We start from the raw sequence: 57,671 nt of genomic DNA on the forward strand, positions 1-57,671 counted from the left end.
ACTGGGCAATCTTTTCCATAAAACGGAATCAGCTCTTCAACAATTTTATGAATACGTGTAATGCCTAAATGAATGGCTAATGTCGCACCAACGGCTGCTAATGCTGGCAAACGTTCACGTTCTGGAAAAGGCGTTTTACCTTCATAGCGTGTAAAGATTATCGTTTGAGTCACACCTGACAGTGTTAATTCTTTATTTAACCAAGCAGCACTTGCGGCCACTGCGGTAACACCAGGAATGGTTTCATATTCTATTTCTATTTCATCAAGACGTCGCATTTGTTCGCCTGTTGCGCCGTAAATAGAAGGGTCACCTGAGTGCACTCTTGCTACGTCTTTATTGTCTTTTTTTGCTTGAATCATGATTTCAATAATTTCATCAAGATTCATAGACGCTGTGTCTAAAATTAATTCAGCTGACTCTTCAACGTCTGCCAAAATTTCTCGGGGCACTAACGAGCCTGCGTATAAAATAATCGGACATTGATTAATTCTTTTTTGAGCTTTAACAGTAATAAGCTCTGGGTCACCTGGACCTGCACCAATAAAATATACTTTCATCTTTTTCTCTGTTTTATCGATTTTTTATCTGTAGGTTCAGATTTATTGCGAATAACACATTAAATTTTTCGGAATAAATCCCGAACCTACAATTTATAATTTTTTGGAATATCCACGTGGTGTATAAACCCAATCTTTGTCACCATTTTTAATATGTTTAGACTCACTATTACCGACACTCACTAATGTAAACATGTCGACGTCTTTAGCATCAAGCTCACCTAATGTTATAAATTTTACGCTTTGATCTTCGCGGGTTAATTGACGACCTAAAATAACAGGAGTGCTGGCAGGGCGTGATTTTAATAAAATATCGCGCGCGGTATTTAATTGCCAGTCACGTTTTTTAGAAACTGGATTATAAAAAGAAATCACAAAATCCGCTTCACCTGCTTTTTCAATTCTCTTTTGAATGGTTTCCCAAGGGGTTAACAAGTTTGACAAACTAATTGTACAAAAATCATGACCTAACATGGCGCCTACATAACTAGAGCCCGCTTGCATCGCAGAGATTCCCGGAATCACTTCGATCTCAACATTTAACCACTCAGGGTGATTCTCTTTGCCTTGTAATTGCAAATCTAATAATTCAAATACCAAAGTTGCCATGGCATAAATACCAATGTCGCCACTTGATATTAAGGCGACGGTTTTATCTTTTGACGCTAAATCTAACGCCAATCTAGCTCGACCAATCTCTTCACCAAGAGGTAAATCATGCAAGGTTTTTTCATTAACCTGATTTCCAAGCAAGTCTAAATACAAGCCGTATGCGACTAAATCTGTACTGATTGAAATCGCTTGTTTTGCTTTTGGTGTGACCAATTGTTCATCACCAGGTCCCATACCGATTAGAAATAACTTCTTCATTTATAGTATCAACTGTTTAAATTCAAAATGGGGCGTATTTTACGGGTTTGTGTAGCAATAAGCGAGTGGACTCAAAAGCTTACAAGACTTATTTAAATTCCATAAAAAAAACGGCATGCATAAGTGTGAATACCGTTTTTTAGCAAAGTGCAAACCTACATAATAGTTATGGCATTGGGTTTAATATCAATGCTCCAAATGAATCAGCATCTAAATACCCTTGGTTAGCTTGATGACCAGGAGTATCTACTGAGCCTAAAAAGGAATTACGCCTTCCTTGTTGATCAGAATCAATAACAGACATGGTAAAACCGATGACTTCACTTTCATTTATATTTCTTGCAAAGTTTGATTTACTTGGATCAAACGATTCATCCATTAGAGCAATTCTAATTTCCCATACAAATTTATTATTTCCCTGATCTGCAATTCTGGTTAATACTTGATTTTCTTCAGCAAAAAATTGATTACCGCTATGTAGATCAATAGCTTGCTCTAAACGGTTTATATGAAAAGCAAATGCGTTACTTGCACTTGGTGCATAAGCATGTGAGCCGCCTGTATTGTTTTCATCAAGGAAAATTTCAACATTATCATTTTGCCAATACATATTTTCAGTTATTTCAACATCATCAACAATTTCAACTAATACGTACAAGTAATTTTCATCCCATATCAATTTGTATTTTGCATTTAAATCTTCTGCAGAAGGATATTGGTTATCGTCTGAAACACCACTCCAAAACACATCAATAGGTTGCCAATATGAATTATCCCATAAAGACTCTTCACCATCGGTTAATCCATCAATAACAGGTGCTGTTGCTGTGTACTGAGCAAAATATGTATTAACTGGCAATACATCCACACAATCTTGCTTAGAATTATAAGTTAAGAAAGATCCATTTAACTGAATTTGTTGTGCTACGTAATCACAATCCATTTGTGTATTCTTTACATTTAAAGCACCTAATGATTTGATAAATTCAAAACTAAAAGGCATGACTTGAGTATTGGAAACATCAAGCGCTTTCACATTTTGATTAGCTGAAAATTGAATGTCGTAAATATCATTACTTGAAACATTTATTTCTTCTAAATTATTAAAGGTTGATAAATCCAACGAGCCTGTAATTAAATTATTACTCACATTTAAATTTTGTAAATTAATAAATTGTGCCAAACCAGTTAGTTCAGTAATTTGTAATCCTGAACAATTTATTTCGTCATATTGCTCTGCAAAAGTGTAATTAAATGCGCTTAGACATTGCTTTAAATTTTCATCAACAATGACGTCTAAATTAACATCAATGGAATAATTATCCGTATTCAGTACGGTGATATTAATATAATCAGTGGCAATAATATTAGAAGTTGCAACATCTATTAGACTTGCTTTGATTTGGATTACTTTTTCATTCACCACTTCAAACGCATTAAACTGATAGGAATTATTAGTATATGAATGATACTCATAATCAAAATCTGTCACTTGCGCAAACACAATACTGGTTGATAATCCTTCTGTATTTGAAGTGATAGCAGCAATATAAACCTGCCCACCTTCATTCACTGTTTTGTCTTCACCCAAATCAATTTTAGGCGCGTTTTCATCGACTAATTCTTCAGTGGTCACTGTAAAACTTTGAGTAATAGTTTGATTATCATTATCAGTCACCGTCACATCAAACGTTAAATCTTCAACGACATCCGACACAACAAACGTAGCTGTATCCGATGTTTCATTAGTAAACTGCCCTGGTGTTCCAGATGTTTGAGTCCATAATATTGAAACAATTTCTCCATCTTGATCACTTGCATTTGCTGTAAAATCAACAGCTAAATTAGTTAATGCAAATTCAGGGACATTTAAATCAATGCTTGGCGCTATGTAATGCGGTACAAACGTAACTGAAATTTCTTGAGTGTCAGTCAGACCATCTACATCCGTTACGGTTAACAATAATGTAAAAGTCGTTTCTACAGAGATATCTGGTGAATACACATTCACCATTTGTTGATCTGTATTTTCTAACATTAACGTGCCGTTATTGTCGATTTGCTGCCAAGTATAATCTACATAGCCTTGGTTATCGCTTGCCTGTCCTGTAATTTGAATCATTTCGTATTCACTAGATGTAAACTCTGTGACATCCATATCAATAACTGGCTCCACAAATACTTGATTCACATTTACAACTACCGTTCTCTGGGTTGCTTGACCATCGTTATCAAAGACCATTAAGTCAAACTCATAAGTTGTATCCTCAAAATGTTCAAATGCTTCGATGGTAAACTGATCAGTTCGTTCACCCGACACTGCTATATAGTCATACATTCCCTCAACATTCCAAAACACATCAACCACTTGCTCTTCATCAGTGGCATTAACATCAATTGTAATTGTTGTGTTTTCATCCATATCAATTGTGGTGTTTGGTAAACCAATAACAGGTGGAATTAAAATAGGATCAACTGTGATAGTAACAATTTGAACACCCACGCCACCTAAATTATCCGTTGCTTCTAAAGCGAATTCATAAGTTTTAGATTCTGAAATATTAGGTGCTGTAAATGACAGAGTATTAGTATCAGCGCCGGTCAAAACAAGTTTTTCATGACTGTCTATTTGCACCCATAAAACCGAATCAACTTCTTGATCATCAGTAACAGAGCTTGCCGTCAATTCAAACTGAGATTTTTCATCAATAGTGATATTTGAATAAGGCAGCACAACAATAGGTAGAGGATTAACAATGACATCTAATGTTTGAGTCACTACTAATCCGTCTGAATCCGTCACGGTTAACTCAAATGTGTAGGTTTTTTGAATATCAGTTTCGGGTGCCAACATAATAAACATGACATCTGAACTATTAAAAGTAACAGGATCTTGATCACCGACATTTATTTGTTGCCAGTTAATTTGAACATCTAATCTATCATCGCTCACCGAATAAAGTGTCATTGCATGATCATTAGGTGCAACAATAATTTGATCTTGTAACGTAATTTCAGGCGCAGAATTTTCACGTTCAACATTTATATAAACTGTTTCTGTAGTGCTTAATCCATCGGCATCGGTTACTGTCAGTTCATATTCGTATTGAGTGGTTTCTTCATGAAAGTTAGCGGTAAATACAATCGCTAATTCTGAGTTTTCTGAATACCCATAAGCATAAGTTAATCCAGTTGAACCTGATATCAAGTTTGCACTTAAATTAGCTAAATAAATTGGGTGGTCATCTTCAATGTTAAGTAATACTGTGAAACTAGTACGCTCTTTCATAGTAAACGTATTACTTTCCAAATTAAATTGAGCTGCGACATTTTGAGCCAGCACATTAATTTCAATTTCTTGACTGGTAACCGCTCCTTCATTATCAGTTGCTGCAATAGTAAATATATAAAGCATCTGTTCTTGCTGTGGCGCTAATTCATCAAATGTAAATTCAAATTGAGTGTTTGATACTTTAGTAATGACAATATTTTGTACAGCATCCTGAGTAATTTGAACATCTGTTACAGATCCATCACTATCTAATGTAGACAAGTTTAAAACATAAATTTGATCATCAGTAATTTCCAAGTCACTTAAATTTTCAAAAGTTGGCAAGGCATTAACTGGGTTAATTACAACATTTACTACTAATGAACTTGTAACCCCATCATTATCTGTTGCTGACACTTGTAATTTCACTACTGATGCCGCTTGATTTGCAAGTGCAACTGGTGCAATAAATGACACAGCTGATTGATCAACATTATTCAAGGTAACTGATGGTCCAGAAATTTGTTCCCATAAAATCGTTTGAATTGATCCGTCATCTTCTATTAACACATCCGCTGTAAATAATGTTTGCTCATTAATTGATGCCACTGATTGATTTGTAATAATTGGTGCACTTAAATCAATCACACTTAAATTAAATGTTGTTGTAACAATTGCACCATCGTTATCTTCTATTAATAATTCGAAACTGTAATTTTCAATCAAATCAACATCTTTACTTTCAATAGTTATTTCGGATGTCGCTTCACCACTTAATATTAAATTTTCACCAGCTATTTGCGACCACTGAAATCGAACAATTTCGCCGCCTCTATCATTTACATTGGCACTAACTGTTATCGATGTATTTTCTCTTATCACCTTATCTGAAATGAATTCAATTTCAGGGGCGGGATTGATATTAACTTGAATTTGTTTTTTAGCTATTAATCCATCGTAATCCGTAGCGGTTATTTCAAAATAATAACTTTGCAAACTATCGTCTTTTGGAAATTCAATATTTAAATTATTATCAGTATAATTAAAAGTAAGCTCTGTTTCAGAATTCAATATAATTTGTTTCCAATCGATATTCAGATAAGGTTCTTCGTCTAGAACTTCAAAATATATAACCCCATCATGATTGGAATGAAGTAAATATTCATCATCAATAAATATTTCAGGAATCTTTGGACTATCTATAATAGTAATTGGATATATTACAGATGTACTTAATCCACCTAAATCTGTAACAGTTAATTTCAAATCAAATGGACTATTTTCAAGCACCATGAAAGCATCAATTAAAAAATAACTTTGGTTATTATTATCCATTGGAATAATAATGGAATTTTCATCAACATTAATCTGTTCCCAATAAAAAGTTAGTTCATCCTTATTTTGAAAATCATCCGATATAATTGGTGAAACAATAATATCAGTGCCTTCATAAACACTATTTAATATATTTCCAGATATTTTAGGTGGTGAGTTTTGTGCAAGTACTAACATTGTAAAATCTAATTCTGATACCCCACCCTCATTATCAGTAGCAACCACTTTAAAACTATATACTTTTTCGCTTAATTCTTTATCAATCTCAGAAAAAGTTAATTCAAAATTTGAGTTTGAAATTCTTCTAATGGGAATCTCTTGATTTTCATCTTGAATAATATCAACAAATATCACTTCACCATCAATATCATTTGATTCAATATTTAATGAATATATTTGATCATCTAATAATTCAATATTATTTGGAATGGTAATAATAGGCATTTCATTAAAAGGAACGACTGTTAAAGTTGCAATAGCTGATTTAGTTGCACCTTCGTTATCTGTTACTGTTACCCTAAAATCAAAATTAGTTTTTTCCTCAACTTCTGGTGCAACAAAATTCAAATTCGAAGTATTAACATCTGGCAAATTAATTTCCAGACCCGAAATCTGCTCCCAATAATATTGTTCAATTGTCCCATCGTAGTCGCCGGCATTGACTGATAAATATGCTATATTTCGAGACATAACTTCATTTTTTATTGTATATAGAATATAAGGGCTTCGATTATTAGTAGGTATTAATTTTGAAGAAATTTGATTAGAAACAACTTGGGACTCTTCATCAGTTACGGTAATAGTTATTAATAAATCCTCTTCATTTAAAATTGCTGGAATATCTGAATAGGCATAATACATATCACCAATACTATCTAAATTATTAACTGATAAGTAAGTATAAGTACTATTAAATCCATCATAATATTTTAAGTATTTAATCGACCAAACAACTTCTGTGATATTTAAATCAGCCGTTATTTTAGCTTGTAAATTAAACCTTTCTCTTGAAACTGGCTGTTGGATGTCTATAAATTCTGCAAATAATTTAGGGGAATCATCTGGTATCACTTCAACCCAAACGGAATCAACCTCCAATTGTTTCTCTAATTCATCTGTAGCAGTAAATTTGAACTCAAACATCGTCGGTTCTAATACTTTTGGCGCTATAAATTGTGTTTCAAATCGGTTATTTAATGTAATTAACTCAATTGCTGGATTTGTAATAGAAGTCCAAAATGCTCTATTTATAGTTGCACTACCATAATTAGTGGAGCCAGTTAACTTAACCAAATCCCCTTGCGTTGCTTGAAGATTTCCCCCTGCTTCTACCGTTAAATAATTTAAATATTTTATTTCTAATTCAAATTGCTTTTGAGTTTGACCACCTAAATTATCTGTAACTACAACTTCTATTATTGCAGATTCAGATTGTGCAACTCTTGGTGCAATCAATTTTACACTTTGAGGGTCTGCCTGAACCTCAATTTCTAATAGTACCCCACCCACCTGAGACCATTGAATCGATTCTATTTCCCCATCAATATCAGTTGCCTCAATAGCCAAAATACCAAACTGATCCGAATTAATATAATCAATATCAGAAATTAAATTAATTTCTGGTAAGACATTACCAATCACAATCAATTCAAAGGTTTCTGCAGTGATGCCACCTTCATTATCTACAACTACTAATTCAAAACTATAATTTTGTGTTGCATCTACAGGCAGTGTTGTAATTGATAATTCTGAAGTTTCACTTCCAGATACTGCAAGCGTTGCTCCTGACAGTTGCGTCCATTGGTAACTTACAATTTCACCATCTGCATCGCTTGCTATTGCACTGACTGTTAGTTGTGTGTTTGCTTTTACTGATTGATCTGCAATCGCTTCAATAATTGGCAATTGGTTTTTAGGTGTTACTGTAATGCTAGTAATTGCAGTTGCTGTATCGCCATCATTGTCTTCAACAGTTACAGTAAATTCAAAATTTTGTTCAACATTTAAATCTGGCGCGATAAATTGTAATGTATCAGAGTTGATATTATCCAAAGGCACAGGACTACCACTTGTTTGTGTCCACAAATATGTTGATATTAATCCATCAATATCCGTCGCTTGTGCGATTAGCTCGACAGGTTCAAGACCTCTTACGATTGTATTCTCTTGCAATTGAACCGTCGGTGCAATATTTTGATTTACAATAGTAATCGGTACGATTTGAGAATATACAGATTGATTTAAAACTAATATTTCATAAGTTAAATCAACATTTCTATTTTGTGAAACTTCAGGTATTAATCCTTCAATATTATTCGAATTTAAAACAGAACTTATTAATTGTTCATCCGACGAAGTCCAATTAATTTTTACAGCTTGTGGGTTAATTAATTCATGCACATCAAATGTTGAATTAATGTTTAATACTGAATTTTCATTAATTGTTTTAACATCATCAATTACTATATTTGAAATTGCTTGCGATAACGGCAAAGCCGTGACATTAAAATCCATTTTTTGACTATGTGTTAGTCCTTTGGCATCTGTTACAGTAAATACAACCTCATAGGTTTTATCTGCAAAATATTGTTGCGAATTAAACTCAAAAGTCAGTTGATCGTTATTATTTAATGACATAATTGAATGATTGGATACTAAGTCTAAATCTACATAATCATATACTGAAGATTCAAAATTCCAGGACAGACTCATTTGATTTGCATCATCTTCGAGCTTTAAATCAAATAATACAGTGTCACCTGCACTTAATTCTTTTCCAGAAGTACCTACCACTGTTAACTTAGGTGCTAGATTTTGTGGATCCTCCGGTGTGCCTTTTTCATCGGGAACTTGCAATAAATCACAAGAAGACAAAACAACTAAGGTAGAGAGTAATACTGAATATTGTGCAATTTTATTAATTAACATGATAAGTCCCTATCACTGTTCATTGTTTTAGACATCTAAAGACGAGAACGTGATAATAATTCCTAATTATGACAAAAAGAAGAGTTTCGATTCAGTTTCGCGTGAGAGGCAATTTATTTATTTTCCTATTAAATAAACGCGTTAATAAGTTAAGAAGCCTTTACTATTAGTCTCTGATAAGAGTAACACTTGATAAAATCTCGAATGGTGTGAATTTTAATGATAACACAGTCAGGTTCAAGTTAATTTTGTAACTGGATTGATACATTTACGTAAAAAATATGATATTCCAATTAAAAAAACATCTAATTCTGTCCACCCATCACTGTTTGAGCGTTTTATATTAACCTAACCTTAACAACTTTAAGTGCTCGTTATAGCCCAATGAACCTGAACAAAAACTGACTCAACTCACTCTAAATCACCTCAAAATCCTTTATTTATCAGTACTTTGAGATTGATCCCAACTTAAACTAAAGCGCCTAGCAATGCTTTTTTTTTGAGTTATTATGATTACATCTTCTACGAACAAACCCATTAAGTATTTTGTTCAAAGTAATTAAACAACACATTTAAAAACACTCTTTTTGGAGAGATCATTATGAAAAAATTATTATTAGCATTAACTGTATTATTAACGGCACAGGTATCAACTGCAAAATTATCAGTAGGTGATGATGTGTATTTACCTGAATTAGTGTCAATTGAATCGGGTGAAAATGTGGATTTATCACAATACAAAGGCAAAGTGATTTTTGTTGAATTTTGGGCAAGTTGGTGTGTCACCTGCGCTAAATCGTTCCCAACTTATAATAAGTTACATAACGAACTAGACACTGAAGAATTTGTATTTATCAGCATCAACACTGACAAAAAAGTAAAAGACGCTGAGAAATTTTTAAAACGCACGCCTGCTGATTTTTTAGTAGTACGTGACAGCAAAAAAGAAGCAGTTAAAACTTACGGACCTAAAGGCTACCCATCTGGTTACATCGTAAACAAAGAAGGTAAAATTGTTGGTATTGAAGAATCTCAACCTGAATACGAAGAATTAAAAGCGTTGTTGCAGTCATTAATTGACGAAGGTAAAGACGCTGCTGATGTAGCTTCTTTATAAACAATATTTAGATCCCCTTCTAAACTTAAAAAACCAGCAATTGCTGGTTTTTTTTGGTTTAACTGTTTTGGATATATTCTTTTAATTGCTCTGCCAGTTTAGACCGTTCTGCCTCACACATTTCATATTGTTTGGTTTGATAGATATTATCATCACTTAAACGCCCTTTAATATGCGTGTGAAAATGCCACACATCTTGAAATCCTGCTTTTTCATTATGCTGCCAAATAGTAATACCTTGAATATCAAATAACTCACGCATTTTAATGGCGATGAATTTAGTTACCTTTGAAATTTCTGCCAACAATGAATCCTCTATGTCGTATATATTTTCAACATGTTGTTTGGGAATGACTAATAAACCGGGGCCTGAGTTTTCATGTTGGTGTAATGCGATACACACAAATACTGTTTTATTTTCAAACACAAAGTCTTTTTCGGTTTGCAGTCCTGATTTAATCATTCTGCAAAAGGGGCAGTTATAATTTTTTGGTTCTTGGTTAAACATAATATTTTCCTGTATTCTTTATAAAGAATACAACGCCATCCCTTCTTCAAATATGTAGTAAATTGCATGTTCCATTTCTGATAATTCACCCTGCGTCAACCTAAAATACACTTCAATACCCATGATCAAAATCAATACAAATAAAGTAATAAGTAATTGCGCTTTATTTTGAACCCCTAATTTTAAATCATCACTTTTTACCATTAAAAATAATACCATAGGAATATTGATAACTGGGATCACACTTAATAAAGCGAATAATTTATTCATTCTTAAAAACAGTAATCGCTGATAAACCAGATAGACACTAAGTGAATGAACATAAAGAAGAACCAAGGCAGAAACAATAAGAAATCCAAATTCATTAGGAATCAGAAAAGTAAACTTTACAACTACAGTACTAAACAACAAATACAACACAATTAAACTTAATATATGACTTATAAAACGACTTTGAGAATGGCATATTGAAACCAAATTATTTTTTGTTTTAAATAAAAAATACCACATTAAAAAAACGATCAAACAAAAATTAATAGTCACAAACAAATGGAACAATAATTCTAGAACACCTTCACCTTGTAACAACATAAAGTAACTAAAAGATGAAACAATCGCATATACATATCCCACACAAAATAAAAGACACAAATAAAATGATGCCCGCCAAAAATACAGTGAAAACAATGGTTTTTCATACATTATTGAAAACATACCCACTGCCAATATAATTGAAAACATCCAACAAATAATAATTACCCCTCCCGAATTAGAAGTAATCATCCCTAAAAATGTTTCATTATTTAAAAAAGCCAACCCTAACACTCGATATAAAAAATACAAAAAATATAAACCGACATTTATAAATAGCATCCATTTGAGTGGGGTATGAAATCTTTGAATATTCATAATTTTTTCCTGTTTTAATTTTGTTTATTAATCATATCAATCAAACCATTACCCGCATTACTAAGCGAGCGATGTTTATGCCTGATCCAACCTAACTCTCGATTCAATTCTAATTTAATCGGCAATACTTTTAAACTGCTATCAATCATTGATGTTGGCAAAACAGACCAACCCAATCCTGATACTACCAACATTTTAATGGTTTCTAAAAAGTTAACGGTCATGGATGCCTTTAAAGGTAAATGATGTTTTACAAATTCAGCTTCAATAATTTTAAATGTGGTGGTATCGGCCTCTGGCAATATGGCGGGGAAATATTGTAATTCGTTTAACAATAATTGTTTTTTAGCGCTTAATATATGATCTTTTGCGATCACAAAATGTAAACTGTCTTTCCATACGCTTTGTTTAATTAATTGAGAATCAATTCGGTTAGGTAATGTGGTAAACGCCATTTCAATGTCTTGATTCATAACAGAAGTGATAGCTTCTTCTGAATTGATGAATTGTATATTTAATGACACCTCCGAATACTGCACACCAAATTGTTTTAATATTGGTGGCAAATAATGCAAACCAATGTGATGACTTGACGCAATATTTAATTCACCCGTGATTTCACCGCTTAGATTTTGTACGTTGCGTTTGGCTTGGGACACATCTTGAATGATTTTTCTGGCGATAGGCATCAACACTTGCCCTGCTTCGGTTAAAAATATATTTCGTCCGATTCGATCAAATAATTTCCCGTTTAATGAGCTTTCTAACACCTTGATGCGTTTGCTGATGGCAGGCTGGGTTATGAACAATTTGTCCGCCGCTTGGGAGAATGATTGGCAATCTGCCACGGCGACGAATGCTTCTAGGGAACTGATTTCCATTTTTTTGCCTTTTTTGTTTTTTTGTTTTTTTTGGAATGAATCCCAAACCTACATTTTGTTTTTTTGGGATGAATCCCAACCCTACTATTCCAATTGGTTATAGGTAATATGAAAATAATGAATTTGTTTTATGTCATTGTCAAGATTACAATGCGATTACTGAAAATCACATCTGGAGATGGGAATGACTACACAAACTTTATACGACAAATTATGGGCTGGCCACGTGGTTAAGACCCGTGAAGACGGCACGGCGTTGATTTATATTGATCGCCAGTTATTACACGAAGTGACTTCACCTCAAGCTTTTGAAGGTTTGCGTATTGCGGGACGCAAGCCTTGGCGTTTGTCTGCAAACTTGGCAACCCCTGACCATAACGTACCTACTACTCGCAATGAGCGTGAAATTGGTATTGAAGGCATTATTGATCCGGTTTCTAAAATCCAAGTGCAAACTTTGGATGACAACTGCGTTGAGTACAACATTACTGAATTTAAAATGGACGATATCCGTCAAGGGATCGTGCATGTGGTTGGCCCTGAACAAGGCGCGACTTTACCTGGTATGACTGTTGTTTGTGGTGACTCACATACTTCTACACACGGTGCATTAGGTGCTTTGGCTCACGGCATCGGAACCTCTGAAGTGGAACACGTGTTAGCCACTGGTTGCTTGATTCAGAAAAAAATGAACAACATGTTAGTGAGCGTTAATGGTCAGTTAAACACTGGTGTGACACCTAAAGACGTGGTTTTGCACATTATTGGTGTGTTGGGGACTGCTGGCGGAACTGGTTTTGCCTTAGAATTTGGCGGCCAAGTGTTTAGAGATATGTCTATTGAAGGGCGTATGACGGTTTGTAATATGGCCATTGAAGCAGGCGCTCGTGCAGGTTTGGTGTCTGTTGATCAAAAGACGATTGATTATGTAAAAGGTCGCCCGTTTGCACCTAAAGGTGATCATTGGGATTTAGCCGTTGCACAGTGGAATGAATTACACAGTGATGAAGGCGCGCATTTTGACAAAGTGATCAACATCGAAGGCAGCGAGATTAAACCACAAGTGACTTGGGGTACGTCTCCTGAAATGGTATTGCCAGTAAGTGCGAACGTGCCGTTTATTAAAGATGGTAAAACAGACACTGACAAAACTTCTATTACTCGTGCATTACATTACATGGGTTTAAAAGAAGGACAGGCAATTACCGATATTAAATTAGATCGTGTATTTATTGGCTCTTGTACTAACTCTCGTATTGAAGATATGCGAGCGGCTGCTGAAGTGGTTAAAGGCAAAAAAGTAGCCAGCACATTAATTGATGCGATTGTGGTTCCAGGTTCTGGTTTGGTAAAAGAACAGGCCGAAAAAGAAGGGTTAGATAAAATATTTATTGATGCGGGCATGCAATGGCGTGAACCGGGTTGTTCAATGTGTTTGGCAATGAACGCCGACAAATTAGGTAACGGCGAGCACTGTGCTTCCACTTCTAACCGTAACTTTGAAGGTCGCCAAGGCTTTGGTGGACGTACGCATTTGGTTAGCCCTGCAATGGCTGCGGCCGCTGCAATTAAAGGTCATTTTGTTGATGTCACAAACCCTAACTGGGCAGGAGAATAAACATGAAAGCATTTACTGTTGTTAAAGGTATTGCCGCGCCTATGGATCGTGCCAATATTGATACTGACATGATCATCCCAAAACAGTTTTTAAAATCGATTAAACGTACTGGTTTTGGTAAAAACTTATTTGATGAATTGCGTTATTTAGATGAAGGACAGCCAGATCAATCTTGTGAAGGTCGTCCATTAAATAATGATTTTCCATTAAACCAAGCTCGTTATAAAGATGCACAAATTTTAATTACTCGTGAAAACTTTGGTTGTGGCTCGTCACGTGAACACGCGCCTTGGGCATTAGAAGATTACGGTTTTCGTGTTGTGATTGCGCCTAGTTTTGCAGATATCTTTTTTAATAACTGTTTTAAAAACGGCATGTTACCGATTGTGGCAAGTGATGAAAACGTAGACAGTTTATTTAAGAAAATGTACGCACAAGAAGGCTTTGAATTAAATATTGATTTAGAGGCTCAAACCATCAGCTTAGAAGACGGTACAAGTATTTCATTTGAAGTAGATGAATTTAGAAAGTACTGCTTATTAAATGGTTTAGATGACATCGGATTAACATTAAAAGATTCGGATGATATTAAAGCCTACGAAAAACAACGCGCATCAGTTACACCTTGGTTGTTCGATTAATAAATATTTTAAACATTAGAGATCAAAAAAATGTCAAAACAAATTTTAGTATTACCCGGTGACGGCATCGGTCCAGAAATTATTAAAGAAGCCGTTGCAGTATTAGTTGCGGTTAATAAAAAACACAACCTAGGTTTAGAATTGGTTGACGGTTTAATTGGTGGTGCGGCCATTGATCAACACGGTGTGCCTTACCCTGACGAAACTCATGCAAAAGCGATGAATGCCGATGCGGTTTTATTAGGCGCGGTTGGCGGCCCTAAATGGGATGCACTTGATACTGCCATTCGTCCTGAAAAAGGTCTATTAGCGATTCGTTCGAAGTTAAAATTGTTTGGTAACTTACGCCCTGCGATTTTATATCCACAACTTGCAAGCGCATCTTCTTTAAAAGCAGACATTGTGTCTGGCCTAGATTTATTGATCGTTCGTGAATTAACTGGCGGTATTTATTTTGGTGAGCCTCGTGGTATTCGCACATTAGAAAATGGCGAACGTGAAGGTTACAACACGTATAAATATTCTGAATCTGAAATCCGTCGTATTGCGGTAGTGGCATTTGAAGCGGCTATGAAACGTAATAAAAAATTATGTTCGGTTGATAAAGCCAACGTATTAGAAGCCACTGTTTTGTGGCGTGAAATTGTTGAAGAAGTAGCAAAAGATTATCCAGAAGTTGAATTAAGCCACATGTACGTGGATAACGCAGCGATGCAATTAGTGCGTGCACCAAAGCAGTTTGACGTAATGGTAACTGGCAACATGTTTGGTGATATTTTGTCAGATTGCGCAGCGATGTTAACTGGCTCTATCGGCATGTTACCTTCAGCTTCTTTAGATCAAAATGGCAAAGGCATGTACGAGCCAATTCACGGATCAGCGCCTGACATCATGAACCAAAACAAAGCTAACCCATTAGCAACGATTTTGTCAGTGTCTATGATGCTTCGTTATAGCTTTGGTTTTGCAGAAGTAGCAGACGAGATTGAATTAGCGGTAAGTAAAGTATTGGATAAAAATATCCGCACGCTAGATATTCAAAGTGAAGGTTGCACGATTGTTGGAACTAAAGAAATGGGTGCCGCGGTGCTTGCAGAATTAGTTTAAATTAAATGTCAAAACAGCGATGATTTATTAAAAAGTCGCTGGATCCCCGATAAAAACACATCGAGGATGACAATTTTGTGGTTTCAATGTAAAAAATATAATTAATTTGTCACAATTTTTCGTGGCACTTGAATAGAGAGAATTCAAAATGAAAGTAGGTTTTGTCGGATGGCGTGGAATGGTTGGCTCGGTACTTATGGGTCGTATGGTTGATGAAAATGATTTTGCAGATATCGATCCTGTATTTTTTACAACCTCACAAGCTGGTAAAGCAGCACCAAACTTTGGTAAAGACGCTGGCGTTTTATTAGACGGTAACGATGTTGCTGAACTGGCTAAAATGGATGTCGTGTTAACCTGTCAAGGTGGCGATTACACAAAAGCGGTTTACCCTAAATTACGCGAAAGCGGATGGAACGGTTACTGGATTGATGCAGCTTCTGCACTTCGTATGGAAGACGATGCGGTGATTGTTTTAGATCCAGTTAATAGAGATGTGATTGATGCGTCTTTGAAAAACGGCGTGAAAACATTTGCTGGCGGTAACTGTACGGTAAGTTTGATGTTATTAGCACTTGGCGGATTGTTTGAACAAGACTTAGTAGAATGGGCATCGCCTCATACATACCAAGCAGCAAGTGGTGCTGGCGCTAAAAATATGAAAGAGTTAATCGCACAGATGGGCGCTATTCATGCATCGGTTGCTGATCAATTGGATCCAGCGGCTGCGATTTTAGAAGTAGACAAAAAAGTATCTGAAACACTTCGCTCTGACGCATTACCACAGGCTGAGTTTGGCGCTGCATTAGCAGGATCATTAATTCCTTGGATCGATGTGCCAATGCCTTCTGGACAAACAAAAGAAGAGTGGAAAGCACAGGTTGAAGCGAACAAGATTTTAGGCCAATCAGAAAACCCAGTACCGGTTGATGGTTTATGTGTTCGTATTGGCGCTATGCGTTGTCACTCACAAGCGATCACTTTGAAATTGAAAAAAGATTTACCAATTTCAGAAATTGAAGCGATTTTAGCCGCTCACAACCAATGGGTTAAAGTGATTCCTAATGATCGTGAAGCATCAGTTAAAGCGTTATCGCCTGCTGCTGTAAACGGAAGCTTAGATATTCCAGTGGGCCGTATTCGTAAACTGGCAATGGGTCCTGAATACATTTCAGCGTTTACTGTTGGTGATCAATTATTATGGGGAGCGGCTGAGCCACTTCGAAGAATGTTGAATATTATTAAAGCGCTTTAATTTTTTGATACCTTTGTTGGTATAAAAAATTTGCAAAAAAAAGCTGACATTTGTCAGCTTTTTTATTTTTACTTTTCAAAATCAATTAATTTTAAAACGCCCAACTAAACCATGTAAATTATTAGTTTGCTCCATGGCTCCATTTGCAGTTTGCTGTGTGTCATTTGCTATGGATTCTATGTTTTTGGTTTTATTTGAAAGCTCTTGCAAGTTATTTGAAATATCTTGAGTCACGTTGCTTTGCTCTTCAGTAGCCGCGGCGGTTTGAATGGACATATCATTAATTAAGCCTGTCGCATTTAATATTTTATCCAATGAGTCTTTGGTTTTACTAGACAACTCAACCGTGGATTTAGCCACTTCCGCACCTGAGCTAATTGCTACAACCGCTTGATTAACACCTGCTTGTAAAGCCTCAATCATACCTTGAATATCCGCTGTGGATTGTTGAGTTTTACTGGCTAATGCTCGTACCTCATCAGCTACTACCGCAAACCCACGACCTTGTTCACCAGCACGCGCCGCCTCAATTGCGGCATTAAGTGCCAGTAAATTTGTTTGTTCGGCAATCCCGCGAATGGCATCTAACACCAATGCGATGTCGTCAGATTTTTTAGATAATTCTTGAATCACATCAGCAGCAGAAGTCACTGTATCGTATAGGGTATTGACTCTGGATAAGGATTGTTCAATTACTTTTTGCCCATCTTCCGTTAACTCATTTACATGAGTAATTTGGCTAGCTGCTGAATTCGCATTACTTGAAATTTCAAGTACTGCTTTAGACATTTCACTGACTGCATGTGAAATGGAGTCGACAAAATGAGATTGCTCGCTTGAGTAACTAAGTGAAGTTGATGCTTGACTTTGCATATTCGACATACCTAATTTTAACTCATCGGTTTCTTTACGAATATTTTTTACTAACTTTTGTAAGTTATCAACAAAACCATCAAAGTGATTAGATAACTCTCCAATTTCGTCTTTGCGTTTTGAGTGGATTCGCAAAGTCAAATCCCCCTCTCCTTCACTGATTTGCTTAATGCGACCACTGACATCATTTATGGCATCCGCTATAAATTTAGGTACAACTATAGCTGCTAAAATTGAAAGTAAAGCTACTACAATAGCAACAATCATTGTTGATGCACTTTTTTTGATAACTGATGCCTGGGTTTGAGCTTCAATTCTTTTACCTTCAGCATCAGCCGCCTCTCCTGCAACATCATATAAATCTCGCAGCGTACCAAATTTAGTTTCGGCTAAAGTATTTGATAATTCAACTGCTTGACTGGCTTTGCCCGCTTCAATAAACGACAACAATTCTTTAGACGTTGAATGCCAGTCTGTAAACACACTTTCATAGGTTTCTAATTGATTTGTGACTGCAGTATATTCTGTCATTAAATCTAAAAACACATGCATTCGATCATAAGCTTGAATCGCATTCTCTTCAATTGTGCTTTTTAATTCAGAGTACTCTGGGGAGGATGGTTTGAGGGATAAAATTTGCTCTTGAGCCAATCGAGCTTGGTATAAATCACGATCAGCATTTAAAATTGCCGAGGTAGCTGGAGTAAACTTAGAACTAAACACTTGTAATTTTGCAAAAGTAAAATGACTTAGACGGTAATCAACAATCGCCACCACCATAATACTTAATGCAACAAATGCAAAAATAAATGTAAATTTCGACCTTAAACTACGCAACATATTCACTCCAATATTTATGTATTATTAAAGTGAGTATAGTGCAACTATCAAATTTACCAGTATTTAGAACGTTTAATGTTATTGAGTAATATCACGCACTAATAACACATAATATTCAGTGGTTTTATCATCTGCAAAGCTTAATCCATCTGCGAAGTTAATTGCCCAAATACGCCCTGAAATATTACTAGGCGTTGCCGTCCAATAATAACTAGATTCAATGCCTATAAATACTGAATTTTCTACGGCAGGATTCACACAACTTAATTTTTGAATGCTGGTTAGTTCTTTTATATTGGGTAATCGCCAATTTTCAAATCCAGCTAATTGGTTTTGGTTTGCAAACTCAAAAGCAGTTAACCAATTAAAAGTGATCGCACTGTCTATACAAGTACCATCTTGAAAGGTTTGCCCCAAAGTACATACTTGCCACATTAGGCCTGTTTTTTTATCCACTGCCACGCCATTTTCTAAATCTATAAATTGTTCGGCAGTAATATCATTAAATGTCTTGTTATTGCAGGTTTGCGCAAAGGATAAAGCTGTAATTGAAATTGAACAAAACGTTAATATAGATTTTATAAAAATATTCATTTTTGACTCCTTTTATTGTGCTGTTATATCGTGAACTAATCGGACATCATTTGGACTGTCTTTACTTGAAGTAGAACTGGAGCCGTCATTAAAATACACATACCAAGCTTTATCCTCTTGCCCTGCAGCTGCATGATTATTAATGGACCAATATGAAAAAGTAGCTGTATTTGGGAAATAATCGATATTAATAGCAGGCTGTGTGCGACTGAAATCAACTATTGAAAGCAGCTCTTGTCTAGTTGGCAATCGCCATTGAGTTAATCCACACAAGCCTTGTTTATTCACACGTTCAACAAATGCATGAGTATTGCAATAGGTTGAACTGTCATTGATATCAAAGCCAACGCAAATATCCCCATCGTCGTTTTCAAAACCTGCATTTCCAGCATTAATATCACTATTAGTTTGATACCAATTAAATCGACTGGATGTGTCATGTAGCGATCCATCGGTTGTTTTGACTTCCCAAATTAAGCCCGTATGGTTATCGCGTACACAGGAAAAAACTGGCTCCTGTTCATCAAGCACCAATCCATCATTATTTAATTTAGTAAAATCAAATCCTTGTTGATTCAAAACGCTTGTGTCTAAACCGGTTTGGCCATCTTGTATAAATGGCACCACATCACCATTTATAGATTCAAACTCTAATGAACAATCCACGTCATTATTTTCAATGGTGCTGCCATTAGCTGCCGTTGCGTAATCGGCACATAACAATACCCCCGTATCATTTAGTGGATTCGATGCTTCAACGGTTATGTAAACAGGATCTTTATAAGCAGAGCCTTTGCTATCAATAACATTAAAAGTAAACATCATTGTTTCATTAGAAACAGGCGCTAAAAAACTAACATCTGTATCATTGATTTTAATAAGATCAACAGGCGTGCCGTAAATTTGAACCCATGTTTGAGAGAATATATCGCCATCTTTATCCCAAGTTTTTCCTTTTAACTCAACAGATTGCTGATAACTCACTGTCTGATCGTCACCAGCTTCACTAAAAGGAGGGTTACCTGTACAACTGAATAAAAAAATGGAAAGAAAAATAGAGAGGTAAATAAAATTAATTCGAAAAAAAACCGATAGACATTGCATGAAAGATAACCTTTAAAAATTAAGTGTGGATGTTACATGATTTTTAAGAATGAATTTATCAAAACATCACATTTTAAAAATGTAGATGTTTTTTATTTCACGCGCACTTCGGCTTCTTGGCCAGCAGCATTAACTTTTAACCAACCCCAAACTCGCCTTGTGACTAAATCGTATTCACTTGAAACACCAAAGGCACTGTCATGCATTTTTACCTGAATATAATTTGGGTGATTTTTTGAAAGCATCATCCCTTTTCGCCATTTCGCTTTGTTTTTTTCATATTCGTTTTTGGGTAAAAAGATATCTAAGATTGGGATAGTTAATGTGCTTAAATATTCCTGAAATGTTTCCGCTTGTATAAACGTATTATCCTGTGCGTTTACACTGATCATGGCATAGCCAAAATTATCCACACCTTGCATATTCAAACTTAAATATTTTGCAATCCAAAAACTGCCTGTGCCACTTCCTAATAATACTAAATTAAACTGACCTTTATTTTGTAAATAGTTAATTGACGCTGCAATTCGATCTTGAATCATTTGATCATAACCACGCTGATCATATAACTTGCCACTTGGAATAGTGATAGATAAAGTCATCCAACCCGTGTCTGGTAAATAATTGCGCATGGGTTGAATCCAGTTTGGCCAATTCGCATTTTGCCCCACATCGTGAATAATCAAAATAGCCCCTTGTGGCACGTTAGTTCGTGGCGTTTGTAATAACCCGATAAACTGAGAAATAGTATCTTGAGGCAACTCTGCAATGGTTTGTGCATTGGGTAAATAATCGATGGGCACAATTTGATCTGCGTACAATCCTTTAGGAAAACGTTTCAATAATTGATCCGATTGTGCAAAATCCGCCATCAATGTGGAAGAAATTGACAAACTTGTGAAACTTATACACAAAATAAGTATCCAACCCCGATTAAAATATGTCACAGCACCCCTTGCACGCCCTATCACGCATTCTATAAATGATTTCTTCATATTTCACAGTATAGACAGAGTAAGCGTTTGTTAACTGGCGGGATTTGTAAAGATATGTTTTAATGCCTGCAATTTTTTACGCCATTTGGCCCATTTACTTAAGGTTTACACCATGCAAATCAGATCATTCCTATTACCAATTATGTTGGCTACGTCTGTATCATTCGTTGCTTGCTCTTCATCTGATGATGAAAAAGACGCGAAGCCAGTTGAAGCTGTTGAAACATCTCATGCAGATATGTCGGCAAAAGCCCATTCAGAAATGTCAGAAAAATCAGACGCGATGTCTGAAGAAATGGCAACTGAAGAAGATATGAAAAAAGAATCCTCTCAATCTGAAAAACACTTAAGCTATTACATTGGTTTTAATGTTTCTTCAAGCATCAAAGCATCTGACAGCTTTACGTTAGTATTAGACCAAGCTATTACTGGTTTATTAGATGGTGCTAATGGTGTTGAGTCATCAGTTAGCGCTGAACAACTTCAAGCTGCTGATGCGTTATTACGTGCACAATTTGAAGAAAAGCAAGCCGCTGCTGAAGCTGAAACTGAAGAAAAAGAAGTAATGGCACCTTCTGAAGAACTAAAAATGGCTGAACAGCATTTAAGCTATTACATTGGCTTTAATATCTCTTCAAGCATCATCGCATCTAAATCCTTTGAATTAGATACAGACTCTTCAATTGAAGGTCTAACAGATGGCGCAAACGGAGTTGAGTCAAAAGTAACTCCAGAGCAATTAGAAGCGGCAGATGCTGAACTTCGCGCACAGTTTGAAGCAAAACAAGCAGAGTTAAATAAAGAGCAAATGGCTCAACAACAAGAAGCACAAAAAGCAGCAATGGCACAAGCCGAAGCTGCAAAAGTTGATGGGTTAGCATTTTTAGAAGCAAACAAAGCAAAAGAAGGCGTCATGACGACAGATTCTGGTTTACAGTACTCTGTGATCACTAAAGGTGATGCCTCTTCAGCTATGCCAAGCCCTGCTGATTCAGTAAAAGTGCATTACCATGGCACATTAACTAATGGCACGGTTTTCGATTCATCTGTCAATCGTGGCGAACCGATTTCATTCCCTTTAAACGGTGTAATATCTGGTTGGACAGAAGGCTTACAATTAATGCAAGTTGGCGACACGTTCCGTTTTTTCATTCCTAGTGAATTAGCTTATGGCGCGCGCTCAACTGGAATGATTCCAGCAAATTCAGTATTGATTTTTGATGTTGAATTATTAGGCATTAACGCTGAGTAATTTGAAATACTTTTTAAAAAGCTTATAAAACTAGGCTTTTTAAAATACAAAGACCCACCTCGATTGAGCTGGGTCTTTTTTTTGGTTATGTGTTTTTTTTAGTTGAAAAGAGTCAATTCACCTAAAGCTTACTAAGTATTTAATAAACCAGGCAATGGACCACCACAAATACTTTCTAAACCAAAGGTATCCACGTCAGTAAACCCCATTGCATGTGCAATTGAAATATACACATCGTTATGGGCTTTTGGATCATTTGAATAATCTAATTTTTGTCCAACATTTAACGCACCACCTAAGTTACCCGCTAAGGTGAATGGAATATTACGACGACCATGCTGGCCAAAATCAGAGTGTTCACTGGTCCACACTAACAATGTGTTATCTAACATCGTGCCATCACCTTCGGGTATGGATGCTAATTTATCCACAAAATACGCAAAACGTTTGCCGTACCATTCAGCGATTTTACGACGGTTACCAGCATTAGCATTATAGTTATCATGCGTGTAGCTGTGATGGTCAGAGTTTAAACCTAGTGATGGGAATGTTTCACCACTAGCGCCATTACTCCATTGTAACGTGGCTATACGAGTTTGGTCACAGGCAAACGCATGGGTGATGATGTCCATCATGCCTTCACCTTCGAAAATATAATCTTCTTCTGAGTTACGACCGTCTCTTTCTTTAGGTGGAATAGAGCAGACAGAAGCGTTTACCGCTGCCGCTTTTTCTTCTTTCTCTAGACGGATTTCGATTTCACGAATCCCAGTTAAGTGCGCTTCAATTTTACGACGATCCTCTGAGGCCACATTATTTAATACTGCATTTAGTTCATCCCTTACCACATCCAATGCACTTTTTTTGTAAGAGATGGCACGCAGTGCGGCTGGATCATAGTAGGTGGCACTGCTTGGAGTCACGCCATTAAATATCTGATTGTGTAAATTTGACACATTGCTTACTGGACGAATTGGATTACCTGCGGAAGGAAAAATTTGGTTAGCTGAAAAGAAGCCCGTTTTTACGCCAGCATTAATGACTTTAAATTTAGTTAGAGTGGCTTCACTTTGTGCTAAACGATTCCCTAAATAATGATCAATGGAGATACCTTGTGCATCCCAAGTTCGACCACTGTGTGGATCCGTGCCTGGGTCAGTGGTTAATGCGCCAGTAAATAGCATGGCAGCGGTGGATGGATGACCGTTTTCAATACGTTGAGCGTCATAACTTTTCATATCAATACCGTGCAAATAGGTAATGTGATTTTTATAAGCCTCCACTGGTTGTAAAACCGATTGAAACATCATGTTTGTGCCGTTTCCTGTTGGTACAACTTCTTGTGCAATACCATTTGGCGTACTGATAAAACATACACGTTTTGGTACATTAACCGCAGCTTGCGCCTGTAAAACTGGGATGAACGGTGCGGCAGATGCCACACCTAATGTTTTGATTAAATTACGACGATTGTAATTATTAAATAATGATTTATTCATGACACTGTCCTTAATTAGATTGAGTTCGACGATGACTAAATGCATCGGTTTGGGTAATCGAGATAATCACATCGAAAATACTGCCACCCGCGGCTTGTGAAAATTGAAGGCTTTGTGCGATTGAGCAATCATCATGTGTGTTGGGTTTGCGACCATTTGCAAACACAAACCATTGGTATGAGTAACAGGCCTGAGTTTGTTCACCACTTGCTAATATAGATTGCATTTGTTCGGCGCCTTCAAAGGTTTGATTAAGCTCACCTACGGCGAAAAATTCTCCTGTCACATCAATATCCCGTAACGTACCATCATAACTTTCTATTTGATCGATCCATTTACCAACTTCATCGTAATGGTCGAAACCAAAGCCAATTGGGTTCATTAAACTATGACACCCAGCACAATCAGGATTAGTGATTAATTCTAAAAAGTATTCCCTTGGGGATTTACCTTCTGTATCTAATGTTTCTGTACTTATTCCTGCTGGCGCTGCTGGAATTACATCGCATAACAGGCGTTGACGCACAAACTTTCCTCGTCTAGTAGAATCAAAACTTGAGCTTAAAAAACCGCCACGAGTCAAAATGCCTTTACGTTTAAATCCTGCTAAATCGTATTTATTAAATCCATCCTCAAAGGTTTCAATCGGTTGGGCGTTCACATCGTATAGCGCTTTGCCTGCTTCGTTTAGATAACCAAATTCAACTGAGAATAAATCTTGGAAGGCGCCACCGCTAAAGACTAAATCAAGGATTGTACGGGATACATCCTCAATGCCTGCGTTTAATGGTTCATAATCTTCTTCGTCAAACCAACCATCTTCGACAATATCTTCCATCTTAGGGATCCCCAACCACTGAGTATGAAATGAACTAATTGTGGACTGTGCTTTAGGGTCTGCCAACATACGCTCAGCTTGTGTTTTGATTTGAAGTTTTGAACTTAATTGATTGGTTTTGGCTGCTTCAAATAACACATCATCAGGAATAGAACGCCAAATAAAACTCGCCAAGCGTGATGCGATTTCGTATTGATTTAATTTCACCACGTGATTGTTAATTGGTTGGGTTAAATCCATTTCCAATTGATATAAAAAGTTAGGCGATACTAACATCGTAACCAATAAATACTGAGCACCTTCATCAAAATTATTTTGTTCACTTTTAACGGTTAAATATAGCTCTTTTAATCTTAATTTCTCATCTTGCGTTAATGGGCGTCGATATAACTTCAAACCTATTTCATCGATAATTTTATCTGCACAGGCATCATCTTTGTTTGGACAATCCATCCAGTTTGATAAGTTTTTAATGGCATCTTGTGCAATTATTTCTGCTGCTTCCCAATTATTTTCTATTTGAATATTCGACATCGGATGTTTTGTGTTTACTTTAAAATTTCCGATGAACTCATCGATTGAAAACCCCGATTCTTTATGGGGGTGCGTATTAAATACATCGCGCAAAGTATTTTGGTATTGCTCGTTATTGATTCTAATTAACCCGCCAAAACTTGCATCCACGCCATTTGTGCAAGCTGCTGCATCTCCTTGGATTGGTAGTGTGTCTATCTCTGGCACACAATCGCTCAAATCAAGACAAAGGGGCATTTTTTTATACACAATAATGCCGCTTACTTTTGCATATCCAAGCGATGGAATAAAATCGATATTCAGTTCACCATCGCTAACAGTCACATCGAATTGATCCGTGACGTATGCGTAGTTGTTTTTGACATTGGCTTTAGAAATTTCAAAATTCGATAACGTTCGACTGCCTTCTATGTCTACATGAAATATATTTTGTATTGGATCTTGTTCGTAACCATTTGCAAACAGTATTTGAACCTGATATTCGCTATCTGGAACGGGAATGGCATACTTAAAATCACCTCTTCGCTCAGTTAAAATTAACTCTTTAAGGTGACCTTTTGGATCAAAATCGTCAATTTTGTAGGCTGTGCCTCCTAAGAAAAAATCATCTTCAAAGTAAAAATCATCAGATCCACCTGCGTTAATGACAGCATATTGAGTAATGCTATTAAACTCATCTCTCGAATCAAAAGGAATATAAATTTCTATATCTAATTTATTGATGCGCTTTAAATAGGCTTTGATTTTTTCAGCGCAGGTTCGATCGCAATCTGTGGGTTTAAATAACGGAGCTTCAGGCATTGTTAAATTTGTAATGGATACAAACGAAAGGTCTTTTATTGATGGTAAAAGATTTGCACGTCCACCATCGCCTTTTTCATCATGACAGGCTACGCACATGCTGTTATACAACTCTTGGCCCTCTGCTATATCTGTGTTGGGCTTTATATCATCAGGACAGTTATTATTTTCACATTGGGTATTTTCTGTATTTGTTTGCGTATTTGTATTCGTTTCTGTTTGTGAAACGGTCATTGTTTGCGTGACTGTTTCTGTTTCTGTTTCTGTTTCTGTTTGAGAAACCGATATTGTTTGCGTGGTCGTTTGCGTTTTCGTTTCGGAGTTTGTTTGTGTTTCTGGGCATTCATTCCTGTTAGTTACTGCTGTTATATCCGTACATGAATCTACTTGAGTATTTACTGATTGAGGGTCTTGCTGTTGTTTATTTTTTTCAGCAGGTAATAATTCATTACAACCATTCATAAAAATAATAATAGTCAGTGCAACTATTATATTTATCAGTGAATGACATTTTATTGGTTGTCTCATAGTGTTTTCCTTTTTTACAAAGTGATCTACCATTTCAAAACAATTATTTAAAATAATAAACCAGTTAAAAATGATGATTTTATAAAATCAATTTCACCAATATCCTTAACAATCCTTTGAGGATTTAAGATAAATACAGGATGTTTAAAAAGCCCTAGCGGGTCAGTTTTTTAATAGAAAAAGCGCGTAGATTCTTTTTATAAATTCATATTACGCCGATGTAATATTCAATTTGATGCAAAAAAAAGCCTGAACAAAAAAATGTTCAGGCTGTAGGGGATATTGATATTGTTTTTTTCTTACAAACAATATCTAACCTGATTATTTATGTATTTAACAACCCAGGTAATGGACCTTCACAAATATCGGCAAAACCAAATTTGTTCACATCGGTTAGTCCCATTGCATGCGCAATTGAAATATACACATCGTTGTGGGCTTTGGTGTTATTTGAATAATCTAATTTTTGTCCAACATTCATTGCGCCTCCCAAGTTACCCGCTAAAGTAAATGGAATATTACGACGACCATGCTGACCAAAATCGGAATGTTCACTGGTCCAAACCAATAATGTGTTATCTAACATCGTGCCTTCACCTTCAGGTATCGATGCTAATTTATTCACAAAATACGCAAAACGTTTCCCGTACCATTCACCGATTTTACGACGGTTACCAGCATTACCATTATAGTTATCATGGGTGTAGCTGTGATGGTCAGAATTTAAGCCCATTGAAGGGAATGTTTCACCACTAGCTCCATTGGACCATTGTAACGTGGCAACACGAGTTTGGTCACAAGCAAACGCATGGCTTAGAATATCCATCATACCTTCACCTTCGAAAATATAATCTTCTTCTGAGTTACTACCGTTTCTTTCTCCAGGTGGAATAGTACAGTTTGCTGACGTTGTTCCACTTTGTTCAAAACTCAATCGAGTTTCAATTTCGCGAATGCCGTTTAAATGCGCTGATATTTTATGACGATCTTCAGACGCTACTTTATTCATCACAAGGTTTAGTTCTTCCATTACGGAATCTAACACGCTCTTTTTGTTTGCAATGGCACGCAAAGCAGCTTGGTCTACAGTATTTGTAGTACCTGTCTGCACACCATTAAACACGCGGCCATGTAAGTTACCCACATTGCTTTCTGGACGAATTGCATTGCCTGCAGATGGAAAAACTTGGTTTGCAGAGAAGAAACCCACTTTTACCCCAGCGTTGATCACTTTAAATTTTGTGCTGGTTTCGCTGCTTTGAGATAATCGATTGCCCAAATATTGGTCAATAGAGATACCGTCAGCATCCCAAGTTCGACCACTGTGTGGATCCGTGCCTGGGTCAAGCGTTAATGCACCCGTCCATAACATGGCAACAGTCGATGGATGACCATTTTCAATAGGTTTGGCGTAATAACTTTTCATATCAATACCGTGCAAATAGGTAATTTGATTTTTATAAGCTTGTAATGGCTGTAATACAGACTGAAACGCCATGTTTGTGCCGTTTCCTGTTGGTACAACTTCTTGTGCAATACCATTTGGCGTACTGATAAAACATACACGTTTTGGTGTATTAACCGCAGCTTCAGCTTGTAAAATCGGTATGAAAGGTGCGGCAGATGCCACACCTAGCGTTTTAATTAAATTACGACGATTATAATTTTTAAATAATGATTTATTCATGATAACACCCTTAGTTAGATTGAGTTCTACGATGACTAAATGCATCTGTTTGGGTAATCGCGATGATCACATCTAATATGCTACCGCCCGCGTCTTGTGAAATTTGAATGCCTTGAGATAATGAACAAGCATCTTCAATTCTTGGTGTACGACCATTAGCGTAAGCAAACCACTGGTATGAGTAACAAACTTTGGTATCTACACTGCTCGCTAACAACGCTTGCAATTCATCTGCACCGGTAAATGTTTGGTTGATGTCGGTGGTTGCGAACAATTCACCTGAGTCATCAATATCCCATAGCGATTGATCCTTCTTATTTAGCTCTTGATCTTGCCATTTACCGACTTCATCGAAATGATCAAAACCAAAACCGATCGGATCCATCAATTTATGACAACCCCCACAAGATGGTTTGGAAACGTGTAAATTATAAGCTTCACGTGGTGACAATCCAGCTTTTACTTCAAAGTTCCCAGCCGCACCAGGAGGTGCCGGTGGAATCACGCCACACAACACTGCTTGACGGATAAACTTACCACGTCGTGGGGTGTTGTGATTTGCACTTAAGAATGGTCCACGAGTCAAGATACCAGTACGGTTAGCTGTGGATAGTTGGTACTTATTAAAACCATCATCAAAGGTTTCAATAGGATTACCATTCACGTCATAAAACGCTTTACCAGCATCATTTAAATAACCGTAATCCACTGTGTACAAGTCTTCAAATGAACCGTCATTACTGACTAGATCAATAATCGTACGTTTCACATCACCAATACCCGCCATTTTTTCATCATAATGTGCGTCAACAGTATCCACTTTCCCAGAACCCATCCATTGTAAATGGAATTCGCTTATTGTTACATCCGCTTTAGGATCCGCCAACATGCGCTCAGCTTGAGCTTTGATGCCTTCTTTTGTAGCCAATTGATTTGTTCTTGCTGCTTCAAATAACGCTGCATCTGGAATCGAGCGCCATAAGAAACTTGCTAAGCGCGCTGCAATTTCATACTGACCTAACTTCACAATGTTGTTACCTACTGTTGCTGTTAAATCAAGCTCTAGCTGATATATGAAGTTTGGCGACGCTAACATTGCACGTAATAGTGTTATCGCTCCATCATCGAAACTGTTGCTACGATCTTTTGCTTCGGTATACACAGCTTTTAGTCTAGTTTTTTCTGCATTAGTCACTGGACGACGGAATAATTTTAAACCTATTTCATCAATGATTTTATCTGCACAAGCATCATTTTTACTCGCACAACTTATCCAGCTGCCCATATTAGCAACCGCGTTAGGTGTTAATCTTTCCATTGACTCTAAATACTGTTCGAGAACAATTTCTGTAATTGAGTCTTTATAGTTAACATTAAAGTTGCCTAGTTTTTCATCAGTGGTAAATGTCGCCGTATAGTCGGTTTGTGCGAAGAACACATCACGCATTGTATTTTTGAATTGCAAGTTACTGATACGTAATAAGCTTGTGAAACTTGCATCAATGCCATTGGAACAAGATTGTGAATCACCCGCTATTGGTACTTGTTTAACAACGTCAACACACTCTCTGCCTTCGTAACATGCAAAGTTATCATAGATATAGTCAGCAAATTCTTTCGCACATTCACCCACACAAGTCTCAGCGTATTCAAATGGCATTTTTAAGCTGATGTACGTTGTTAATTGTTCACGAGTATCACACACAACACAATCAGATTGAACAAGTGCGCCGCCTAATACAGAACCTTCACCATTTTCATCACCATGGCAACCTTGGCAACTTGTTTGGTATCTTTCAGGCATTGTAGGTTCTCTGTAAACAACAAGGCCGTTAACCGTTGCATTTGCAAGCGATTTAACGAAATCAATATTTAATACACCATCAGTGACAACTACATCAAAACGAATTGTTTTATAAGCACTGTCTTGGCCGCCTGTTGTTTTGAAAATGTCGAAGTTTTCTAACGCTCTAACACCTTCTAAATCAACATGGAATTGACGCTGATCTGGACCGTCGTGATATAGCTCTGCAAACCAGAATTCAACTTGATGTTCACCGTTTTGAACTGGAATTTCATATTTAAAATCGCCCCAGCGTTCTGATGAGAATAATAAGTCGTCTTCAGTGCCGGCAATTTCACGCTCAGCGTTGTCATTACCCGTACCATCAATTTCAACAAAGTATTTATCAGCTTCGAATTGGATTCCAGTTTTAGTAGAAGTAAAACCTGATTTACTACCAGCGTTAATCGCTACTTCCACAACCATTTCTAATTCATGCTCTTCTACAGGTGGTTCAATTACCACGTCATCTAACAAATTATTGATGTAAAGTAAGTAACCTTGGATTTTTGTCGCACACTCTGCATTACAAGATTTAGGGTCAAATAATGGTGCTTCAGGCATTGATAAATCAGTAATTCCTACAAAGCTGCCGTCTTTTAATGCAGGACGTAAATCGGCTCTGCCACCGTCGCCTTTCTCATCGTGACAATCAACACACATAGCAGTATATAAATCTTTACCTGCTAACTCTTCTGCGTTCATTGCACGTTTGCCAGGACAACCGTTATTAGCTGATGTACCAATTTCATTTGGACATTCATCTATGTTATCTGCAATCCCGTCATTATCAGAATCAACTGGTGTCACATCAATTGGACAGCCTTGATTGTTTGCATCACCAAATTCGTTAGGGCATGAATCAACGTCATCTGTCACGCCATCGTTATCTGTGTCAAGTGCAACCACAGGGCATCCATTATTATTTGATTCACCATATTGATTTGGACATTGATCTAAAGAATCAACAATGCCGTCATTGTCCATATCACTTTGAAATGGGAAGGATTGTATGAATAACGCAATATGCGCAGAGCATTGATTGTCACAAGCTGAAACATCACCAAATGGCATTTTTTCTTCTAAGTAAGTCGTTAAAGCACTTGTATCGCTACAAGTCGTTTTTTCACATTTGAAGTTGCCGTCTGAACCAATGATGTCACTTTCTGGTGTACCCAAAACCTTAGTGCCACGTGAGTCTGATTTATCATGGCAGCCGGCGCAATCTAATTTGTCACTATCATATAATTGCTTACCAATTTCAGCCGAAGGGGTGAAATTGTTATTATTTGCACAGCCATTATTTTCTAATGTTCCATATTCATTTGGACACATATCATACAAATCAATCAAACCGTCATTATCAGAATCGGTTTGATCTACTGGGCAACCTTGATTGGAAGTAGGTCCAGCTTCATTCGGGCAGCTATCAACTTCATCATAAATGCCATCATTGTCTTTATCGGTCTTAACACCTATTGGACAACCATTATTATTTGCCACTCCGGCTTCATTAGGACAAAGATCAAGGGCATCTTCTAACCCGTCATTATCGGTATCTGTTGGTAAAATAACGATCGGACAGCCGTTATTGTTAATTGAACCCTTAACATCAGGACACAAATCCACTTCGTTATTGACTGAATCATTATCACGATCCGCCGTTTTTAAATCTGGCCCTGCGTCATTACAACTGGCCATAGAAAAAGCAATGAATAACACTGCGAGCGTTTTTACTATTGGTTTATAATTGTTTAAATATTTCAAAATATTCTCCCCATTTATGGTTTTGATACCTCATAATTAAAACAGTATAAACACCAATTGTAAAAACAATATTACAGTGACATAACATTACACTTACATTAATTCACGCCTTTTTTAAATTTTATTTTTCATACCAACCCACTACATACCTTATATACAAGGGGTTTACTTTTTTTACAATTAAATCCACCCTCAATAACACCTACAAAATGAAACATTAGAATTTCGTAGGTTTGTGAACAGCTGCACAACTAGCCTTTATGCTTTCTACTCATATCGTGAAAATTAGTGATCTAATTCATTTTGTAAGTGCCAACTTGGTCTCATTACATATTTCACTCTTTTTTTTAGACACAAAAAAACCGATGATTTTTAACAAATCAACGGTTTTTTATAAGGGATTAAGGTTAATTCAGATCAATACTTAGGTGGGCTATTTATGCATAAATAGTCGGATCACTAACGCCTGCATGCTCAAACCCTTGCTTGCGTAGGACGCAACTATCACATACACCACAGGCTTTGCCATGATCATCCGCCTGGTAGCAAGAAATCGTTTGAGAGTAATCAACTCCTAACTCCAACCCTTTTTGAATAATTTGTGCTTTGGTCAAATCAATTAACGGAGTTTCAATTGAAAGCTTTTTACCTTCAACACCGGTTTTAGTCGCTAAATTTGCAAGTACTTCAAAAGCTTGAATGAATTCAGGTCGACAATCAGGGTATCCAGAATAATCCACTGCATTTACCCCAATAAAAATTGCATCAGCATCGAGCACTTCAGCCCAACCCAATGCTACCGATAAAAAAACAGTGTTTCGAGCAGGTACATATGTCACAGGAATTTCGTCACTATTTGCATCAAAATCCGGCACATCAATATTGTCAGTTAACGCTGATCCACCTATTAACCTTAAATTAAGTGGTATTATTTTATGTTCCACCCCACTTGCTTTTGCTATATTAATAGACGCTTGTAATTCACTAGAGTGACGCTGACCGTAATCAAAACTCATTGCGTGACACTCAAAACCCTGTGCCTTAGCAATTGCTAATACAGTGACGGAATCTAATCCGCCAGACAATAAAATAACCGCTTTTTTATTGGACATTTAAACCTTCTAATTTTATTTTTGCTTGTTGAGCTGTAGGGTCATGGGCAAATTCATTCATGACACGTATTAAATATTTTTTAGCCAAAATAGTATTGTTTTTTTGCACTGCAATATCCGACATTTCTAACAAACTGGATGCCGCTTTAGGATCTTTTGGATAATTTTGCTGTGTTTGAAAAAACATTGAATTTGCTTTTTTAGTGTCACCCAATTTCAAATACACTTTACCAAGCCAATAGGTAGCGTTTGGCATTCTTTCAGAATTGGAATATTGCTCAATAAATGCCTCAAATGCATCTTCGGCATTTTTGTAATCTTGTTTTTGTAAATAAGCAATGGCTTTAGCGTATTGTTCTGAGCCATCTTGAATGATGACTAATTCAGAAGGTTTGGTTGTTAAAATAGGCGCGGTAACTTGAGATGTTTGCACAGGTTTTAACTGTATGTCCTGTAATTTTTTTTCTAACTCCGCCACTTTTAAAGTCAATTCAACAATACGTCGATCACTATCTAAATAACGCTGCTTATTTTGAATTTCTATTTGGTTTAATTGATATGCTTGCTCTTCAACGGTGCCATTTAAACGAGAGACCTCATTTAATAAATCATACACTTGATACAGCATTTCATTAAGAACTTGTTGTTGTGGATTTTTATCACTTGATACGCTAATTTCTTGAATTTGTGCAGCGTAAACAAAAGTGCTGCTTAATAAAGCAGCACTAAATAAAAAACTCGTTTTGATTATTTTCATAAACTCGACCAGTTTAGAGAAGCCTTTAATGAACACTAAAGGCTTATTTTTCGTTTGAGAAGATTAAATTATTGGTATTTAATTTCTACGCGACGGTTTTTACCATATGCAGCTTCAGTTGTACCGAAATCAGCTGGCATTTCTTCGCCCATACCCACTACAGAGATTTGAGTTTTATTTACACCTTGAAGACGTAAGTAAGCGGCAACTGCATTAGCACGACGCTCAGACAAACCTAAGTTATATTCAGGAGTACCGCGCTCATCTGCATGACCTTCTAAAACGATTTGTTGCATTGGGTTCATTGTTAAATACTTAGCATGTAAATCTAACGATTCACGAGCAGCAGCCGTTACTGTAGATTGATCAAAGTAGAAATATACAGTCATTTGATCTTTGATTTGATCCATTAACATAGAAGCTTTGTCTTCCATGTTATCCATCGCATCAGCAGCATCGTCCATTACCAAATCACCCATGCCAGACATATCATCTTTCATGTCGTCTTTCATGTCAGTTACTGGTGTAGTTGGTTGAGTGAAACCACCAGTTGTGCCAGTGGTATCTTCTTTAACTGATTTACCACCACAAGATGAAATAGTAACGACAGCTGTTAAAGCGATTGCTTTGATCAATAAATTTTTGTTCATTTTTTTTCCCCGTTTATTTAAATTTCGAACTCTTTGAATACTAATTCATTAAATAGTTCGTTTTTATTATGAATCGTTGCAAAAATACAGGTTTAATCCCTGTAATTCAAGCATTTTGATTTAGTGTCTATTTTTTATAAGGTGACCAGCTAGGCTCTCTAACATCATAAGCATCAACAGGCATCGATTTAGTAATTTTTCCATCCATCGAAACCCAAGAAAGCACGCTTTTACCAGAATTTTTAGTGGCGTAAATTAAATTGGTCGCATTTGGTGCAATACTAGGTGACTCATCGTAATCCGTTGAGGATAACAATCTCATTTGACCTGTCTCCAAATCTAATGCAGCAATGGAATACCCATCATCTTGCAAACTCACCGTCACAACATAACGACCATCTGCCGAATAACTTGGTTTGGCATTGTACTTACCATCAAAGGTTAAGCGCACTGTTCGACCTGTTGCTACATCTGCTTCATAGACCTGAGCACTGCCACCACGATCTGATGTAAACACAATTTTTTTACCATCTGGTGACCAACTTGGCTCAGTATCAATACCACGATGGCGAGTTAATCTTCGAACCTCACCATTGATTAAATTTTTAATATAAATTTCAAAGTTGCCATCTTTGGTTGATTGAAATGCAATTTGTTTGCCATCGGGCGAAAACGAAGGCGCAGAATTCGTTGCATCAGGATAATTAGCAATAATTGATTGTTTGCCTGTCGCCAATTCTTGACTTAATACCACCCAACGTCCGTTTTTAACTGTAGCGTATGCAATGTATTTTAAATCGTGAGACCACGAGATTGAAATAATGGGTGCGTCGTCTTCGTATACAGTTTGAACATTTTCACCATTTGCATCCATAATTTGAACGCGCTGAAATGTTGCACCGTCTTTCATTGTTCGACTTACAAAGGCAATCTTAGTACTAAATATGCCTTTTACGCCTGTAATATTTTCATAGATTTTATCGGATAAAATATTACCAGCCTTACGAATTGAACGCTCATCTGTTGCCGTATCAATATAATCTTCGAACATTTTTTTTGAGCTATTCACGTTAAACAATGAAAACGAAACGCGCATTAATAATGAATTTTCTGGACTATAATCTACCGTACCTAAAATCAAATAATCCTGTTTCAATAACAACCAATTACGAAAGTATATTTCTTGTTCGCTTTTTGGATAACTCATCATATTGTCAGGATGTAACGCTAGAAACTCTCCAGACTGAGCAAGGTTATTTCGAATTAGCTCATCCACATTTAATGGCAATGCTTCTGATATTTTTTGATTAAACGGCACGATCGATATTTTATCAGCGCCCGCTTTGCCCTCAGTGATTCTGATGTCAATTGCCCAGCTTGATGTTGATGCAAATATCATCATTAACAACATGGCTAATTTAAATTTCATTGTTGAGCTCCAAAGGTAAGGTTGTTTGTTCTAAAATAGGTTTCAAATAAAATTGGATCATCAGGTACGGTATACATGCCTACATTTTTTACTGCATTTATTAAGGATTGATTAAATGCTTTATCTCCATTGGAATTGACCACTTCAACATTTACTAATTCACCTGTTGGGGCCAATTCAATTTTCAAAACCGCCACATATGGTCGACTTGCTTGATTTTTATTCCAATTTCTTTGCACTTCTTCTTTGATTGCAAATGCGTAAGTATCTACAATATTCATTTGTTCCTGAGCCATTGCTTGAGCTGCTTTTTGGCGAGCACTTAATGCTTGTTGTTCATCAAATGCGGCTTGATTGTCTTTTTCTAATTGCGCTAGACGCTGTTTTTCATCTTCAATTTGCTTTAACTCTTGTTCTAACTCATCGTTAATATTTGCAAATTCATTATTTAATTCAGCCAATTCTCGTGCTTCTTGTTCTGCTTCGAGTTTTTTAAGTGCTTCAAGTCGTTTTTTCTCTGCGTCGGCTTTTTTCTTTTCAGCTTCTAAACGTTTTTTCTCTGCCAGTTTATTCTCTTCTTCTTTTTTTTGAGCGGCTATTTTTTTAGCTTCGGCTTGTTTTTTAGCTTCTTCTTTCTTTTTGGCATCGGCTTTTTTCTGTGCGTCTTCTTGTTTTTTGCGTTCCGCTTCTTTTTTCTGATCTTCTAATTTTTTTTGCTCTTGCTTTTGCTTGGTGTCATCTGGCTTTTTAACTTCAGGTTTAATCGCTGGTACAGGAGGTGCTAATTCCACCAAATTCATAACAGTGTATTCAGGTAATTTAAATTTTTTAACATCGGGTTTGAATTCAATTACACCGAACAACAATGAGCCAAATATAATAAAATGACCTACTAAAGCGACAGTAACAGCAACACCATATTGTTTGATAAACGCTTGACGGGTTTGTTTAGAAAAAAACATTATTCAACCGGGTCCTCAGTTGCCAGCCCCACTGATACTGCCCCTGACTTTTTAAGAGTGTCTACTAAATTCATCACCACACCATAATTAATAGATTGATCCGCACGAACTAACACTAATAAATCAGGGTTTTGCGTTAATATTTTTTTGATATGTGCTCCGATGTAGGGCAGATCTTCTTTGAAAGGTTCGCGATCTGGTCGTTCAATAAAATATTCACTTTGTGCATTTATTGAAATAATCACATGAGCGGAAATATCAGAAATAGGGAGCGGCTCTGAAGTCACATCGGGTAAATCTAATTTTTCACCTTGAGTTAACATTGGTGCTGTGACCATAAATATAATTAACAACACCAACATCACATCAATATATGGCACAACATTGATTTGAGCCATAGGCGTACGTTTAGCTCGACTCATTACTTACCCCTGTTTAACAGCTTGAGGTTGTGGTTTAGCAGCATGTATTTGACGATGCAATATCGAAGTAAACTCATCTGAAAATGTTTCATATGATCCAATTATGGTTTCGGATTGAGAAACAAATCGGTTATACGCAACAACAGCAGGAATCGCAGCAAATAAGCCCATTGCTGTTGCAGATAATGCTTCAGAAATACCTGGAGCCACAGCGGCCAATGTTAACTGAGCAGAATCAGATAACCCTTGAAAAGAATTCATAATTCCCCAAACGGTGCCTAATAAACCTATGTAAGGAGTGATTGAGCCTACGGTTGCTAAAAATGAAATATGCTTGTCTAGTTTGTCGGATTCTTTTCTCGCTGCTACTCGCATTGCGCGTTGTGTGCCTACCATAACCGATTCTGGATCCATTGAATTTTGCTGACGTAAACGTGTAAATTCTTTAAATCCATTTCTAAAAATAGATTCAGCACCGCCTTCTGGATTTGGGTCGTTATAAACTTGCTTATACAGTTGAGTTAAATCCATGCCTGACCAAAAACGTTCCTCAAATTCAAATAATGCTTTTTTTGCTTTATTCATTGTACGCGCACGCTCAACGATGATTACCCAAGTTACTACTGAGGCTAATATTAGTATGGCCATTACCGCCATTACTACAATTGACATTTCTTCCACTTATTTTTCCTCACTTTGAATCAAATATTTTTTTAGAGCCAAGACGATCACATCTGGCATAGGACATAATTTACCAGAACTAGTTGCAATAGAGGCAATTTTTATTTCCCCTGACACCAACAACTGTCCATCTCGATAAACATTTTGTGTGACAACAAACGATCTAGGTGTCACTTTTTTAACAATAGCTCCCACACTGAGTACATCATCCATTTTCGCTGAAGCTTTAAATTGCAAACTTAAACTGGCCACCACTAAGGTATACCCTTGTTTTTCAGAAGTGGAAAATTCATAGCCGCATTTTCGTATAAAATCCGAACGCACTCGTTCCATAAATTTTATGTAATTAGCATGATAAACAATCCCACCACAATCGGTATCTTCTATATAGACTCTTATATCTTGGAGGTATTCTTTGTTTTGATTATTCATTATTCACACACAATTCATTTGCCAAATCTGTTAACACTCGTCCCCTTGGGGTTCTGGCGATAAAACCTTGCTGAATCAAATAAGGCTCTATCACATCCTCAATGGTTTCTTTATCTTCACTGATCGAAGCTGCTAAATTATCCAAACCAACAGGGCCTCCGTCAAATCGCTCTTTCATGGCTTGTATTAGTTTTCGATCAAGATGATCGAAACCTAACTTATCCACATTTAACATATTTAACGCTAAATCGGCTATTTGACTGTCTACAATACCTTCGCTTTTAATATCGGCATAATCACGCACGCGACGTAATAAACGGTTTGCAATTCTTGGTGTACCACGAGAGCGTTTCGCAATTTCATAAGCCCCTTCGTCATCAATTTGAACTCCTAATTTTTTTGCTGAGCGCAACACAATTGAAGTCAGATCTTTTACATTATAAAACTCTAAACGCTGCACAATCCCAAACCGATCACGAAGAGGGGAAGTTAAACGCCCTGCTCTTGTGGTTGCGCCAACTAAAGTAAAAGGGGGCAATTCAAGTTTGATTGATCTTGCAGAGGGGCCTTCACCAATCATAATATCTAACTGGTAATCTTCCATTGCTGGATACAAAACCTCTTCAATATTTGGGCTTAATCGATGTATTTCATCAATAAATAAAACATCACCTGCCTCTAAATTAGTGAGCATTGCTGCTAAATCTCCTGCTTTTTCTAGCACAGGTCCTGACGTGGTTTTGACCGAGACACCCATTTCATTGGCAATAATATTAGCTAAAGTGGTCTTGCCTAAGCCTGGAGGTCCGAATATTAAAGTATGATCAATTGGCTCATTTCGTTTTTTAGCCGCTGCCAAAAATATCGACATTTGCTCTTTAACAATGGGTTGCCCGATATATTCTGCTAACGATATTGGACGAATAGCACGATCATGATTAATTTCAGGCTGAGAGACATGTTGTGGGGCAATAAAACGATCTTCTTCTATCATTTTTAACCTTTATATTTGTTTAAGTGAATGGCGAATTAATTCATCGACACTCATATTATCTTTATAAACAGTTTGTACTGCTTTTGAAGCTTGAGCCGGTTTATACCCTAAAGCAATCAATGCACTTTGCGCATCATTCATTACAATAGAAGCTTGATGTTTTTCTTTGTCATCAACAAACTGCTCCATTGGTGTGGACAAATGATCCACTTGCCAATCTTTTAATCGATCACGCATTTCAATTAACAATCGCTCAGCGGTTTTTTTACCCACACCTGGCACCGAAACAATGCCAGTAACATCATTAGCGTGTACACATTTTACAAACTCTTCACTTTCAAATGTCGACAAAATAGCCAATGCCATTTTGGGACCGACGCCGTTTGCTTTTATTAGCATTCTAAATAAATCGCGATCCTGAATTTGAAAAAAACCAAATAACTGCTGAGCATCTTCACGTACAACCAAATGACAATGCAAAGTCACCTTTGCGCCCACTAATCCAATTTGGTAACTGGTAGTCATCGGGATTAAAATTTCATAACCCACACCATTTACATCTACCACAATTTCCGGGGATTTTTTTTGAATTAACTGACCTGTTATTAGTGCAATCATTTATTTAAACTCATTCGACCGTTGCGCCCAAATCGAGCGCCGTTGGTTTGTAATAATTGTTGACGTGAATGCCCATGACACATAGCAATAGCTAAAGCATCGGCTGCATCTTCTTGAGGCAGTCCTGGCAATTTTAATAGATGTTTAACCATTAAACCCATTTGAGTTTTATCAGCATTACCGTTTCCTACAATTGCTTGTTTGATTTTACGTGCTGCGTATTCGTAAACAGGCATACTTGCTTGGGTTGCAGCTACAATAGCGCAGCCTCTGGCTTGACCAAGCTTTAATGCAGATTGCGCATTCACCCCCATAAACACTTCTTCAATGGCTAATTCTTGAGGTAAATATCGCTCAATAACTTCTGAGACATACACAAAAATAGCGTCTAAACGCTCAGGAAACGACGATAGCTTTTCAAGGCGAATGCAACCGGATGCTATATACTCTTGACGACTGCCCACTTGATTAATTACTCCATATCCCATTTTACGAGAACCAGGGTCGATGCCTAAAATTATCGCCAAAACACTTACTCAAAGTTGAAAAACCACATCATACTAAATCGCGCTTAGCAAGGATAGAGTACTGTTGATAGATACAGTGTTTTTTATGCAGCATGACCAAAACACGTTTCTTTAGGCGTAAAAAATGCGCAATGAAGCGCATTTTTAATCAGCGAAGGGTTTATTCCATGAATAAATCATCAAAAGCATCTAAATCTGAATCATCATCGTAGCTGGATTCAGAATCGAATAATAACGTTAAGATATAATCTTCAAGAGTTGTCATTCCGCTTTTTTTACCAATATCTACTGCTTCTTGGACTGACATATCATGATTAAAAAATGCTTCAAGCGCCATCAATGCTCCCACTCTATTTGCATTTGAGTCATGAATTAACACAAAACCTTTCGCTTCAAATGCCGTTTCAAATACGATCTCATTTATTTCATTTAACGTATTAATGTTAAAATCATCTAAACCACTGACGGGTATAGAAACATAGCGCATACCCAGTGCTTCAATTTTTTTTCGTTCATTCCACGAGCCAATCTCCCCTGGCGAACGTAAATTAATAACCGTTTTAAACCCTTTTTGTGCCGCTAATTCAAATTCAGAACGAGTCGGTTGCGCAGAGGTTAAAATATTATCAAACACAGTAAACTCACGACGTAAATCAAGTAATGGGGGTTTTTCTGCAACTGCTTCAACACTCAATAATATTAAAGATAAGGATAAAATAAATAATCGAATCATACTCATCATGCGCATTTAATGCTCAAACTAAAAAGGTGCATAAACACTACACGAGTCTCATTTTTTTACAACTTTGCGCAAAAAAATTGCTGACTCTCGCACAATTACTTATAAGGTTGTGGCAAAACGGTTATTACTACACAATTTGTTACACAAAAAACAGTGCAAACCATTAAAGCCAAGCCTATATTAAAGTTGAGCTAAATTTTTTCTTGAGCGGTTTATGAACTCATTATTTTCTGCCAGCCCACTGAATTATACTGGTACATCAGTTGTTGGCATACAAGGGTTAAAACAATCCATGTCCCGTATGACTGATCATGCGCAGAACATGCAAACCACTCATGTTGACACGCATAATCGCATTACACATCAAGACAAGGTAAACCTAAATCAGACTGTACCGTTTGATCAAGACACAAAACAATACAGCAGCGAAGAGCAACTTATATACACATCAATAAGTGGCTTAGAAGCAAAAGCCAATGCAAAAGTCATTCAAACAAGCCTAGATACAATGGGCACAATTTTAGATTTAAAAGCGTAAAAACGCTTAAACCGGGGGCTAGCAATAACGAGGTGACATCATGAGCACAATTAATGGCGTATACGCAAATGCAATTACACCGGTCGCACCAAGACCGCAATCCGATAATGCATCCAACCAATCCCCAGCGCACGAACAATTTGCCAAAACTACGTTTGTTCCTGTTGAAGCAAGCCAACAAAATGATGCGACTAAATCCTCTTCAGACCAACGCCCTGAACATGACCATTCTCGAAACAATCAACAAAATGTTCAAAATGAGCAGAATCAAAAACAAGTTGATGAGAAACAATTAAGTACAAAGGAAATGATTGAACAAAAAATTGAAGCGCAATTAATCTCCCAATTAAAATCAAGAGATATGGAAGTGCGTAACCATGAAATGGCTCATAAAATTGTGGGTGGAAAATACGCAGGTGCCATAAATCTACAATATACAAAAGGGCCTGATGGAATGAATTACGCATCAGCTGGTGAAGTGAGTATATCCATTAGTCCATTAAACGACCCTCAAATGACGATTCAAAAGATGCGTCAAATAAAACAAGCTGCCCTGGCTCCTTCAGAACCTAGTAGCCAAGATCGATCAGTAGCAGCAATGGCCACTCAAATAGAAATTAAAGCCTATACAGAAATGGCTAAAATGGAACGTGCTGAAGAACAAGCAAAAGAACAAGCAAAAGAAGAAATGCGAACTGAAGCAGATAATAAAAACGACAAATCTGAATCACGAAATACTCAATCTAGTGATGATACTGTTCGAGGTGACAAACAGTCAGATATTTCTGATGATGTATTATCAGCTGATGAGCGATTATCAGAAATTGAGTCGTCACACAAAAGCGCTAACACTGAATTTACCTCTCAACCAACAGGGCTTAACTTGAATGTTATTGCTTGATGGATTGATTCATATCTAATCTATCTTTGTCTAATGACACAATCCGTAACGATTCAGATTACGTTCGGCAATATGCTCCTGCATTGCTCTAAAAAGCTTATTCAGCACAAGGTGAATGATGTGAGTTTACTTGGGTAAATATTTTGCTCATCTTGTGATTCCTCTACCTGGGGTCGACTAATCGCCGTTAACATTTCCAGACAAACTTGTGATCGTTATTTAACTCGATTTGGACCTAAGCTGAATATTCCAATTATCATTTGGTTTAAAAATAATATGAGATAAACAATTAATGGTGTAAGTTTAATTTTTTATTTTATTCAACCACTTAATTATGACATGACAAATTAATGAAAATGGCCCACTAAATAAAAAACCTATCCTAAAAAATTAACACTATTATTTTTAAAATTTAGTTTTCTAAAATGTTCTTTTAATAAATAAAATGATAAAAATTTAAGCATTTTCCATTATAGTTTTCACTACGTAAATTTTAAGTTAGTGAACATCATTGTTCAAAAAATACGATTTAACTTTTATACATAGTCATATCATCACTCTAAAAAATAGAGTAAGTTTATTTTCAATACATATTTTTTATACAAAAAATAATTATACTCAATGTTTCTAAATCACTAAGAAAATTAGCATTTAAATTTTTGTAGAATCACTTGGATTTCATTAAATTTGTTATTCACAATTTCACTTTGTTGAATATTTTGCTCTGATAAATTATGGGACTTTTTACTGGCTTGTTGAATCACACTTACAAAATCTGTTGCTTGTAATGCAATGGTACTTTGGCTGTTTGTTGTAGATAAAATCTCATTATTTAATTGATCAATAATTCCTACTTCATCGGCAATGTTATTAAAAATAGTGACCAGTTGATCTGCCTGTTCTAATGATTGCAATGCAAAATCACTGCTGTTTTGCATGGTTTTCACAGCATGCCCAGATCCATTAAGTAATTGTTCAATTTGTTCACGTATTTGTTCTGTGGATTGTTGCGTTTTACCCGCTAATGCCCTTACTTCATCCGCCACAACCGCAAACCCCCGCCCTTGTTCACCTGCTCGAGCAGCTTCAATGGCTGCATTTAGAGCCAATAAATTAGTTTGCTCGGCAATTGAACGAATCACATCCAATACAGAACTGACCTGTTCACTGATTTTGGATAAATTTTCCACAGCACTTCCTGCTGAAGTAATTTCGTTACTTAATTGTGATGCTATGGATTTGTTTTCTGCAACATGCTTTAACCCGCTTTTAGACATTTGCGATGCATCTTTTACAATATTTGTCACCGAAATCACATTGTTTGTATTTTTTTCAGTATATTCATTTAATAGTTTGACCGAATTTAATACCTCATTTAGCTTTACATCTTTATCTAATAAATTCAATTTGACTTGATTTGCTGCATTTTTGGCAAATTCAATCGAATCTGACTGCTGGGCTCCCAACACTTTTATCTGCTGAATCATAGACTGTAGTTTAATTACAAAACCATTCACCGACTTAGATAGTTTAATTAATTCAGGTGTACCTATTTCTTCAATTCGTGCGGTTAAATCTGCATTTCCACTGTTTAAATCTTCAGCTAAATTGGAAATTTTACTTAATGGTGAAATCACTTGGCGATGTAACGCCCACACGATCATTACCCCCACTAAAATCATCGAAAGGGTCATAGTGACCACAATATTGATTAAAATAGAATTTAAAGAAGCTAACAACACTGAGAGATCCCAGTTAACTATTAACCAACCTACTTGGGTTTCAGTTTTTACATGGATAACAGGCACTTTTTGAAATAACCATTTATTTACAATTAAATAATCAACACTTTTATTTGACACAAATGCATTTAACCCTGAAAGAGCATTAACATCTTCTTCCAAATAATTAACAAGTATATTGTCTTCCATATCTAAAACTCTACCACCTAAAAAAGCGGTATGATTACTTGCTAGTTTTTCAAAACCATCTATGACAATTGAGTTTTTATTAAATCGAACTCCATTAACAATCTCTTCAGCTAGATTGATAGAAATAACACGATGGCTATTTAAATATTGATCTGTAAATTCGGCACTTAGTTTCGTATTCAATAAATAAGCACCAATAGAAGTACTCATGACAAAAAACAACGCAAACAAAATAATGACGCGCTGCAATATTGTTAAATTTTTCATACTTTTTACCCTAATAAACAATGTATTTTGTTTATAACTATTAATTAAATTCTTAATGCCTGAATTTAACCGAATCATCCAGAACTTCCTTTAGTGTAGATGAAAATTATTTTTTAGTAATAAATACACTTTTTATTTTATTGCCTATACTGATTTTTATTACTCAAAAAGATAGGTACTACAATGATGATTAAAATCGCTCTTCCTGCATTATTAGCATGCACATCTGCACTTGCTATTTCTCATGAATTTTCAGAACCAATGGAAGATCATTTAAAAAATGAAGCTATGGGTTGGATTAATAATTCAGCGGTTATCAATGCAATTAACACCCAGAACATGAAACATGCCGGCTTAACTAATGCTGCAATTTTAGAATTAGATGGTAAGTGGCGCTCTGGAGTCAATTCAGGTAATTCAATGTTAATTGACTCACTATTAAGTAACGAACTTTCTCAATATTTAAAAGGTGTCAAAGATGAATATGCAGGGCTATACACCGAAATTTTTGTTATGGATAATAAAGGTTTAAATGTAGGACAATCGGATATTACTTCTGATTATTGGCAAGGTGATGAAGGCAAATGGCAAAACACCTTTTCCAAAGGTGCCAATGCCTTTGAAATTGGTGATTTAGAAGAAGATGAGTCTACTGGTGAATTTCAATCGCAATTAAGCACATCAATTGTTGATCCAGCTACTGGCAAAGTGATTGGTGCTGTAACCATTGGCATTGCGATTGATGGTTTATAATTTTCAAATAGAATGCAATTAACCTGCATTAAATTCAGGGCTATTTGCATTCATTGAAAACTCTTTTAGTTCATTTAAATCCTCAATTAACGTTTCTATATATTGCTCATTGGTTTTTTCATTCCAAGAAATTGCGACATATTTTCTATGTACCTCAATGGCATTGATATCTAACGACTGTTTAGTCAAAAACACTTTCAAAAATTGTGGAATGTCTGCATCGAAATTTTTATTTTTCCACGTCCAACCATCGGGTAAATGAATCCCAGACTCACCTGTTGTACGTTGAATAAACCAAGTGTGTTCTATTTTTTGTTTTTCTTCTAAATGTAATTGAAAAAAAATATTTGGAATTGTTTTTTTGTTAACCCTGCCATTTATGGATAAATCGTCCACCATTAACTGTTTAACTTTAAGCCCTGAATTTATGGCTTTCATACGAATACTGGATTGTCTTTTTTGTCTTGGGGTAGGCTTAATATAAGCAAACGACCCAATAATCAGACAGCATGCTGCAAATAAAATTAACCATTCAATTGTACCCATTTTTATTCACTCACAAACAAAGGTTTCAGCCCTTGTAATTGTTGTTCTAACGAATTGGTTACACTAGAGGAAAGTGTAAAGAAGTTTAATAATGCTTTTAGATTTGAATCATTTTGACAAGCTGCATGAATTCTCTGCCAAATGGCTTGATTGACTAACTGTAATTGTTTGTTTAACTCAATTAACTCTGTTAATTCCCAGTCTCCCATTTTACCGTCTTGGTGTGAAAAATACTGACGCATCAAATAGGATTCTACTGAACGAATAATAAATTCATTTTGATTAGCAAATGGAAGATGCGTATAGGTCATGGGTTTTAATTTTTTTAAAATCGGGCAACTCGAATTGGCCATTACCAGCCCTAAAAGTGAGCGCAAACCTTGCTCGATTCCAGTGCGTTTACTGACTGTACGCTCTTGTGTGATAACTTCAACATCAATTTTTTTATATCCGGGTAATTGACTAAAATCGTTCACTATCGTTTCTATATCTAAAGCGGCAGGGCAGCGTTCTACCGTACCGACTTTGTAAGGACAATTGACACATTGCTCGTTTTCCAGTTTTGTCCAATCCGCAGGCTCTTTTGTACGCAATGCATGATTGTCATTATTGGTAATATCCACCTCAAAGCATAAATCTTTTTGCTGGGCATCATTAAATTTAAAACGATATTCAATGGTCATATTGTTTCTCTAGGACATTAATTCTTCGATTTCAACCCAGCGCTCTAATGAAGCGTCTAATGCTTCTTGAGCTTGAGTAAGTTGTGCTAACACTGAGGCACTTAAATCAGCCGATTGCGCATAAAAATCTGGCTGACAGGTTTGTTTTGTCAATTCTGCAATCTGTGATTCTAGGCCCGCCATTTTATCAGGCAATTCATCAAATTCACGTTGAACTTGGTAACTTAATTTCTTTTTAGGCTTAGTCGTCACAATTTTTTCGTTACTTGTTGTAACTGGCTCTACTTTTAAACCGCTTGATTGTTTAGGAGCATTGGTTTTTTTATTGAACACATTTGGCCAAACCCCACCTTGACGCTTCCAGTCATTAAAGCCACCCACGTAATGATTCACCGCACCTTCACCTTCAAATGCCCAAACATCGGTCACAACATTATCTAGGAACGTTCTATCATGACTGACTAATAACAATGTGCCGTCAAAGTTAAGCAATAACGTTTCTAGTAATTCTAATGTGTCCATATCCAAGTCATTGGTTGGCTCATCCATTACTAATAAGTTTACAGGTCGGCTGAATAATTTAGCCAATACTAATCGGTTGGCTTCACCACCTGATAAAACACTAACAGGCTGTCTGCAACGCTCAGGCGAAAACAAGAAATCTTCTAAGTAGCTGATGATATGACGGCGACGGCCATTAATATCAATAAAGTCGCTGCCTTCGCTTACAAAATCTTGAACGGTTTTGCTCATATCCAAGGCCATACGTTGCTGATCAAAATAGCCAACTTGTAACGTCGTACCGGTTTTAACAGAGCCAGAAGTTGGCTCAAGTTGACCCAATAACATTTTAATTAATGTGGTTTTACCGATACCGTTTGGCCCAATAAATCCAATTTTGTCGCCACGACGAACTAAACATGAAAAATCTTTAACTATGGTTTGACCATCAAACCCCACGCTTGCATTTTTAGATTCAAACACAACCTTGCCTGAGCTCTGACCGTTTTGTACATCGAAGTTCACTGAACCTTGACGGGTTAAACGCTGGCTACGCTGGTTACGTAATGATTCTAACGCGCGAACACGGCCTTCATTACGAGTTCGACGCGCCTTAATACCTTGGCGAATCCACACTTCTTCGTCAGCTAATTTTTTATCAAAATGCGCCCATTGCATTTCTTCATCGGCTAAGCATTTTTCTTTATATTCAACAAATTGCTCATATTTGCCTTTAAACGTTAAAAACTTACCACGGTCAATTTCTAATAAATCCGTTGCGACTGCATCCACAAACGCCCTGTCATGAGAAATAAATAACACAGCGCCTTTAAAGGATTTTAAAAACTCTTCTAACCAGTTAACCATTTCAATATCCAAATGGTTGGTTGGCTCATCTAGTAATAATACATCAGGGCTTTGAACTAACGCCTTACCTAACAACACTCGACGACGCCAGCCACCGCTTAAATCACCCATCGAATCTTCTGCATTTAATTCCAAACGTTGTAAGATTTGCTTGATTCGATTATCAACGTCCCAGCCATCTTGCGCTTCTATGATGTTTTGTAACTCAGTCAGTTTGTCCATATCCGGATCAGCACTGATAGAAATTTCGTTATATTCAGCAAGGGCGCTGACTACTTCGTGTACACCTTCGCTGATCACAGACTCAACCGTTACATCCATTCGATCGGGTAAGTCCTGTTGTAAATACCCAATTTTCAACGAGGCTTCTTTTCTGACCACACCCGAATCAGGAAGATGTTCGCCTTCAACAATTTTCAACATTGTTGATTTACCAGCGCCATTTCGACCAATAACACAAACACGCTGACCACGTTCGATATTCCAGTTTACTTCTTTTAATAAGTCGTGTTGACCAAAGGCAATGGAGACATCTTGAAAACTAATAAGGGGCATAAAACACTCAGATTGAAAAAAAGCGGTATTTTAGAGGTTTTTAAGGAAATGTACGACGAAATTAACAAAAAAAGACGGATTTAAACGATTTTAGTGAAATAAAGTGATGAAAACCTGGTGGGAATAACAGAAATTATTCTCAAAATTACACGTTGCAGCAGGCCCAAATCCATTAAATATTAAACCTTCGAAATTAAAAGGATGATTAATATTAGGCATACTTAAAACAGCTAATCTATTTTAGAAACGTCCACACTCACTTTTAGAGAGTTTCCACCTTTTGAATCCACTTTACCCTTTAACGGGCAAACATCATTATAGTCTTTTCCAAAAGCCATACGAATATGTCTATCTTCAACCAACATATTATTAGTTGGATCAAATTCAAGCCAACCTAAGTTAGGATCATAAACACCAAACCATGCATGGGATACATCTTTACCAGGTATATAAATTTTGTTGTCATCTAATTTAGTATCAACATACCCGCTGATATATCGCGCGGTTAAACCTATTGATTTAAGGCAAGCAACCGCAAAATGAGAAAAATCCTGACACACACCTGCTCGATTATTCAAACAATCAATAGTAGTACTTTGAATCGTGCTAATATAAGGATCAAATTTAAAGTCTTGATAAATTCTGTGAGTTAAATCTAAAGCGACTTTATACACCGTTTGATTTTGAGTTAACGACTGCATTGCATAGGATTTTATTGAGTCATTCACAATAGCCAATAAACTGTCTTCTTGATAATTTTTTAAATCCATTTGTTTCAAATTGATAGCATCTTGAATGATACAACTTTTTGAATAATCAAATTCAATTTGATTAGTAATCACATTATGTATGCTGGATATTCTTAAACTATGAATCTGTTTTTTAAATAAAATATTTGTCAGTTTATTTCCAAATGCATCTAATGATTCATTTTTAATAGAGCCAAAAGGATGCACTTGTAATTGGCGAAAACTGATTCGTTGCCAATCATTTTCAACTAAACTTAATTTTGAAAGCAACTCACAGGATTCAACTATTTGATCAAAACTAAACACATTATTATGAACAACTTGATATTTCACCTGTTTTCCACTTTTAAAATAATATTGTGACTTTAGTTTGAGAAGGCGTAGCATGACACCCAACTGGCATATTCGCATTACTGCCATTATGACCAAATATGCAGGTCTGATATACCGCCGCTTTACCTTCCACTTTGACTTTAGAGCTGCCTTTTTTAGGTTTTGCTTCCCCTCTTTTCTTACTTGAAATAATGCCACCTGCCAAACCTGGTTCATCACCAGATGATGAACCAACTTTACTGCCCATGTTAAAAGCCCCTTTATTTTTAACTTTTACTTTTTTGGATTCTTTTTTTGCTTGACTTAACATTGCCATATTTGGATATGGCAATGGAATAGGTCCAGCGGGAGGCATTGGCGTTTTACATACATCTGGAAATGTTTGAGTCATTCCCCCACCTTTTGAAGACATACCGAACATAATTTTCTCCTATTTAATTTGCCTTTAATTCAATTCTTGTTAAATGGCTTAACCCAAGTTAATTTTTTCACCATCGATATTCATTGCTTTTTTTGATTCAATATACGCTGACTGGCTTTTTAACTCCATTTGCGTTTTAACTAATGTTCTCATTCGCCCAGATCTTGTTTGATCTAACTTTTCCACATCTTTATATGAATTAGTCGCTTTGAGTTTTATCACATTAGCAATAGTTTCAATTTTATCAACAACCTGTTTCGAATGATTTAAAACAGATTTAAAAAATTGGCCAGTAAATAAGGTATTACTCACGTTTAATTTTGCTTGCTTGGCATTGACCGAAATAGATTCACTGCCTAATAACACGCCATTATTAGTAAAGTTAATACTCGATTGTTTATTATCCGAAGCAACATTTATAGATGCAGTACTTGCACTATTTAAATTAATTGCCCCCATTGATGTACATGAAATATTATTAGCACTTAAAAAATCAATATTACCGTTTTCAGCATTAAATGATATATCACCCTTAGGTGAATAAATTTTACTGGACTTTTTAACAGCATCATATTCAAACAATAGATAACCATTTTCATCAGTAACACTTAATGTATCAGTCACTTCATTTGAAACATATTTAGCACTAGCACCTTGCTTAGTAGTGATCTCTTGTTTTTCTTGAGTGTCTTTTTTACTATCTTTATTACTACCTGTTTCATTAATAACACCAATGATGTAACAAGTTTGGAAATTATCACCACTTACTAATACTTTATCACCCATTTTAAGAACATAATCGGTTGAAAGTGCATTAATGGTATTCACTACAAATGATGCCTGTTGATGCTCAAGCCTTACCCACATACCAGTTTCATCGATGCGAGTTAATATCGCAGGTTTTGTATAGTTTTGCTCAGCATGATTTGAAAATTGTTCAAACGTATGTAACATTTTATTCACCTTTCATTACTTTATTAAGCCTTAGCAGGCTTTGGAGGCAACCAATTTTCAGCCTTTTGTAGTACTGGATCGGTTTGCTCAACTAACAGTTTTATTGAATTTTGCCAAATATTATTTATATCCTGAGTACAATGGAAATTTGCCCCAGTCAAATCTGCTTTAATAAAACTTGAATCAACTACATTTGCATAAGATAAATCAACATACTCAAGATTCACATCATGCAATACACATTCGGATATCGTGGCCTTGATAAATTGTGTTTCATTCATCATAGAATTAGAAAAATTGTTTTTCTTTAATACTGCTCCATTAAAATGGATATATTTTAATTGACTGGATTCTAAATCACTATGTTCAATTTTAGCATTAGTAAAATCGCTAGCCAAACAGGTGATATTTTGCATTTTGCAATAAGAGAACGTGGTATTTGTAAAATCGCACTGATCCAAATTACTATAATCCAGATTCACCTTTGTAAAACAAGCTTCTGTAAAATCAGAATCTTGGAAATCACAAGCTGATAAATTTACATCATCAAATACAGATTTAATGAACGTCGCCATAATGCACTGCGTATCTTTAAATATCACACTAGATAAATCTTGGCCACTCATATCACTGCCGAACAATTTACAATAGGACAAATTCATTGCATAAATATTAATATTTAAAAAATCAACCTGCTCTAGTATTGCATCAGTAAAATCTACTTTTTCAAGATCGGATGAATCAAAACTTATATGGCTTGCTTTGACTGCTTGAAATGTAGATTCTTGTAACTGGCATTCAAACATTTCAATATCATTAAGTTCAGCCTTATTAAAATTAGACCCAATTAAATTAGCATTATTAAAAGAGGTGGTATCTAGTATACATGCCTCAAAAATAGAGCCTCTTAAATCGCTTTGTTCAAATTTGGCATTAGGTAATTTTGCATTTTTAAAATCACCTTGCTTAATTTCACAATTTTCAAACTCTGTTTGATCTAAATTCGCGCCATTAAAAACCGCATTATTGATCGAAGCATTATTGATAACACACCCAACTAATACGCTACCTGTAAAATCACAGCCATCTAGATTACAGCCACTTAAATTAGCACCAGTAAGATCCACTCCAGAAAAATTTGAATGCGATAAATCAGATTGATTAAAATCGGTATTCACAAACACGCATTGAGTAAAGTCAAAACCCAGCAAATGACTGCGCTCTAATATTGAATTAGAATAATCACCAGTTAACACATTCAAACCTTCCACTTCCATATTAATAAGATTTAAATTATTAATCGTTGCTGTTTTTAGGTTGATTTTTTTAGGAAGACAACTTTCAAATCTAGTATCTGATAATGTAACATTTTCGAATGTCATTTCATTTAATGAGCATTCTACAATTGAATTAAAGTTAAATTCCGTATTAGAAAAATCACATTGATTCAGCACACAACGCTGAAAATTTACTTCGTTTAATACTAAATTAGACAACACACTGCCCGTTAAATTTGAGTCAACAAAACTGGATTTAGAAATTTTTGCCAAGGGAAATTGGCTTTGCACCAAATCCATAAACTCAAAACTGCAATCACTTAATATCGCGTTATTTAAGTGACATTGAATCATTTGAGAATATTTAAATGTTGCCTGGTTCACCAATGTATTATCCAAGTTAGTTTGATTGAATATCACTTTTTCAATATTGGATTTTGATAAAATCGCATAGGACATATCTGCCCCACTAAAGTCAACAAACTGTAATTTCATACCAATTAAATTTTGATCATCAAATTGTTTTAATACTTTTGCAGTTAGTCCCATATCTGCAAATAACACATCTGCCTCACCGCCTTTTGTAACGGTTTGATCTTTGCCACTAAATGAACAGTCACTAAAATTTGCGCCTTTTAAAATTGTTTGTTTGAAGGTACAAGCTTTAATCATGCAATCTTTGAAATTAATATTACTTAAATCCAGCCCATCAAACTGAGAGTTCTCAATAATAAGCCCATTAAAATCACAACCTTTCAGATCAAATTTAGTAAAATCAACATCTGTGATGAAAGAAAGCTCATCTGGTTGTCTTGATTTTAGTTGTTCGATTAACTTTTTAACTTCTTCTGTTTTCATTGACGCCTACTTCTTAAGCTAATTTGGTTAGGGCTAATTGGGCACCATTAAATTTGGCGCCTTGAATACTCGCATCTAAAAATTCAGCTTCATAACAGTTACTGCCTGATAAATTCGCTGAATTTAAATTAGCTTTGTCAAAACTTGCTTGAAATAAGTTAGCCTGCTCTAAGTTAACGTTCATTAAATTGGCCTCTGAAAAATTCGCTTCTTTCGCATTCACCGCTTTTAGATTTGAATTTTCTAAGTTTGTATTGGTAAATATTGCATCAATTAATGAGCAATAAGAAAAATCACAACCTATAAATGATGCCTCTACCCAGTTAGATTCATTTGCCTGCGACTGGGTAAATGTGCAATCCGTAAAATGACTGCCTTCAAATATACGAATGCCCGTTAACTGTGCAAAGCTCATATTTACACCTTGAGCCTCACAATTGGAAAAACTACTTTTACTTAAATTAGCACCTTCAAAATTACAATAATTGAGTGAGGTCTCATCAAAATTAGAGCCAGAAAATTCACTTTTTTCAAACTTACTTTTTTCAAGTTTGGCTAATTCAAAATTAGCAAACTCGCCAAAACAATAACTAAAATCACAATATTCTGCTTGAGATTCAGACAAATTAGCATCAGTAAAATCGCACTCATGAAACACGGCATGAGTTAATGTCGCTGCATTCAAATCAACTTGGGTAAAATTTGTGGACTTTGCTTGAACATGATCTAAATTACTGTTTGCCATATTCGCAGATTCAAAAATACTATGATTTAAAATACAATTTTTTAATGAAATATTAGTTAAATCAGCTTCGCTAAAATCAACATAACTTAAATTAAGATCCGACAAATCCAATTCTGATAAATCTAATCCTTTAAACATTAAATATAACGAATCACTTTCTTGTGGAGGGTTCACCACTAATTCACTTAAATTCGATTGCAACTTAAAACTGGATTCAGTTTCTTCAGGCAAATCGGGACGATTTTCAAGTAACTGTATAATTTTCTCTCGAGTTAATTTGATTAAATCTTCATTCATGATTTATTTCTTTCCTAATAAAATATCAATGTCTTCTTGACTAATATCTTGCTCTTTTAGAGATTCAGTCATTTTTTCTTCCGCTTCTTTTTTGATTTGATCCGCCTGTTCTTGATCAATATCCAAACTAGCAAAATAATCATTTAATATTTTGGATGGATCATCACTATTAGCAATATCATCAATCACTTGAGGGTCTTGCCCCGCCGCTTTCATATCTTCTTTGAGTTTGTCAATTTGAGCAAAAAATGCTTTTTCTGCTTCGTCGTCACCAGCTGGTTCCTCTTTTTCTTCTTCGGGCTCTTCTTCTTGTTCTGGTTCGGGCTCAAATTCTGGCATTTCTAAGTCGTCATCTTCAGGTGTAATCATAAAAATGAAACGCTCTTGATGGACCTCTTTATCCTTGTCCGCTTCTTCTAGAGTCTTACAAGACACAAACAAATACGAAATTTCAGGATACGATGCACTAGAAACATCAACTACGGCCCGCCACACCAACATCATCCTGCGACTATCCATATCAACAGTCACTGTATCTAAGTTTATTTCTTCAACAGCAATAAACTCTTCCTCTTCGATATTATTTAAATAGCAGACAGGCATCACTTCAGGCAAACTTGCTTCAAACACAGGGTGATCAGGATGCATATTATGAAATTTAACAGGTTCATCGCCTTTTAAATATCCATCATAAATCAACTCAGGTTGAGCCGCATTAAAAAAGGCCCAATCAAAATCCTCAGGAAACCAAGGCCAGCGAGTATTTTGCCAATTTTCATCATAGGTTCCAGCAAGAGCAATACGCACTGGCCAAGCCTTATTAACTGCACCAAAACTAGCTGGCGCTTCTTCACCTTGATTTAGATCAATCACGTTAGGAAACCATTTGATACCTTGTTGATTCTTATCAATACCTTTACCTGCGGGGTTGGTCGGCTCGTCTTTACCCCCATAACTATTAGAATAATTAACACTCATCACAGAAAAATTATCCGCTTTACTTGCACTGCTCCCAGCTAAACCAGGCGACTCATATCGATCCCCTTTAATTAATAGTTTTTTCTCAATACTGTCCAAAGAAACTTTTACATGACACTCATTAACTGTTTCATTTTTAGGAGGGTAACAACTGCCATTAACAATAAAATCGGCATTATCTTTAAAAAAGGCAAAATCCGAATCGTATTGCAACCACCCCTTTGGGTTACCAAAGGCAAATTGATCACCTATGACAGGCATTTGTATTTCAGAAAACATAGCTGTTTCTTGATGTTTTAAATCAAAGGTGCCTTTTATAATAATGGTAAGGCTATCTTTTGGATGGTCTTTTTTTCCGGCTATCCAAGCCACTTGGAAGCGGGAATCGTTTACTAGTTCAATCACTGTTTTTTACTCATTTCATTTGTTATAAAGGAAAATATAAATTGCACTGAAATTATTAATCTAATTAACGGATTGACACCCAATTTCCAATAAATATCAAGGGTTGAGCTTAATCCTACTGTAAAACTATTTTATTGAATCTAATAATCACAAACAACCTCAGGTTTAAATATTCCTGAAGTACATCCTAATAACTTATTTAGCTTGGTTATATGATTTTGAGCTGAATTATACTGAAATTTGGGGGAGAATGTATGATTAATTAGCCCCAACAGATTGATTATTTTTTAACCAATCAACAACTTTATTCTTTAAACAATCATTTTTAACTGAATTCAAACCTCCTTTTATATTCTGTTATTTTTTAATTTATTACATAAAAACAGGGCTAACCTAAAAGCAATAATTGACTAGTCAATTCACATTCCATCAAACTCACACCATCGTAAATTCATACAAAAAATAGTACCAAGATTAAATCTAGACTTCACACATCATGACTGACTGCGATAAATGAAGCCATGATTTGACGCGATTCATTTAGATTAAGGAACTTCTCATTTAGAAATATTTTTTCAACGAGTTAGTTAGACACAAAGTGCACGGCGGTTGTCGAAGTGAAATGACTGGTTCTTTTCGAGACGATCAAAAGTTTTATGTTCCTGCAAAACCAGAGAATTACTAAGACACCCATACCAAATTAGCAACCTCAACTTATAGATTGTTAAACAAATAATTGCCAATTACTATTTTATCCATAATATTAATTAACACTAGCTTTACAACCAAGCTAATTTAATCAATAGTTTCTTCGATTATTTCTATTGTTGAATCCATTGTTTTGCTATTAAAAAACTCTAAAATCTCGTCGTAATCTGTAACAATATATCTATACACTCTTCTCCCTCCATTTACTCTAACACTCTTTGACTTAACTATTTTGTATTCCGCCCATCCATTTTTTGAATAAAACTGAAGACAATATGATGACTCAGAATTCAAACCCTGTTTAATGTTACGATGTATTATCCTCAACTCCCCACTGAACCCTTTTTTGTAAAACATAAAAATATTATAAAACACCAAAACAGTAGCAAATAAATATAAACCATTAACTGTAAAAATATTATTTATTATTAAATGAACCACATAAAAAAACACAAACACAATAGAGAATATAATTATTCCTACATCACCATCATTTTTACTTTTAAATACCTCACCATTTACAAAATTAGTAGTTTTTCGTGGTATGTAAATTTTATTAATATACAAATATTTAAAAATCTCCATAAATCCAATATTTATTACACGTTTTTTACTTGAAATAATTATTTTTTCTGTAATTACTTTTTCTCTTGTTAACCGATCAAATTCAGCCTTAGCTTTATTTTCCATATCATTACCCTTAAAATCTTTATACCGCGTCCAATTTGCTTTATCAGTAGATATTAATGATTTACTAAATGAAAAACATTGCTGAATTTGAATATACTGATTAGTTTCCTTCTCACTTTTCTCAGTAATTTTAACTATTTTGTAATATTTACTTCTATTTTTCCTCCACAAATAAATTATTAGTACACATGTAATAATTAACAAATATAAAGGCAACTTCCAAAGCACAATCA

General features: G+C 35.9%; 46 protein-coding genes (2 of these 46 only partly in view). 9 read left to right on the forward strand and 37 right to left on the reverse strand.

Going from position 1 to position 57,671, the window contains the following annotated elements; genetic code table 11:
• The 3 genes from cobM to TYM08_RS14000 all read right to left on the reverse strand — a co-directional run.
• Positions 1 to 560 carry the 5' portion of a precorrin-4 C(11)-methyltransferase gene (gene cobM / locus TYM08_RS13990; protein ID WP_422379766.1) on the reverse strand. Its footprint begins 229 nt before the window's first position, so the window shows 560 of its 789 coding nt (coding positions 1-560); the start codon lies at positions 558 to 560; its stop codon lies beyond the left edge, outside the window.
• 93 nt (positions 561 to 653) lie between these two features.
• Positions 654 to 1,430, reverse strand: a complete 777-nt coding sequence (cobJ, locus tag TYM08_RS13995) for a precorrin-3B C(17)-methyltransferase (RefSeq protein ID WP_422379767.1) — start codon at positions 1,428 to 1,430, stop codon at positions 654 to 656.
• A gap of 166 nt (positions 1,431 to 1,596) precedes the next feature.
• Complete coding sequence (locus tag TYM08_RS14000) at positions 1,597 to 8,964, reverse strand: PKD domain-containing protein (protein ID WP_422379768.1); 7,368 nt, start codon at positions 8,962 to 8,964, stop codon at positions 1,597 to 1,599.
• 601 nt (positions 8,965 to 9,565) lie between these two features.
• Between TYM08_RS14000 and TYM08_RS14005 the strand changes: the two genes are divergently transcribed.
• Positions 9,566 to 10,081 (forward strand): TlpA family protein disulfide reductase, encoded by a 516-nt coding sequence (locus tag TYM08_RS14005; RefSeq protein WP_422379769.1) that lies wholly within the window; start codon positions 9,566 to 9,568, stop codon positions 10,079 to 10,081.
• 58 nt (positions 10,082 to 10,139) lie between these two features.
• Here the strand turns inward: TYM08_RS14005 and TYM08_RS14010 are convergent, their stop codons facing one another.
• Genes TYM08_RS14010 through TYM08_RS14020 form a run of 3 tightly spaced genes read right to left on the reverse strand, consistent with a single transcriptional unit; the run spans position 10,140 to position 12,379 of the window.
• Positions 10,140 to 10,589: an HIT family protein gene (locus TYM08_RS14010; protein WP_422379770.1), complete on the reverse strand. Its 450-nt coding sequence runs from the start codon at positions 10,587 to 10,589 to the stop codon at positions 10,140 to 10,142.
• An 18-nt stretch (positions 10,590 to 10,607) separates the two neighbouring features.
• Complete coding sequence (locus tag TYM08_RS14015) at positions 10,608 to 11,498, reverse strand: hypothetical protein (protein WP_422379771.1); 891 nt, start codon at positions 11,496 to 11,498, stop codon at positions 10,608 to 10,610.
• Positions 11,499 to 11,512: 14 nt separating this feature from the next.
• Complete coding sequence (locus tag TYM08_RS14020; RefSeq protein ID WP_422379772.1) at positions 11,513 to 12,379, reverse strand: LysR family transcriptional regulator; 867 nt, start codon at positions 12,377 to 12,379, stop codon at positions 11,513 to 11,515.
• Between the two features lie 184 nt (positions 12,380 to 12,563).
• On the opposite strand from TYM08_RS14020, the gene leuC reads away from it, so the two are divergent.
• The 4 genes from leuC to asd all read left to right on the forward strand — a co-directional run bounded on the left by leuC (position 12,564) and on the right by asd (position 17,000).
• Complete coding sequence (gene leuC / locus TYM08_RS14025; RefSeq protein WP_422379773.1) at positions 12,564 to 13,997, forward strand: 3-isopropylmalate dehydratase large subunit; 1,434 nt, start codon at positions 12,564 to 12,566, stop codon at positions 13,995 to 13,997.
• A gap of 2 nt (positions 13,998 to 13,999) precedes the next feature.
• Positions 14,000 to 14,638: a 3-isopropylmalate dehydratase small subunit gene (gene leuD / locus TYM08_RS14030; RefSeq protein ID WP_422379774.1), complete on the forward strand. Its 639-nt coding sequence runs from the start codon at positions 14,000 to 14,002 to the stop codon at positions 14,636 to 14,638.
• 30 nt (positions 14,639 to 14,668) lie between these two features.
• On the forward strand, positions 14,669 to 15,745 hold the full coding sequence (gene leuB, locus TYM08_RS14035; protein ID WP_422379775.1) for a 3-isopropylmalate dehydrogenase: 1,077 nt from the start codon (positions 14,669 to 14,671) through the stop codon (positions 15,743 to 15,745).
• Between the two features lie 148 nt (positions 15,746 to 15,893).
• Complete coding sequence (gene asd, locus TYM08_RS14040; RefSeq protein WP_422379776.1) at positions 15,894 to 17,000, forward strand: aspartate-semialdehyde dehydrogenase; 1,107 nt, start codon at positions 15,894 to 15,896, stop codon at positions 16,998 to 17,000.
• Positions 17,001 to 17,081: 81 nt separating this feature from the next.
• Here asd and TYM08_RS14045 read toward each other — a convergent pair whose 3' ends face one another.
• The 4 genes from TYM08_RS14045 to TYM08_RS14060 all read right to left on the reverse strand — a co-directional run bounded on the left by TYM08_RS14045 (position 17,082) and on the right by TYM08_RS14060 (position 21,304).
• On the reverse strand, positions 17,082 to 18,713 hold the full coding sequence (locus tag TYM08_RS14045) for a methyl-accepting chemotaxis protein (protein WP_422379777.1): 1,632 nt from the start codon (positions 18,711 to 18,713) through the stop codon (positions 17,082 to 17,084).
• Between the two features lie 78 nt (positions 18,714 to 18,791).
• Entirely contained in the window at positions 18,792 to 19,307 is a 516-nt protein-coding gene (locus TYM08_RS14050) for a DUF1566 domain-containing protein (protein ID WP_422379778.1), read from the reverse strand.
• A 12-nt stretch (positions 19,308 to 19,319) separates the two neighbouring features.
• A complete protein-coding gene (locus TYM08_RS14055; protein WP_422379779.1) occupies positions 19,320 to 20,411 on the reverse strand; it encodes a DUF1566 domain-containing protein in 1,092 nt (363 codons plus the stop codon).
• Between the two features lie 92 nt (positions 20,412 to 20,503).
• On the reverse strand, positions 20,504 to 21,304 hold the full coding sequence (locus TYM08_RS14060) for a DUF3530 family protein (RefSeq protein ID WP_422379780.1): 801 nt from the start codon (positions 21,302 to 21,304) through the stop codon (positions 20,504 to 20,506).
• 214 nt (positions 21,305 to 21,518) lie between these two features.
• Between TYM08_RS14060 and TYM08_RS14065 the strand changes: the two genes are divergently transcribed.
• A complete protein-coding gene (locus TYM08_RS14065; RefSeq protein ID WP_422379781.1) occupies positions 21,519 to 22,658 on the forward strand; it encodes an FKBP-type peptidyl-prolyl cis-trans isomerase in 1,140 nt (379 codons plus the stop codon).
• Positions 22,659 to 22,789: 131 nt separating this feature from the next.
• On the opposite strand, the gene TYM08_RS14070 is transcribed toward TYM08_RS14065, so the two are convergent.
• The 16 genes from TYM08_RS14070 to TYM08_RS14145 form a co-directional block, all read right to left on the reverse strand.
• Positions 22,790 to 24,157 carry a DUF1552 domain-containing protein gene (locus tag TYM08_RS14070; RefSeq protein ID WP_422379782.1) on the reverse strand — a complete coding sequence of 456 codons (1,368 nt, stop codon included), beginning with the start codon at positions 24,155 to 24,157 and terminating at the stop codon, positions 22,790 to 22,792.
• A gap of 10 nt (positions 24,158 to 24,167) precedes the next feature.
• Positions 24,168 to 26,858 (reverse strand): DUF1592 domain-containing protein, encoded by a 2,691-nt coding sequence (locus TYM08_RS14075; RefSeq protein WP_422379783.1) that lies wholly within the window; start codon positions 26,856 to 26,858, stop codon positions 24,168 to 24,170.
• Between the two features lie 325 nt (positions 26,859 to 27,183).
• Positions 27,184 to 28,545, reverse strand: a complete 1,362-nt coding sequence (locus TYM08_RS14080; protein WP_422379784.1) for a DUF1552 domain-containing protein — start codon at positions 28,543 to 28,545, stop codon at positions 27,184 to 27,186.
• 10 nt (positions 28,546 to 28,555) lie between these two features.
• Positions 28,556 to 32,155: a malectin domain-containing carbohydrate-binding protein gene (locus TYM08_RS14085; RefSeq protein WP_422379785.1), complete on the reverse strand. Its 3,600-nt coding sequence runs from the start codon at positions 32,153 to 32,155 to the stop codon at positions 28,556 to 28,558.
• Positions 32,156 to 32,592: 437 nt separating this feature from the next.
• Complete coding sequence (gene queC / locus TYM08_RS14090; protein WP_422379786.1) at positions 32,593 to 33,267, reverse strand: 7-cyano-7-deazaguanine synthase QueC; 675 nt, start codon at positions 33,265 to 33,267, stop codon at positions 32,593 to 32,595.
• Positions 33,257 to 34,024, reverse strand: a complete 768-nt coding sequence (gene ybgF, locus TYM08_RS14095; RefSeq protein WP_422379787.1) for a tol-pal system protein YbgF — start codon at positions 34,022 to 34,024, stop codon at positions 33,257 to 33,259. Before ybgF ends, queC begins: the two co-directional genes overlap by 11 nt.
• Before the next feature lie 68 nt (positions 34,025 to 34,092).
• Positions 34,093 to 34,674: a peptidoglycan-associated lipoprotein Pal gene (pal, locus tag TYM08_RS14100; protein WP_422379788.1), complete on the reverse strand. Its 582-nt coding sequence runs from the start codon at positions 34,672 to 34,674 to the stop codon at positions 34,093 to 34,095.
• A 127-nt stretch (positions 34,675 to 34,801) separates the two neighbouring features.
• Positions 34,802 to 36,103: a Tol-Pal system beta propeller repeat protein TolB gene (gene tolB / locus TYM08_RS14105; RefSeq protein ID WP_422379789.1), complete on the reverse strand. Its 1,302-nt coding sequence runs from the start codon at positions 36,101 to 36,103 to the stop codon at positions 34,802 to 34,804.
• Positions 36,100 to 37,065 carry a cell envelope integrity protein TolA gene (gene tolA / locus TYM08_RS14110; RefSeq protein ID WP_422379790.1) on the reverse strand — a complete coding sequence of 322 codons (966 nt, stop codon included), beginning with the start codon at positions 37,063 to 37,065 and terminating at the stop codon, positions 36,100 to 36,102. The genes tolB and tolA overlap by 4 nt, the downstream gene beginning before the upstream one ends.
• A complete protein-coding gene (tolR, locus tag TYM08_RS14115; protein WP_422379791.1) occupies positions 37,065 to 37,487 on the reverse strand; it encodes a protein TolR in 423 nt (140 codons plus the stop codon). The genes tolA and tolR overlap by 1 nt, the downstream gene beginning before the upstream one ends.
• Before the next feature lie 3 nt (positions 37,488 to 37,490).
• Complete coding sequence (gene tolQ, locus TYM08_RS14120) at positions 37,491 to 38,159, reverse strand: protein TolQ (protein ID WP_422379792.1); 669 nt, start codon at positions 38,157 to 38,159, stop codon at positions 37,491 to 37,493.
• Positions 38,160 to 38,168: 9 nt separating this feature from the next.
• Entirely contained in the window at positions 38,169 to 38,600 is a 432-nt protein-coding gene (locus tag TYM08_RS14125; RefSeq protein ID WP_422379793.1) for a YbgC/FadM family acyl-CoA thioesterase, read from the reverse strand.
• On the reverse strand, positions 38,593 to 39,594 hold the full coding sequence (gene ruvB, locus TYM08_RS14130; RefSeq protein ID WP_422379794.1) for a Holliday junction branch migration DNA helicase RuvB: 1,002 nt from the start codon (positions 39,592 to 39,594) through the stop codon (positions 38,593 to 38,595). The genes TYM08_RS14125 and ruvB overlap by 8 nt, the downstream gene beginning before the upstream one ends.
• 9 nt (positions 39,595 to 39,603) lie before the next feature.
• The gene (ruvA, locus tag TYM08_RS14135; RefSeq protein ID WP_422379795.1) at positions 39,604 to 40,212 is read right to left on the reverse strand and encodes a Holliday junction branch migration protein RuvA; all 609 of its coding nucleotides are present in this window, start codon (positions 40,210 to 40,212) and stop codon (positions 39,604 to 39,606) included.
• Positions 40,209 to 40,739, reverse strand: a complete 531-nt coding sequence (gene ruvC / locus TYM08_RS14140; RefSeq protein ID WP_422379796.1) for a crossover junction endodeoxyribonuclease RuvC — start codon at positions 40,737 to 40,739, stop codon at positions 40,209 to 40,211. Before ruvC ends, ruvA begins: the two co-directional genes overlap by 4 nt.
• A 160-nt stretch (positions 40,740 to 40,899) precedes the next feature.
• Entirely contained in the window at positions 40,900 to 41,487 is a 588-nt protein-coding gene (locus TYM08_RS14145) for a hypothetical protein (protein WP_422379797.1), read from the reverse strand.
• A gap of 208 nt (positions 41,488 to 41,695) precedes the next feature.
• Between TYM08_RS14145 and TYM08_RS14150 the strand changes: the two genes are divergently transcribed.
• Both TYM08_RS14150 and TYM08_RS14155 read left to right on the forward strand, forming a co-directional pair.
• Positions 41,696 to 42,019, forward strand: a complete 324-nt coding sequence (locus TYM08_RS14150; RefSeq protein ID WP_422379798.1) for a hypothetical protein — start codon at positions 41,696 to 41,698, stop codon at positions 42,017 to 42,019.
• Positions 42,020 to 42,059: 40 nt separating this feature from the next.
• Positions 42,060 to 42,920: a putative metalloprotease CJM1_0395 family protein gene (locus TYM08_RS14155; protein ID WP_422379799.1), complete on the forward strand. Its 861-nt coding sequence runs from the start codon at positions 42,060 to 42,062 to the stop codon at positions 42,918 to 42,920.
• Positions 42,921 to 43,564: 644 nt separating this feature from the next.
• On the opposite strand, the gene TYM08_RS14160 is transcribed toward TYM08_RS14155, so the two are convergent.
• Positions 43,565 to 45,118: a methyl-accepting chemotaxis protein gene (locus TYM08_RS14160; protein ID WP_422379800.1), complete on the reverse strand. Its 1,554-nt coding sequence runs from the start codon at positions 45,116 to 45,118 to the stop codon at positions 43,565 to 43,567.
• Between the two features lie 183 nt (positions 45,119 to 45,301).
• Between TYM08_RS14160 and TYM08_RS14165 the strand changes: the two genes are divergently transcribed.
• A complete protein-coding gene (locus tag TYM08_RS14165; RefSeq protein WP_422379801.1) occupies positions 45,302 to 45,871 on the forward strand; it encodes a hypothetical protein in 570 nt (189 codons plus the stop codon).
• A gap of 18 nt (positions 45,872 to 45,889) precedes the next feature.
• On the opposite strand, the gene TYM08_RS14170 is transcribed toward TYM08_RS14165, so the two are convergent.
• The 10 genes from TYM08_RS14170 to TYM08_RS14215 form a co-directional block, all read right to left on the reverse strand.
• Complete coding sequence (locus TYM08_RS14170; RefSeq protein ID WP_422379802.1) at positions 45,890 to 46,417, reverse strand: hypothetical protein; 528 nt, start codon at positions 46,415 to 46,417, stop codon at positions 45,890 to 45,892.
• Positions 46,418 to 46,419: 2 nt separating this feature from the next.
• Positions 46,420 to 47,100 (reverse strand): DUF6901 family protein, encoded by a 681-nt coding sequence (locus TYM08_RS14175; protein ID WP_422379803.1) that lies wholly within the window; start codon positions 47,098 to 47,100, stop codon positions 46,420 to 46,422.
• A 9-nt stretch (positions 47,101 to 47,109) separates the two neighbouring features.
• A complete protein-coding gene (locus TYM08_RS14180; RefSeq protein ID WP_422379804.1) occupies positions 47,110 to 49,023 on the reverse strand; it encodes an ATP-binding cassette domain-containing protein in 1,914 nt (637 codons plus the stop codon).
• 230 nt (positions 49,024 to 49,253) lie between these two features.
• On the reverse strand, positions 49,254 to 50,105 hold the full coding sequence (locus TYM08_RS14185; RefSeq protein WP_422379805.1) for a transglutaminase domain-containing protein: 852 nt from the start codon (positions 50,103 to 50,105) through the stop codon (positions 49,254 to 49,256).
• A gap of 13 nt (positions 50,106 to 50,118) precedes the next feature.
• Positions 50,119 to 50,526 (reverse strand): DUF4150 domain-containing protein, encoded by a 408-nt coding sequence (locus TYM08_RS14190; protein ID WP_422379806.1) that lies wholly within the window; start codon positions 50,524 to 50,526, stop codon positions 50,119 to 50,121.
• 48 nt (positions 50,527 to 50,574) lie between these two features.
• Positions 50,575 to 51,480, reverse strand: coding sequence for a DUF3540 domain-containing protein (locus TYM08_RS14195; protein ID WP_422379807.1), 906 nt, complete (start codon positions 51,478 to 51,480; stop codon positions 50,575 to 50,577).
• A gap of 23 nt (positions 51,481 to 51,503) precedes the next feature.
• Positions 51,504 to 53,615 carry a pentapeptide repeat-containing protein gene (locus TYM08_RS14200; RefSeq protein ID WP_422379808.1) on the reverse strand — a complete coding sequence of 704 codons (2,112 nt, stop codon included), beginning with the start codon at positions 53,613 to 53,615 and terminating at the stop codon, positions 51,504 to 51,506.
• 13 nt (positions 53,616 to 53,628) lie between these two features.
• Entirely contained in the window at positions 53,629 to 54,657 is a 1,029-nt protein-coding gene (locus TYM08_RS14205) for a pentapeptide repeat-containing protein (RefSeq protein WP_422379809.1), read from the reverse strand.
• 3 nt (positions 54,658 to 54,660) lie between these two features.
• Positions 54,661 to 56,040 carry a DUF2169 family type VI secretion system accessory protein gene (locus TYM08_RS14210; RefSeq protein WP_422379810.1) on the reverse strand — a complete coding sequence of 460 codons (1,380 nt, stop codon included), beginning with the start codon at positions 56,038 to 56,040 and terminating at the stop codon, positions 54,661 to 54,663.
• A gap of 795 nt (positions 56,041 to 56,835) precedes the next feature.
• Positions 56,836 to 57,671 carry the 3' portion of a hypothetical protein gene (locus tag TYM08_RS14215; protein ID WP_422379811.1) on the reverse strand. Its footprint extends 196 nt past the window's final position, so only the last 836 of its 1,032 coding nucleotides appear in the window; the start codon falls outside the window, past its right edge; the stop codon is at positions 56,836 to 56,838.

Source organism: Marinicellulosiphila megalodicopiae (assembly GCF_045862395.1).
Taxonomy (GTDB): domain Bacteria; phylum Pseudomonadota; class Gammaproteobacteria; order Pseudomonadales; family Natronospirillaceae; genus Marinicellulosiphila; species Marinicellulosiphila megalodicopiae.

Bases quoted from the DNA above. Each gene is read 5' to 3' on its own strand.
- TYM08_RS14190 (WP_422379806.1), bottom strand. From the start codon at position 50,526: ATGTTCGGTATGTCTTCAAAAGGTGGGGGAATGACTCAAACATTTCCA.
- leuB (WP_422379775.1), top strand. From the start codon at position 14,669: ATGTCAAAACAAATTTTAGTATTACCCGGTGACGGCATCGGTCCAGAA.
- TYM08_RS14125 (WP_422379793.1), bottom strand. From the start codon at position 38,600: ATGAATAATCAAAACAAAGAATACCTCCAAGATATAAGAGTCTATATA.
- TYM08_RS14010 (WP_422379770.1), bottom strand. From the start codon at position 10,589: ATGTTTAACCAAGAACCAAAAAATTATAACTGCCCCTTTTGCAGAATG.
- TYM08_RS14205 (WP_422379809.1), bottom strand. From the start codon at position 54,657: ATGAATGAAGATTTAATCAAATTAACTCGAGAGAAAATTATACAGTTA.
- TYM08_RS14145 (WP_422379797.1), bottom strand. From the start codon at position 41,487: ATGCGCATGATGAGTATGATTCGATTATTTATTTTATCCTTATCTTTA.
- TYM08_RS14075 (WP_422379783.1), bottom strand. From the start codon at position 26,858: ATGAGACAACCAATAAAATGTCATTCACTGATAAATATAATAGTTGCA.
- ruvA (WP_422379795.1), bottom strand. From the start codon at position 40,212: ATGATTGCACTAATAACAGGTCAGTTAATTCAAAAAAAATCCCCGGAA.
- TYM08_RS14005 (WP_422379769.1), top strand. From the start codon at position 9,566: ATGAAAAAATTATTATTAGCATTAACTGTATTATTAACGGCACAGGTA.
- TYM08_RS14015 (WP_422379771.1), bottom strand. From the start codon at position 11,498: ATGAATATTCAAAGATTTCATACCCCACTCAAATGGATGCTATTTATA.
- TYM08_RS14050 (WP_422379778.1), bottom strand. From the start codon at position 19,307: ATGAATATTTTTATAAAATCTATATTAACGTTTTGTTCAATTTCAATT.
- tolQ (WP_422379792.1), bottom strand. From the start codon at position 38,159: ATGTCAATTGTAGTAATGGCGGTAATGGCCATACTAATATTAGCCTCA.
- TYM08_RS14200 (WP_422379808.1), bottom strand. From the start codon at position 53,615: ATGAAAACAGAAGAAGTTAAAAAGTTAATCGAACAACTAAAATCAAGA.
- TYM08_RS14160 (WP_422379800.1), bottom strand. From the start codon at position 45,118: ATGAAAAATTTAACAATATTGCAGCGCGTCATTATTTTGTTTGCGTTG.
- TYM08_RS14175 (WP_422379803.1), bottom strand. From the start codon at position 47,100: ATGACCATTGAATATCGTTTTAAATTTAATGATGCCCAGCAAAAAGAT.
- ruvB (WP_422379794.1), bottom strand. From the start codon at position 39,594: ATGATAGAAGAAGATCGTTTTATTGCCCCACAACATGTCTCTCAGCCT.
- cobJ (WP_422379767.1), bottom strand. From the start codon at position 1,430: ATGAAGAAGTTATTTCTAATCGGTATGGGACCTGGTGATGAACAATTG.
- TYM08_RS14155 (WP_422379799.1), top strand. From the start codon at position 42,060: ATGAGCACAATTAATGGCGTATACGCAAATGCAATTACACCGGTCGCA.
- ybgF (WP_422379787.1), bottom strand. From the start codon at position 34,024: ATGAAAATAATCAAAACGAGTTTTTTATTTAGTGCTGCTTTATTAAGC.
- pal (WP_422379788.1), bottom strand. From the start codon at position 34,674: ATGAACAAAAATTTATTGATCAAAGCAATCGCTTTAACAGCTGTCGTT.
- leuC (WP_422379773.1), top strand. From the start codon at position 12,564: ATGACTACACAAACTTTATACGACAAATTATGGGCTGGCCACGTGGTT.
- TYM08_RS14080 (WP_422379784.1), bottom strand. From the start codon at position 28,545: ATGAATAAATCATTATTTAAAAATTATAATCGTCGTAATTTAATTAAA.
- TYM08_RS14070 (WP_422379782.1), bottom strand. From the start codon at position 24,157: ATGAATAAATCATTATTTAATAATTACAATCGTCGTAATTTAATCAAA.
- TYM08_RS14180 (WP_422379804.1), bottom strand. From the start codon at position 49,023: ATGCCCCTTATTAGTTTTCAAGATGTCTCCATTGCCTTTGGTCAACAC.
- tolR (WP_422379791.1), bottom strand. From the start codon at position 37,487: ATGAGTCGAGCTAAACGTACGCCTATGGCTCAAATCAATGTTGTGCCA.
- TYM08_RS14065 (WP_422379781.1), top strand. From the start codon at position 21,519: ATGCAAATCAGATCATTCCTATTACCAATTATGTTGGCTACGTCTGTA.
- leuD (WP_422379774.1), top strand. From the start codon at position 14,000: ATGAAAGCATTTACTGTTGTTAAAGGTATTGCCGCGCCTATGGATCGT.
- tolB (WP_422379789.1), bottom strand. From the start codon at position 36,103: ATGAAATTTAAATTAGCCATGTTGTTAATGATGATATTTGCATCAACA.
- TYM08_RS14000 (WP_422379768.1), bottom strand. From the start codon at position 8,964: ATGTTAATTAATAAAATTGCACAATATTCAGTATTACTCTCTACCTTA.
- TYM08_RS14045 (WP_422379777.1), bottom strand. From the start codon at position 18,713: ATGTTGCGTAGTTTAAGGTCGAAATTTACATTTATTTTTGCATTTGTT.
- TYM08_RS14150 (WP_422379798.1), top strand. From the start codon at position 41,696: ATGAACTCATTATTTTCTGCCAGCCCACTGAATTATACTGGTACATCA.
- TYM08_RS14170 (WP_422379802.1), bottom strand. From the start codon at position 46,417: ATGGGTACAATTGAATGGTTAATTTTATTTGCAGCATGCTGTCTGATT.
- queC (WP_422379786.1), bottom strand. From the start codon at position 33,267: ATGTCCAATAAAAAAGCGGTTATTTTATTGTCTGGCGGATTAGATTCC.
- asd (WP_422379776.1), top strand. From the start codon at position 15,894: ATGAAAGTAGGTTTTGTCGGATGGCGTGGAATGGTTGGCTCGGTACTT.
- TYM08_RS14165 (WP_422379801.1), top strand. From the start codon at position 45,302: ATGATGATTAAAATCGCTCTTCCTGCATTATTAGCATGCACATCTGCA.
- TYM08_RS14055 (WP_422379779.1), bottom strand. From the start codon at position 20,411: ATGCAATGTCTATCGGTTTTTTTTCGAATTAATTTTATTTACCTCTCT.
- tolA (WP_422379790.1), bottom strand. From the start codon at position 37,065: ATGTTTTTTTCTAAACAAACCCGTCAAGCGTTTATCAAACAATATGGT.
- TYM08_RS14195 (WP_422379807.1), bottom strand. From the start codon at position 51,480: ATGTTACATACGTTTGAACAATTTTCAAATCATGCTGAGCAAAACTAT.
- TYM08_RS14020 (WP_422379772.1), bottom strand. From the start codon at position 12,379: ATGGAAATCAGTTCCCTAGAAGCATTCGTCGCCGTGGCAGATTGCCAA.